This is a genomic window from Saccharopolyspora oryzae, assembly GCF_027853915.1.
Lineage (GTDB): Bacteria > Actinomycetota > Actinomycetes > Mycobacteriales > Pseudonocardiaceae > Saccharopolyspora > Saccharopolyspora oryzae.
The window spans coordinates 1-57,151 of record NZ_JAQGLA010000026.1; the positions used below are offsets into that span (position 1 = coordinate 1).

Genomic DNA, 57,151 nt, shown 5'->3' on the forward strand with positions numbered 1-57,151 from the left:
GTCCCGTCGTGCCCAGCAGCGCACCGATCGCGTAGGTCGCACCGAGAGCCAGCGCACCGCCGACCACTACCCGGATCGCGGCTCGAGTCCGGGATCCGCCACCGATCCAGGCAGCGATCGCACCGGTCAAGGCGAGCGCGGCGAGCGTGGCGGCGAAGGTCACCGGCACGCGCAGATCGGGGCCGGGCAGCAGGATCGCGAGCATCGGCAGGACGGCACCGATCGCGAACGAGGCGAACGAAGCGATCGCGGCGTGCCAGGGATTGGCGACGCCGTCCTGGTTGATGCCGTGCCGCTCGCGCACCTGCGTGCCGAGCGGATCGCGGGCGGTGAGCTCCTCGGCGACCCGGCGCGCGGTTTCCGCGGAAGCGCCGCGTTCCTCGTAGATGCCGGCCAGCTCCCGCTGCTCCCGCGCCGGATCTTCTGCCAGCGCGCGACGCTGCTGATCGACGAGCGCCCGCTCGCTGTCGCGCTGGCTGGAGACCGACACGTACTCGCCCAGCGCCATGGACACCGCGCCACCGATCGCGGCGGCGAGCCCGGCGGTGATGATCGGCCCGGTGGAGACCGTGGCTCCCGCCACGCCGACGAGGACTGCCGCGGTCGAGACGATCCCGTCGTTGGCCCCCAGCACTCCGGCCCGCAGCGCGTTGAGCCGTTGTTCGAGCGGGACACCCGACGACCGGCGCAGTTCGGGAGCACTCGGTTCAGGAGTGCGATCGACCATTTCCGAAGTAGTCACATTTCCAGACATTAACCGGAACGAATGGGGACGACAATCAAGGAAAGTCTTCCCTAATCTCCGCGAACCAGAACGCACACAGGGCAGGCTCCCCTAGAAAAGGAAAGGCTTCACTACCCTTCTCGAGCAACGCCTAACCTGGCGGAAACACAGCCTCCATTGCAGCCGTTTTAGCTGGCCATAAGCCATCTGGCCGAGAAAGTCCGACTACCCATCTGCAAAAAGTCGATGCCCGAACCGGACGAATTCGCCGCCCGCACGACCGAATGTTCCGGCGACGAATCACAACCCCCGAAACTTCGGTCGCTCAACCATGTGATGAAGCCGACTCGATCACGCACGACGCCGAACTCGGATGGCCACCGACGGGCACTCGCCCACGCCTACCGGGACGACCCGACCCGCCCCCGCTCCTCCGGCTCCAGGACGAAGTCGTACCCGCCGATCCGGCCGGGCCGCACGCTGACGCGGTCCACGGCAGGCCGGCGCCCCGGCGCGGAAGCAACAACGGTCACGTACTGCCCGGGCAGATCGTGCACCTCGTACTCCCCCGACCCGCCGGCCACCAGGTGCGCCAGCTGGACCCCGCTCGCATCCGTCACAGTGACGATCGCCCCGCTCACCGGCTCACCGCCGACATCCCGAACGGTCCCGGCGAGCGTGTGGTGGTACCGCGGCTTCGGGGCCTCGATGGCGGGGTCGACGACGACATCGCTGTCGTCCTCGTGCTCGTAGGTACCCGCGGTGGTGACCACTTCCGGGTCCGACACGCGCTTCCGCCTGGCCCGCACCTGGTTGACCACCACCAGCAGGATCCCCAGCGCCCACCACGCGCACAGCCCGAGGACCGCGGGCAGGGCCCCGGCACCGTTGAAGTACAAGATCCCGCGCATCGAGTCCACGGCCTGCCCCAGCGGCAAGAACCGGTGCAGGGACTGGAAGAACGTCGGCACCAGCTCCTTCGGGATGGCCCCGCTGCTGGAAGGCATGCTCAGCAGCACGAACGTCCCCATGGCCACTCCGGGGATGAACTGCTTGACGTAGGGCACCAACCCGAACGTCGGCCACGCGACCGCCTGCGTGAGCAGGAAGCCGATGAGGATCAGGACCGGCTCGGGGTGGATGACGTCCATCGACCACGCGGCGAGGTAGCAGACGATCGCCCCGAAGGCCCCGACCCCGACGAGCGCGAGCAGCTTCTGCCGAGTGCTCAACGCGGCCCGCAGCAACATCATCACGGTGATGTAGGGCGGGATGTTCAGCGCCAGCAGGCAGTAGAACAGCCCGGTGCCCATCACATCACCGGGCGCCGACGGGGCCAGGTCGGTCATCACCAGGTGCTGCCCGGTGGCCGAAGCGACCGGGGTGAACATCTGCTGCAGCACCATCAGCAGCGCCGAGCCGTTCGCCTTGGCGTAGAACAGCTCCCCGTGCGCCGGGTCGTAAGCGGCGACGGCATCGCGATGCGTGATCGCGTCCCGCGCCCCCTGCACGTCGGGCACCGCCGCGACGTCCACCCCACCAGGCATCTTCTGCTCGAAAGCGGCCCCGAGCTGGTGCGCGGCCTGCTCGCCGACGACCGCGACGGGCATGTTGTGCGGCGCCGGGGCGTGGAACGGCAGCAGGTAGCAGACCATGAACCCGACGATGAAGAACATCGGGAACCACAGCGCCGATGCCAGGGTGCGCACCAGCGATGTCGGCTGTGCCTCGGTCAAGGGAACTCCTCGCGAGCAGGGCGGGGGCGCAACGCTGCACTCGGTTCGGATCGCCCGGCGCGATCGGCGCCGCGGGCGAGAACTACCCCGGGATTGACTGTTAGCGACACTAACTTATTTCTGCAGTCCGTGCAAAAATGCAGGTGTGCAACATCGGCGACTCGAAAGGAACGGACGAACCGGATGACCGACACCACGGCCGACACGACCTGCGGGCTGCGCGAGCGGAAGAAGCGCGCCACCCGGCAGGCGCTGCAGCACGCAGCCATCCGGCTGTTCCTGGAGCGCGGGGTCGAAGCGGTCACCGTGGAGGACATCTGCACCCGCGCCGAGGTGTCCCCGCGCACCTTCTTCAACTACTTCACGGCCAAGGAAGAAGTCCTGGTGCCGTGGAACTCCGACATCGTGGCGCGCACCGCCCAGGCCGTGCTGGCCCAGCCCGCCGACCACTCGCCGATCCGGGTGGCGCACACCGTCCTCGGTTCCGCGATCGACAGCGCCATGGCGGCCCCGACCTGGCGCGACCAGGCCCAGGTGCTGCGCGCCCACCCCGAGCTGATGCCCCGGGTCGTGCTCGCCTCCCGAGCGCTCGAGGCAGCGCTGGCCGACGGGCTGGCGCAACGGCTCGGCCGCGACCGCGACGACCTCTACGTCCGGCTCCTGGCGAGCACCGCCATCACGGCGATGCGCACGTCCATCCAGTCCTGGCACCAGGCGGGTCCGGAGGTCGACCCGCACGAGTTCCTGGACCGGGCGTTCGACCTGCTAGGCAGTGGGATGCCACCCGACTGACCGGCACTTTGCGAGAGGACCACGATGCCCGACCCCGCGCTGCTCACCGACTCCGACGCCGCCCGCCGCCTCGTCGCAGAACGCCTCGACCAGTTCCCCACCACCGACATCCCGCTGCTGAACCGCCGGTCAGCAGCAGTGGCGGTCGCGCTGGCCAGCGAGGGCGGAGAACTCGGCGTCTGGGTGACCCGGCGCGCCTCGACGCTGCGCGCGCACGCGGGTCAGTTCGCGCTGCCCGGCGGCCGGGTGGACCCGGGCGAGAACGCGGTCCAGGCAGCTCTGCGGGAGATGCGGGAAGAGCTCGGCGTGTCCGCCGCCGAGCACGACGTCCTCGGCCGGTTGGACGACTACGCGACGCGCTCCGGCTACGTGATCACGCCGATCGTGGTGTGGATCGGCGAGGCCCCGCAGCTGGCGCCCAACCCCGACGAAGTGGCCTGCGTCGACCTGGTTCCGCTGGCGGACCTGGACGTCGCGCCCCGGTTCGTGCAGATCGCCGAATCGGATCGCCCGGTGATCCAGCTGCCGCTGCTGGACACGCTCATCCACGCGCCGACAGCCGCCGTGCTGCACCAGTTCCGCGAGGTTGTCCTGCACGACCGGCACACCAGGGTGGCCGATCTGGAGCAGCCGCTGTTCGCCTGGCGTTGACCGCACGGGCGTAGCCTGGACCTGGAGGGAGATCCGGGAGCTTCCATGCGGCGCGAGTTGCTGCGCGCGGTTTTCGCCGCAGCTCTGATCGTGCTCGCGGTGCTCGGCGGAGTTGCGTGCAGCCCGTCCCAGCCACCGCGTGCCGGAGCTCCTCCTGCGCCACCACCGGGCGGCGCCCCAGCAGCCCCTTCCGCACCGGTGCTCGCGGTGAAGATCGACAACGTGCCGGAGGCCCGGCCGCCGGTGGGCATCGGTGCCGCGAACCTGGTCTACGTCGAACCGGTCGAGGGCGGCTACAGCCGCCTGCTGGGGATCTTCGCCGGCCAGCTACCGCCCCTGATCGGCCCGGTCCGCAGCGCGCGGGAGACCGACGCCGAGCTGCTCCCCCAGTTCGGCCACCCGACCCTGGCCTTCTCCGGTGCAGCGCCTGAACTGATCCCCCTGATCGACTCCGCGCCGCTGACGGACGCCTCCGACTCCAACCAGCCCGCCGCCTACTCCCGGGACAACACGCGTCCGGTCCCGCACAACCTGTTCCTCGATCCGGCCAAGCTGCCGCCCGGCGCGGACTGGCCCGCCCAGAACCGCCCGACCGTCGGGCCCCCGCCCGCCGGCGGCACCCCGACCGACCACTACGAGGTCCACTTCCCCTCGGCCTCGGTGGAGTTCTACTGGGATCCGCCGACCCAGCGGTGGCTGGTGTCGATGGACGGCGCGCCCTACGCCGCGGTCGACACCGGCCGCCTCGGCGCGCCGACCGTGGTGATCCAGCGGGTGCACGAACGCGAATCCGCCATCCACGACGTGGCGGGCAACCCTTCCCCGATCGCCGAGACCGTCGGCAGCGGCGCGGTCGTGGTGCTGCGCGACGGGCGCGCTTTCGACGGCACCTGGTCCCGCACCGCGCCGGATGCCGGGACGACGTACACCGGCCCGTCGGGCGAGCCGCTGCCGGTCGGGACCGGCCAGGTGTGGATCGTGCTCAGCCCGTGAAGGAGGCGACGTGGCCCTGGTCAGGTTGTTCCTGTGCGGCGACGTGATGCCCGGTCGCGGGGTGGACCAGATCCTGCCGCACCCCGGTGATCCCGACCTGCACGAGCTCTACCTGCACGATGCGCGCAGCTACGTCGCGGCCGCCGAAGCGCTCAACGGCCCCATCCGCCGCCCGGTCGGATATGCCTGGCCGTGGGGCAGCGCGCTGCGGGCCATCGAGGAGGCCGCCCCGGACGTGCGGGTGATCAACCTCGAGTCCAGCATCACCCGCGACGACCACTTCGCCGCCCGCAAGGGCGTGCACTACCGGATGAACCCGGCCAACGTGGACTGCTTGCGCGCGGGCCACCCGGACGTGTGCAGCCTGGCCAACAACCACGTGCTGGACTTCGGCCGCCGCGGTCTGACCGACACGCTCGACGCGCTGTCCGCCGCCGGGTTGCGCTGGGTCGGTGCGGGCCGCGACGTCACCGAAGCGCACCGCCCGGCGCTGGTCGGCACGCCGCACGGCCGGGTCGCGGTGTTCGGTTGCGGCGCCGCTTCCAGCGGGATCCCCGGCGGCTGGGCGGCGACCGCGCAGCGCTCGGGCGTCAACTACCTGCCGGACCTCTCCGACCGGCGGGCCGCCGAGCTCACCGCGGAGATCCGCGAGCGAACCAGGCCCGGCGACATCGTGGTGGTCTCGCTGCACTGGGGCACCAACTGGCGGTACCACGTGGACGAGGACCAGATCCGCTTCGCGCACCGCCTGATCGACGGCGGGGTGCACGTGGTGCACGGCCACTCCTCCCACCACCCGCGCCCGATCGAGATCTACCGCGGTCGCCTGATCCTCTACGGCTGCGGCGACTTCATCGACGACTACGAGGGGATCCCCGGCTACGAGAGCTACCGGGACGACCTCCGCCTGCTGTTCTTCGCCTCCCTGACCCCCGCCGGTGACCTGGCCGAACTGCGCATGCTGCCGATGCAGTCCCGCCGCATGCGCCTGCACCCGGCCTCCGCTCCCGACACCGCGTGGCTCCGCGACACCCTGACCGACATCAGCGCCGACTTCGGCACCACCGTCTCCGTCTCCGGCGGAGCGCTCCTGGCCCACCACCGGTAAGTCCGAAGTGGACCGTCCGGTCAGCTCTCGTGGCCCGAGGTAGAACGGGACCATGCGCGCGATCATCCTCGGCTCGACCGGTGCGGGCCCCACCTGGCTGGAACGGCACGACGTCGAGCCCCCGCAACCGGAGGAGAACGAGGTCGTCGTCGAGGTCCGCGCTGCTGCGCTGAACCACGCCGACCTCGACGAACTGGCCGGCACCTACGCCTCGGACCAGCGTCGCCAGGACCGCCCGCACATCGTCGGCTCGGACGTCGCCGGAGTCGTCACCTCTGTCGGCGGTGCGGTGTCCGGAGTGCAAACCGGCGACCGCGTGATGGCGATGGTCGAGGGCGCCTTCGCCGACCAGGTCGCGTTCGACCACCGCCTCGCGCTCCCTGTCCCCGACGCGCTCGACTGGCCGGCAGCCGCTGCGCTGCCCTCTGCGCTGATGACGGAGTACGACGCCCTGCTCGGCCAGGGGCAGCTCGCAGCCGGCCAGGACGTGCTGATCACGGCCGCGACTTCCGGCGTCGGCCTGATCGCACTGGACATCGCGCGATGGGCGGGAGCGAACCAGGTCTTCGCGACGACCACGAGCTCGCAGAAGGAACTCCTGCTCACCGCGCGCGGCGCGCGAGCGGTCAACACCCGCGGCGAAGACCTCGCCGGAACCGTGCTCGCCGCCACCGGCGGCAGGGGCGTCGATCTCGTCATCGACCACGTCGGCGGCGCTTTCCTCGACGCGTGCATCGCGGCCACCCGCATCGGCGGCGCGGTCGTGCAGGTCGGCCGGGCGGCCGGCCCGGTGTCGACGATCGACGTGGACCGGCTCGCCCACCGCCGCGTCCACCTGATCGGCACCACCTTCCGAACCCGCGGCACCCACGACCGGGCCCGCATCGCCGAAGCGATCCGCACCCGCCTCCTCCCCGCAGTGGCCGACCGCCGGATCCGCCCGCACGTGCACGAAGTCCTCCCGGCGGCACAAGCGGAGAAGGCCCGCGAAGCACTGGCGAAACCGACCTCAGCAGGCAAGATCGTCCTCGACTTCCGCTGACCGGGGCGCGGCGATCGCGCGGCTCCGCGGAATTCTCGGTTAAGGTGATCTTTCTCAGCGCCGTGGGAGGGGATGCGCACCGATGCCCAAGTTCAGCTGGCACACCTGTCCCGTGCCCGAGGGCCTGCCGGTGCGGCAGGTGTACGGGTTCCTGTTCGTCCCCGACGGCCGGGTGCTGCTGCGGTTGGACGGCAGGAAGCACACCTTGCCCGGCGGGCGGCCCGAGCCCGGAGAGGTCGAGTACTCCGACATCCTGCGGCGGGAGACCATGGAAGAGGTCACCCTCGACATCGACGAGCCGCACTACCTGGGATACCAGTGCGTGGACGACGGGATCTCGCCGTACGCGCAGGTGCGGATGGCCGCCGTGATCAGCGGGGTGCACCCGCCCGCGCCCGATCCGGACAGCGGCCGGACCTACCGGCGGCTCCTGGTGCATCCCGGCAAGGCCGGCGACCTGCTGGCCTGGGGCGAAACCGGATACCTGCAGGCGACCGCCGCGGCGGAGGCCGCGATCGGGGTGTTCGGGCTCCCCGCCGACGGGCTGCCCGACACCGGCGAGCTCTGACGCCGCACACCTGAACAGCTCCGCGAAAGCACCCGCGACCGGACATCGGCGCGGGTGCTTTCTTCTGCCCGCGAAGTGCGGAAAACCTTGACCTGGCTCATCGCCGCGGCATATCGTTCGCATTAAGCACACGTGTTCACTATGCGCACAGACGAGGAGTGGTCGGGGTGGCACGCATCCTGCAGCTCGACGAGGCGATCGCGGAGCTCGTCCACGACGGCGACTCGATCGCCCTGGAGGGCTTCACGCACCTGATCCCGGTCGCCGCCGGGCACGAGATCATCCGGCAGGGACGCCGCGATCTCACCCTGATCCGGATGACCCCCGACATCGTGTACGACCAGCTCATCGGCGCCGGGTGCGCGCGCAAGCTGGTCTTCTCGTGGGGCGGCAACCCGGGCGTCGGCTCGCTGCACCGGTTCCGCGACGCCATCCAGAACTCCTGGCCGGTTCCGCTGGAGATCGAGGAGCACAGCCACGCCGGGATGGCCAACCGCTACGCGGCAGGCGCCTCCGGGCTGCCCTTCGCCGTGCTGCGCGGCTACCGCGGCACCGACCTGCCCGCGCAGACCGACACCATCAAGCCGATCGAGTGCCCGTTCACCGGGGAGCAGCTGACCGCCGTGCCCGCGCTCAACCCGGACGTCGGCATCATCCACGCGCAGCAGGCCGACCGGGCGGGCAACGTGCAGATGTGGGGCATCACCGGCGTGCAGAAGGAGACGGTGCTGGCCTCGAAGCGCTCGCTGGTCACCGTCGAGGAGATCGTCGACGAGCTGACCCCGCGCCCCGGCGCCGTCGTGCTGCCGCAGTGGGTGGTCACCGCCGTCGCCGAGGTCCCGGGTGGCGCGAGCCCGTCTTACGCGCAGGGTTATTACGAGCGCGACAACGCCTACTACCAGCAGTGGGATCCGATCGGCCGGGACCGGGAGAAGTTCGCGAACTGGCTGGAGACCGAGGTCCAGCGCGAGAGGAGCGGTCGATGACCACCGAGTACACCGCTGACGAGATGATGACCGTCGGGGCGGCCCGGTCGCTGCGCGACGGTGCGGCCTGCTTCGTCGGCATCGGCCTGCCCAGCACCGCCGCCAACCTCGCGCGGCGCACGCACGCACCGGACCTGGTGCTGATCTACGAGTCCGGCACGCTCGGCGCCAAGCCCGACCGGCTGCCGCTGTCCATCGGCGACGGCGTGCTGGCCGACACCGCGGACTCGGTGATCAGCGTGCCGGAGATCTTCAACTACTGGCTGCAGCCCGGCCGCATCGACGTCGGCTTCCTCGGTGGCGCGCAGGTGGACCGGTTCGGCAACATCAACACCACCGTGATCGGCGGCGACTACGCCGACCCGAAGGTGCGGCTGCCCGGTGCCGGCGGTGCGCCGGAGATCGCAGCGTCCTGCCAGGAGGTGCTCATCGTGATGCGGATGAGCCCGCGCAGCTTCGTCGACGAGCTCGACTTCGTCACCTCCGTCGGCTACGGCACCGGCAAGGGCGACCGGGAAGCGCTCGGGCTGCGCGGCCGGGGCCCGGTCAAGGTGATCACCGACCTGGGCGTGCTGGAACCCGACCCGGAGACCTGTGAACTCACCCTCACCCAGCTCAGCCCGGGTGCGACGGTCGAGCAGGCGCAGGCCGCCGTCGGATGGCCGCTGAAGGCCGTCGCGCAGCCCACCGAGCTGGCGCCGCCGAGCGAGACCGAGCTGGCGGTGCTGCGGGAGCTGAAGGCCACCATCGAAGGCGCGAAGTGAGCGGCGCCCGCCGCTCGGAGCACGAGGAGCAGCGATGACCACCTACGAAAGCCGGTCGCCAGCCGGGCTGGTGCTGCCCAGCTACGGGCACGACGAGCAATCCCACCCGGCGCTGGACACCCCCGAGTACCGCTCGTCGGCGCTGCGCCACCCCAAGCAGCCGCTGCAGTACCTGCCGCACTACCTGACCGAGATCACCGGTCCGCTGCTGGGGCAGGACCGCTGCGCGGAGCACGACCACGACCTGACGGTCCAGCACGGCGGGGAACCGCTGGGCGAGCGGATCATCGTCAGCGGCCGGGTGCTGGACTCCGACGGCAAGCCGGTGCCCAACACGCTGGTGGAGATCTGGCAGGCCAACTCGGCGGGCCGCTACCGGCACCAGGGCGACCGGCACCCGGCGCCGCTGGACCCGAACTTCTCCGGGACCGGCCGGTGCATGACCGACGCCGACGGCAACTACCGGTTCATCACCATCAAGCCCGGCGCCTACCCGTGGAAGAACCACGACAACGCCTGGCGCCCGGCGCACATCCACTTCTCGCTGTTCGGGCAGGCGTTCACCCAGCGGCTGATCACCCAGATGTACTTCCCGGGCGACCCGCTGTTCCACCAGGACCCGATCTTCAACTCGGTGCGCGACGAGCAGGCCCGCGAGCGGATGATCTCCCGCTTCGACCTGGACACGACGGTGCCGGAGTGGGCGCTGAGCTACAAGTGGGACATCGTGCTGCGCGGATCGCAGGCGACCGTGTTCGAGGACGAAGAGGACGAGGAGGACGACGATTGAGCCGCGCCCCGCGCAAACGGACCTCAGGGGAACGTGACGCAACCCGGCCACGAGAAACCGCAAGACGCGAGTTCGCCTCCGGACGCGACCACCACTGTGAATCGCGGAGAGGCGGAAAGGACGACTGATGGGTGCTTCGACTCCCCCGGCCACGACGCCGTCGCAGACCGTCGGCCCGTTCTACGCCCTGCCCGGCGGGATCCTGTGGGCCGACGGCCCGGAGGTCGTCGCCGACGGCACGCCCGGCTCGTTCCTGCTGCGCGGTCGGCTCCTCGACGGCAACGGCGACCCGATCCCCGACGGCGTGCTCGAGATCTGGCAGGCCGATGCGCAGGGCCGCTTCGACCACCCCGACGATCCGCGCCCGGAATCCTCGTCCTGGCAGGGTTTCGGCCGCTGCCCCACCGACACCGACGGCGGGTTCTGGTTCCGCACCGTCAAACCCGGCCCGCTGCCGACGCCGACCGGGGAGACCGAGGCTCCGCACATCAACGTGACGGTGCTGGCGCGCGGCATGCTCAACCGGGTGGTGACCCGCGTCTACTTCCCGGACGAGGAGCGGGCCAACGCCGCCGATCCGGTCCTGTCCGCAGTGGATCCGGCGCGCCGGGGCACGCTGCTGGCGACCCCGGACGACCAGGGCTACCGCTTCGACATCCGGATCCAGGGCGATGACGAAACCGTATTCTTCGCGATCTGACGGCCTGTTCGGGCCGATGTTCAGCACTCCTGCGGCCACCGAGCGGACCTCCGCCGCGGCCTGGCTGCAGGCGATGCTGGACTTCGAGTCGGCGCTGGCCGCGGCGCAGGCCGAAGCCGGGATCGTCCCGGTCACCGCCGCCGAGGAGATCGCCCGGCACTGCCGGGTGGAGCTGTTCGACGTCGACTCGATCGCCGAGCGCGCGGTGTCCTCGGCGACGCCGGTGATCGCGCTGGTGCGCGACCTCACCGCGTTGCTGGACGCCGACGCCAAACCGCACGTGCACCGGGGCGCGACCAGCCAGGACGTGATCGACACCGCCGCGATGCTGATCGCGCGCGATGTCCTGGGCCTGATCATCGACGATCTGCGTGCGGCGGCGGACGAGTGCGCACGCCTCGCCCGGCAGCACCGGGACACGGTGCTGATCGCCCGCTCGCTGTTGCAGCAAGCGCTGCCGACGACGTTCGGCAGCCGCTGCGCGAGTTGGCTGACCTCGCTCGACGAGGCGATCACCGCCCTGGAGCGGATCCGCCGGGAGCGGTTGGCCGTGCAATTCGGCGGAGCGGCGGGGACTTTGGCCGCGCTGGGCACCGGTGGTGTCCGGGTGGTCGGGCTGCTCGCTGCCGAGCTGGGGCTGGCCGAACCGGTGGTGCCGTGGCACACCGACCGCACTCGCATCGCCGAGCTGGCCGGGACGCTGGGCACGGCTGCCGGGGCGCTCGGCAAGATCGCTCTGGACGTCGAGCTGCACGCGCAGACCGAGATCGGTGAACTCGCCGAAGGCAAGGCAGGCGGTTCATCGGCCATGCCGCACAAGCAGAACCCGGTGTCCGCGGTGCTGATCACCGCCGCATCCCGCCGGGTGCCCGGCCTGGTCTCGACGCTGCTGTCGGCGATGCCGCAGGAGTACGAGCGCGCCGCCGGAGCTTGGCAGTCCGAGTGGGAACCGCTGGCCGAACTGCTGCGCCTGCTGGCCGCCGCTGCCGCGGGCACCAGGCAGCTGCTCGCCGGACTGCGGGTCCATCCCGAGAAGATGGCGGCCAACCTCGACCTGACCCGCGGCCTGGTGATGGCCGAAAGCGCGGCGGGCAGGCTGATGGATGCGCTCGGCCGCACCGAAGCGCAGGAACTGGTCGGACGGCTGTGCCGCCGCGCCGTGCAGGACGGCACGACGCTGCGCGCCGAGCTGCTGGCCGACCAGCAGGTTCGGAAGGTGCTGTCCGAGGACGAGGTCGTCGCGGCCACCGAACCGGCCGATTACCTCGGCTCCGCACCCGCATTCGTCGACCGCGCGCTGACCGCGCACGCGGAATTGGAGGACCGGTGAACGTCAACTACGAGCTGACCGGGCCCGACGGCGCCCCGGTCGTGGTGCTGTCCAACTCGCTGGGCACCGACCTGACGCTGTGGGACGACCAGGTTCCCGCGCTGGAGCGGGAGTTCCAGGTGCTGCGCTACGACCAGCGCGGCCACGGGGCCACCCCGGGCAGGCCCGGCCCGTACACGCTCAAGCAGCTCGGCGGGGACGTGCTCGCGCTGCTGGACACCTTGGGCGTCCGCAAGGCGCACTTCGCCGGGGTGTCGCTGGGCGGCATGACCGGCATGTGGCTGGCCGAGAACGCCCCGGAGCGCATCGACCGGCTCGCCCTGATCTGCACCTCCGCCGACCTCGGCCCGGCGTCGATGTGGCGGGACCGCGCCGCGACGGTGCGCGAGAAGGGCACTTCGGCGATGGTGGAGCCGTCGCTGCCGAAGTGGTTCACCCCGGCGCTGGCAGAACGGGACGACATCGTCGCCAAGTTCGGCGGTGTGCTCGCCGCCGCGGACGACGAGGGCTACGCGGGGTGCTGCGAAGCCATCGCGGACATGGACCTGCTGGACGGGCTCGGCGGGATCACCGCGCCCACGCTGGTCATCGCCGGTGCTGAAGACCCCGCCACTCCCCCGTCGCACGCCGAGCAGATCGCCGCCGGCATCCCGGGCGCCCGCGTGGAGGTGCTGTCCCCGGCCGCGCACCTGGCCAACGCCGAGCAGCCGGACGAGGTCAACCGGCTGCTGCTCGAGCACTTCACGAGGAGCCTGTGATGCCCGACCGCCTCGACGACGAAACCCGCCGCGCGCAGGGCATGGGCGTGCGCCGGGAGGTGCTCGGCGACGAGCACGTGGACCGCGCCAACTCCAAGATCACGCCGTTCACCGAGGGCTTCCAGGACTTCATCACCCGCTACGCCTGGGGTGAGCTGTGGAGCGGCGACGGGGTCGACCGGCAGACCCGGAGCATGCTGACCCTGGCGATCCTGGCCGCGGTGGGCTGCGAGGACGAGTTCGCCATGCACGTCAAGGCCGCGCGCCGCAACGGGGTACCGCCGGAGCACATCCGCGAGGTGCTGATGCACGTCGCGGTCTACGCCGGGGTGCCCCGCGCCAACAGCGCCTTCGCGATCGCCAATACGATCCTGGGTGACGAGAAGTCCGACTGAGCAGGGGGAAGCATGGAGTCCGCGTCCGAGACCAGCAGCGGTTACGTGCAGTCGCTGGCGCGTGGGCTCATGGTGATCCGCGCTTTCGACGAGTCCAAGCCCGAGATGACGCTGTCGGAGGTCGCCCGCGCGACGGACTTGTCGCGCGCGGCGGCCCGGCGGTTCCTGCACACCTTGGTGCACCTGGGCTACGTGTGGACCGACGGCCGGGTGTTCGCGCTGACCCCGCGGGTGCTGGAGCTCGGTTTCGCCTACCTGTCCAGCATTTCGCTGCCGGAGATCGCCCAGCCCTACCTCGAGCGCCTGGTCGCCGAGGTGCACGAGTCGGCGTCGGTGTCCGTGCTGGACGGTCCGGACATCGTCTACGTGGCGCGCGTGCCCACCTCGCGGATCATGACCGTGTCGATCAACATCGGCACCCGGTTCCCGGCCTACGCCACCTCGATGGGCCGGGTCCTGCTGGCCGACCTGCCACCGGCCGAACTGGACGTCTACCTGTCCGAAGTGGACCTGGCGCCGCTGGGACCGCACACCATCACCACTCCCGACGAGTTCCGGGAGGAGCTGGCGCGCATCCGCGAGCAGGGCTGGGCGCTGGTGGACCAGGAGTTGGAGGCCGGGCTGCGGTCGATCGCCGCGCCGATCCGGGACCGGTCGAACAAGGTGGTGGCGGCGGTGAACATCTCCTCGCACGCCACCCGCACCAGCCCGGAGGACGCCCGCACCCACCTCCTGCCGCCGCTGCTGAACACCGCATCGCGCATCGCCGCCGACCTCTCCGTGGCCCCGGCGTCCCGCGCGGTGTCGCGCTGATTCAGCCGAGTTCCTGACGCCAAGCGCTGCTGTAGAAGCTGCGGATGTGCCGCTCGACCTGCACTTCTGCTTCGGCGGAATCTCGGGCGACCAGAGCTTGGTAGATCTGGCGGTGGTCGTGGCGCAGGCCGTCGGCGACCGGGAACCACTCGTCGCCGAGGTCGTCGAAGGCTTCGCGCAGGGGTCCGCGCAGCGATTCCCGGATCGCGATCGTCATGTCCGCGACCAGCCGGTTCCCGCCGGCTTCGGCGATGGCGACGTGGAACCGGGTGTCCAGGTCGCTGAACCGGTCCCGGTCGCAGTCCGGTGAGTCCATCTCGTCCAGCATCGCGCCCAGCTCGTCCAGTTCGGCCTCGGTGGCGCGCTGGGCGGCGTTGCGAGCGCTCTCGCGCTCCAGCATGATCCGCGCCCGCACGACGTCGGCCATCGGGAAGTTCGCCAGCGCCACGTGCAGCCGGAGCAGCCTGGTCAGGGCCTGGCTGGGCAGTGCCGCGACCGTCGTGCCGGAATCCGGGCCGGTGCCCACCGCCATCCGCAGCACGCCCTGCGCTTCCAGCGCGCGGAACGCCTCGCGCACCGCCGCGCGGCTCACACCGAGCATCTGCGCCAGGTCCCGCTCCGGCGGCAGGCGGTCTCCGACGCCGAGCTGGCCGCTGATGATCTGCTCCTCGACTCGGTCGATGACCAGCTCGTAGGTACGCGCCCTGGCGACCGGCCGCCAACCTGCGCGTTCGTCGTCATCCGAGCCGACCACGGACCCCCCTTTACAAACTCGACGAGCGATCTTTATGGTACCGCCAGCTCTTGGTCTGACCATAGAAAGGTCAACGACACAGAGAGGTGTCGCCTCGTGTACCAACCGCTCACCGCTCCGATCGCGGGCAGTCTCGGACTGTCCGCGCTGATCGCTGCGATCCCGCTGCTCGTCGTGTTCCTGCTGCTCGGCGTGCTGCGCGTCAAGGCGCACTGGGCCGCGCTGTCCGGGCTCGCCGCGGCACTGGTGATCGCCGTGCTCGCCTACGGGATGCCGGCCGATCTCGCGCTGCTGTCCGCAGGTCAAGGCGCCGCGTTCGGCGTGCTGCCGATCCTGTGGATCGTCATCACCGCCATCTGGCTCTACCAGCTCACCGTCCGCAGCGGTCGTTTCGAGGACCTCCGGGCGCTCTTCTCGCTGCTCTCCCCCGACCCGCGGATCCAGGCCGTGGTGATCGCCTTCTGCTTCGGCGGGCTGCTCGAAGCCCTCGCCGGGTTCGGTGCCCCCGTCGCGATCACCGGCATGATGCTGGTGTCGATCGGCTTCCCGCCCGTGCGCGCGGCGGTGACGGTGCTGCTGGCCAACACCGCGCCCGTCGCCTTCGGTGCGCTGAGCACGCCGATCATCACCGCCGGTCAGCTCACCGGGATCCCGTACGAGCACATCGGTGCCGTCGTCGGACGGCAGACCCCGCTGCTGGCCGTGCTCGTCCCCATCCTGCTGGTCCTCGTGGTGGACGGTCGGCGCGGTGTGCGGCAGGTCTGGCCCGCCGCCCTGGTCACCGGTGCGGCGTTCGCGATCGCGCAGTTCGTGTGCGCCAGCTACATCTCGGTGCCGCTGACCGACATCGTCTCCTCGCTGGTCGGGGCGGTGGCGCTGGTCGTGCTGCTGCGCTTCTGGCAGCCCGCGGGCGGCGACGAAGCACGCGCCAGGATCACCGGTGGCGCAGCGACCGGTGCGACCCCCGACCAGCAGTTGGGCGCCGGGCGGGTCTTCCTCGCCCTGTTCCCGTACCTGCTGGTGGTCGCCGTGTTCTCGGTGGTCAAGCTGTGGGAGCCCGCGGAGGAGGCGCTGGCCGCGACCGACGTCAAGATCCCCTGGCCGCGCCTGCACGACTCGCTGCTGACCGCGTCCGGAGAACCGGCCAGCAGCACGGTGTTCACGCTGAGCTGGTTGTCCACCCCCGGCACCTTGCTGCTCCTGTGCGGTTTCGGGGTGGCCCTGGTCTACCGGATGAAGCCGCTGGAAGCGGTGGCCGAGCTCGGCCGCACCGTGGTGTCGATGCGCTGGTCGGGCCTGACCATCATCAGCGTCCTGGCGCTGGCCTACGTGATGAACCAGTCCGGGCAGACCACCACGATCGGCACCGCCATCGCCGGGGTCGGATCCGCGTTCGCCTTCTTCTCCCCCGTGCTGGGCTGGCTCGGCGTCGCGGTCACCGGCTCGGACACCAGCGCCAACGCGCTGTTCGCGAGCCTGCAGCAGGTCGCCGCGGAGCGGGTCGGGGTCGACCCGGCGCTGCTGGTCGCGGCCAACACCTCCGGCGGCGTGATGGGCAAGATGGTCAGCCCGCAGAACCTGGCGATCGTGGCCACCGCGGTCGGCATGGCCGGCGCGGAGGCCAAGATCCTGCGCGAAGTCGTCAAGTGGAGCATCGGGCTGCTGCTGGTCCTGTGCGCACTGGTCTTCCTGCAGTCCAACGTCTTGTCGTGGATGCTTCCACGGTGAACGAATCCGAACGAGGTGATGTGGCATGAGGGTGGCGCTGTTCGCGACCTGCCTCGGGGACACGATGTTCCCGGCAGCGCCGAAGGCGACCGTGCAGGTGTTGGAGCGGCTCGGCTGCGAGGTGGAGTTCCCCGCCGCGCAGACCTGCTGCGGGCAGATGCACACCAACACCGGGTACCGCAAGCAGGCGAAGTCCTCGGTGCGGACCTTCGTGGACGCCTTCGCCGACTACGACGCCGTCGTCGCCCCGTCCGGATCGTGCGTCGCCTCGGTGCGCCACCAGCACGCCATGGTCGCTGAAGGCGACAAGAAGCTCAGCCGCGCGGTCGCGCAGGTGGCCCCGCAGGTGCACGAGCTGTCGGAGTTCCTGGTGGACGTGCTCGGCGTGACCGATGTCGGCGCGTACTTCCCGCACCGGGTCACCTACCACCCGACCTGCCACTCCGCCCGGCTGCTGCGGGTCGGCGACCGCCCGCTGCAGCTGCTGCGCGCGGTGCGCTCGCTGGAGCTGGTCGAGCTGCCCGCGGCCGAACAGTGCTGCGGGTTCGGCGGCACGTTCGCGCTGAAGAACCCGGACGTGTCGGTGGCGATGGGCGCCGACAAGGCGCGGCACGTCCGGGAAACCGACGCCGAGGTGCTCTGCGCCGGGGACAACTCGTGCCTGATGCACATCGGCGGGCTGCTGTCCCGGCAGCGCTCCGGAATCCGGGTGATGCACCTCGCCGAGATCCTGGCCAGCGCGGAAGGAGCCGACCGGTGACCGACACCTACCTGGGCATGCCCGCGTTCCCGCAGGCGGCCAAGCGGGAGCTGGCCAACTCGCAGCTGCGGCACAACCTCGCCAACGCCACCTCCACGATCCGGCACAAGCGAGCCGACGTGGTCGGCGAACTCGACGACTGGGCGCAGCTGCGCGAGGCGGGCGCGGCGATCAAGACCCACACGCTGTCCAACCTGGACACCTACCTGGAGCGGTTCGAGGAGGCGGTCACCGCCGCCGGTGGCACCGTGCACTGGGCGCGCGACGCCGAGGAGGCCAACCGCATCGTGGTGGACCTGGTGAGTGCCACCGGGGAACGCGAAGTCGTCAAGGTCAAGTCGATGGCCACCCAGGAGATCGAGCTCAACGAGGCGTTGCAGGACGCCGGGATCGACGCCTGGGAGACCGACCTGGCGGAGCTGATCGTCCAGCTCGGCCACGACACGCCGAGCCACATCCTGGTGCCCGCGATCCACCGCAACCGCGCGGAGATCCGGGAGATCTTCCAGCAGGAGATGGGCAAGGTCGGCACTCCCGCCCCGGCGGACCTCACCGACGAGCCCGCCCGGCTGGCCGAAGCCGCGCGCCGCCACCTGCGGGAGAAGTTCCTGCGGGCCAAGGTCGCCGTCTCCGGCGCGAACTTCGCGGTCGCCGACACCGGCACCCTGGTCGTGGTGGAGTCCGAGGGCAACGGCCGGATGTGCCTGACGCTGCCGGAAACGCTGATCAGCGTCGTGGGCATCGAGAAACTGGTGCCGAGCTGGCAGGACCTGGAGGTCTTCCTGCAGCTGCTGCCGCGGTCGAGCACCGGCGAGCGGATGAACCCCTACACCTCGACCTGGACCGGCGTCACGCCCGGCGACGGACCGCAGCAGTTCCACGTGGTGCTGCTGGACAACGGCCGCACCAACGCCCTCGCCGACGAGATCGGCCGCCAGGCGCTGCGCTGCATCCGCTGCTCGGCCTGCCTGAACGTGTGCCCGGTCTACGAGCGCACCGGCGGCCACGCCTACGGTTCGGTCTACCCCGGTCCGATCGGCGCGGTGCTGACGCCGCAGCTGCGCGGCACGACGTCCGAAGTGGACAAAGCGCTGCCCTACGCGTCCTCGCTGTGCGGGGCCTGCTACGACGTGTGCCCGGTCGCGATCAACATCCCGGATCTGCTGGTGCACCTGCGGACCCGCGTGGTCGAGGAGCACCACGGCTGGCGGTCCAAGCCGATGGACGCGCTGATGGCCCTGGCGTCCTGGGTGCTCGGCGATGCCAAGCGGTTGGGCGCCGCGCAGAAGGTGGCGTCGTTGAGCCGCAAGGTGATCGGCCGCAAGGGCACCATCGGCCGGCTGCCTCCGCCGCTGTCGCGGTGGACCGATGCGCGCGACGCACCGGCACCGGCCGCGGAGTCCTTCCGGACCTGGTGGGAACGCAATCGAGGAGGCGATGCGCGATGAGCGCGGGCAGTTCGGCACGTGCGGAGATCCTGGGCCGCGTGCGCTCGGCCCTCGCAGGCACCGAGCGGACGCCGCTGGCGGACGTCCCGCGGCGCTACCGGGAGCACCGCCCGGCGGACGCTCTGGTGGGCCTGGTCTGCGACCGGGTCGCCGACTACCGGGCCACTGTGGCCCGGGTCGCGCCGGGCGGGCTGACCGCCGCGATCGTGGCCGCCGCGCGCGGCGTCGGAGCTCGCCGGGTGCTTGCCCCAACTGGGGCACCACAGGCGTGGTGCGACGCGCTGAACAGCGAGTTCGAGCACGTGGAGGACGGCGAAAGCATCGACACGGCCGGGTTGGAGCGGGTCGACGCGGTCATCACCACGGCCGTGGTGGGCATCGCCTCGACCGGCACCATCGTGCTCGACCACGGCCCGGGGCAAGGACATCGCGCGCTGACCCTGGTGCCGGACGTGCACATCTGCGTGGTCGCCGAGTCGCAGGTCGCCGACGACGTCCCGGAGGGGCTGCGGCGGCTGGACCCGGCGCGGCCGATGACCTTCATCAGCGGCCCGTCGGCCACCAGCGACATCGAGCTCAACCGCGTCGAAGGCGTGCACGGACCTCGAACGCTCCACGTCCTGGTCACCCCGGACTCGCCGTAGGAAATACCCGGCAGCTGCGAACCACGTGACGCTCCCCGCCGTCGAACAGGCACACTGATCACCTGGACGTGTGACCGAAGGAGTCGACCGTGGAGGCCCACGCGCCGTTGGAGCCGCAGCCGGACGTCGTCGCGCGAGCGGCGGCATTGCACGACCAGCTGGCGTCGCACCGCGAAGAAGGCGAGCAGCGGCGCCGGCTGGCCGGCGAGACGATCGCGGCGCTGGACGGGGCGGGGTTGTTCCGCGCCTGGGTTCCGCGCCGCTTCGGCGGTTCCGAGCTCGACATGCGCACGCTCGTCGACGCCATCGCGGAGATCACCAAGGGCGATGCGTCGGCGGGCTGGCTGGTCATGATCCTCGGCTGCGGCGACTGGCTGACCGGGCTGTTCCCGGACAAGGCCCAGCAGGAGGTCTTCGGCCCCGACCCGGACACCAAGATCTGCCAGGTCCTCACGCCGAAGACCCGGGCCCGCCGGACCGACGGCGGCTGGCTGGTCAGCGGCCGGTGGGCACCGGCCTCCGGCTGCCTGCACTCGGAGTGGGCGATGCTGGGCATGGCGCTGCCGGAGCACGGCGCCTCGTTCGGCTTGGTGCCGATGCGCGAGCTGAGCATCGAGGACACCTGGTTCACCCTCGGCATGCGCGGAACCGGCAGCAACATGCTCGTCGGCGAGGACGTGTTCATCCCCGATCACCGGGTGATGCACCGCGGTCCTGCGACGCGCGGCGAGTTCCCCAGCACCGAGAACGACTCCCCGCGCTACCGGACCGCGCTGGTGCCCACGCTGGCCACCGTCCTGATCGCGCCGATCCTCGGGATGGCCGAACAGGCCTTGGCGCACGTGGTTTCGCAGGCCGGCCGGCGGGGCATCGCGTTCACCAGCTACGAGCGCCAGCTCGACTCGACCGGTTTCCAGCTGGCGGTGGCCGAAGCAGCGACCAAGATCGACGTTGCGCGGATGATCGCGCACCGGTCGGCGGCCACCGTCGACGGGCACGCGCACGCCGGAACGCACCCGGACCTGCTGGAGCGCACCCGGATCCGGCAGCACTCCAGCTACGCGCTCCAGCAGTGCCGGGACGCCGTCCAGGTGCTGGTGAACGCCTACGGAGCAGGAGCGATGTCGGAGCGGGATCCGCTGCACGCCATCGTCCGCGACATCGAGACCGCCTCCCGGCACGCGCTCGCCCACCCGGCGTCCAACGCAGAGGTCTTCGGCCGCGCGCTGCTCGGCGTGGAACCGGGGATCACCGAGATGATCTGAGCCCCCTCCGCTCGCCACACGATCAAGTGACGCCGGGAACCGTTGTCCCGGGCGCACCGGTCGTAGTGGTGTCGATCACTTCTGGAGGGAGTTCCGTTGCCAGACATCAGGGTTCGGCTGCGGGGCGGCCCGCACGACGGGCACGAGGTCAACGCACCCGCGGACGATTCGGGAAAACCGATCCCGCGGATCACGCTGCCGGCCCGCGCCCGCAACGCCCAAGCCGTACCACCGCTGCTCGCCTACGAACGGGGCCGCCGGGGCCCCGACGGGACCTGGGAGTTCAACTACGTCGGCGCCGAGACTTGAGGCGTCCCGGCGAGGAGCACGCCGTCCCGGGGTAGCCAGTAGCGGGTCAGCACGCGGAGCATGACCGCGACCTCCACCGCTTTGATGCCGTCGATCGCGGCCAGGTCTCCGGTCAGCAGGTCGGAGAGGTCGTCCTCGTCGCGGAACGCGCCGTTGTAGATCATCGATGCGGTACCGGCCACTGTGGACACGAACCGAGCGGACGGGTGGCGGCCGAGCGCCTCGGCGATGCCGGTGATCGAGCGCAGCTCGGTGGTCAGCGAGATCACCGCTTCCAGCGGGAATCCCAGCACCGCCGGTTCGATCTCCACCCTGGGCACGACGGCGCCGCGCTCCAGCAGCGCCTGGATCATCCGGTACGCGGTGGACTGGCTCAGCTCCAGGCGGCGCGCGATGTCCGCCGCGCTGGCCCGCCCGTCCTGCTGCAAAGCGCGCGCCACGCGCCGCTCCTCCGCGCTGAGACCGGTCGCGCCACCGGTGCCGCGGTGCTCCGGGTTCTCCGCGCGCAGGCGAGCTTCTTGCTCCGGCGCGAGCCGGTCGAGCAGCCAGGTCGCCGCGGAGGCGTACGAGCGCAGGGCGATCTCGGTGTGGGTGGACGCGACACCGGGGATGCCGCCGACGCGTTCGGTGATCAGGTCGGCGCCGTCGGCTCGCGCGCTCGGCTGCAGGATGCCGTAGACGTCGGAGCGGCCGGAGGTGACCGCGGCGAACTGGGTTTCCGGGAGCGCCGCCAGGTCGCGGGCAACCTGGCCTGCGGTGCCGGGCTGCGCGGAGATCCACAGGTGCTGCGGGTGCGCGTCGGACACCACCGACCAGTTCACCTGGCCGATCACCTTCATCAACCGCTCGTCGACCAGCCGGGTCAACCGCCGGCTCACGGTGCTGGTGGACATGTCCAGCACGTCGGCCAGCAGCCGCACCCCCGCGCGCGGGGCGCGTTGCAGCGCGGCGACCAGATCGAGGTCGGCGGCGTCCAGCGACTCGGGCATGACCGAGATCGTACGGCGCTCCCCCGCGCCGCCGGACGGCCCCGACCACGAGGCGTCCGGCTCCCACACACCCGCCGAGGCGACCAAAGTTTCCTCATCAATCCGCATTTTTGAATGAACAGCCCGCTTGAAACTGTTCATTGACTGAATGTACTACATCCTCGTAGTGTTCCGCGCATCCTGCTGCTGTCCCTGGAGGTCGCATCTTGCGTGGCGCTGCGCAGACATCACCGCGGTCCACCCGCGCGCTGATCCGGGTCCTGGCCGGGATCGAACGAGCGGGCAACCTGCTGCCGCACCCGTTCTGGCTGTTCGCGATCCTCAGCGCCGTGCTCGCGGCGCTCAGCTGGGTTCTGCATGCGCTCGGCGTCACCGCGATCAACCCGGCGGACGGCGCGACCGTCGCGGTCCGCAACCTGCTCTCCGCCGACGGGATCCGCACCGCCGTCTCCGGCGTGGTCGAGAACTTCGTGACCTTCCCGCCGTTGGGCACCGCGCTGGTGACCATGATCGGGGTCGCGGTGGCCGACAAGGCAGGGCTGCTGACCACGATGCTGCGCGCCGCGGTGATCCGGGTGCCCCGGCGCTGGGTGACGTTCGCGCTGGCGTTCACCGGGATGATCGCCCACGTCGCGTCCGACGCCGCCTACATCGTGCTCATCCCGCTCGGCGCGATCGTGTTCCGGGCGGTGGGCCGCAGCCCGGTGCTGGGCATCGTGGTGGCGCTGGTGGCGATCTCGGCCGGGACCGACGCCAGCCCGCTGCTCACACCGACCGACGTGATCCTGTCCGGGTTGAGCACCGCCGCGGCCGGCACGCTGGACCCGGCTTACGTGGTCAGCCCGGTGGCCAACTACTTCTTCTCCGCTGTCTCGTCGGTGGTGCTGTCCGCGGTGATCACGCTGGTGGTCGAAGGATTCCTCGCCAAGCGGGTCGAGGCCGTCGCGGACGACACCGAGGTCGAGCTGGACGACTCCGCCCTGGCGCTCGCCCCGGAGCAGCGGCGCGGCCTGCGCAACGCCGGCATCGCCGCGCTCGGCTACATCGCGGTCCTCGTGCTGGCAGCGATTCCGGGCGGGTCACCGCTGCGCGGCGAGGACGGGTCGCTGCTGGACTCCCCGCTGCTGTCCGGAATCGCGATCGTGCTGTCGCTGCTGTTCATGATCACCGGCGCCGCCTACGGCATCGCGGTCGGCGCGATCCGCCGCAGCCGCGACCTGCCGGACCTGATGGCGCAGGGGCTGCGCGACATCGCCCCGATCCTGGTGCTGTTCTTCGCCGTCTCGCAGTTCCTCGCCTTCTTCAAGTGGACCAAGATCGGCGAGGTCACCGCGATCCACGGCGCGGCGCTGCTGAAGTCCCTCGGCGCGCACAGCCTGCTGATCTTCCTCGGCATCCTGGTGCTGGTCAGTCTGATCAACCTGGTGGTCACCAGCGGTTCGGCGCAGTGGGCGCTGGTGGCGCCGGTGTTCGTGCCGATGCTGATGCTGCTCGACATCCCGCCGGAGACCACCCAGGCGCTGTACCGGATCGCCGACTCCTGCACGAACGTGATCACGCCGATGAGCCCGTACTTCGTGATGGCACTCGGCTTCGTCCAGCGGTACCGGCGCGAGGCGGGCATCGGCACGCTCGCCGCGATGACGATCCCGCTCGCGCTGTCGATGCTGCTGGTCTGGACGTTGCTGTTCTTCGCCTGGTGGGCCTTGGGAATTCCGCTCGGTCCGGGCGCTCCGGTCCGCTGACCACTACTCGAAAGGACACCTGTGAACTCCTTGGTGCTGCGCAACGCCCAGCTGCTCGACGTCGAATCCGGCACCTACCGGGAAGGTGACCTGGTGTGCGCGGACGGGCGGATCGCCGAGTCCGACGGCCGGGCCACCGCTCCCACCGGTGCGACCGAAGTGGACCTGCGCGGCGGGTACGTCCTGCCGGGGCTGATCGACGGGCACGTGCACGTCGCTGGCATCACCGCCGACACCTCCGCGCTGCGCGGTTGGTCGCCGAGCTACATCGCTGCCGGCGCGGTGCGCAACATGGGCGCGATGCTCGACCGCGGGTTCACCACGGTCCGGGACGTGGGTGGTGCGGACTACGGGTTCGCCGCCGCGCAGGAGGACGGTCTCATCCGCGGGCCCCGGCTGATCTTCGGCGGCAAGGCGCTGAGCCAGACCGGTGGGCACGGCGACAAGCGGACCGCCGGGGTGCGCGTCTACGACGACCACCCTTTCTGCGGCGGCTCGAGCAGGGTCGCCGACGGCGTGGACGGGGTGCGGCTGGCGGCGCGCGACGAGCTGCGGCGCGGGGCGCACCACATCAAGGTGATGGCCTCCGGCGGTGTCGCCTCCCCCGCCGACCACATCGACTCCACCCAGTACTCGATGGACGAACTGCGCGCCATCGTCGACGAGGTGCGAGCTGCGGGCCGGTACGTGACCGTGCACGCCTACCCGCCGGCGGCGATCAACCGCGCGCTGGAGGCCGGGGTGCGCTGCGTCGAGCACGGGAACCTGCTGGACGACCGCGGCGTGCAGCTGCTCGTCGAGCGGGAGGCGTTCCTGGTGCCGACGTTGGTGACCTACTGGGCGTTGCAGCGCGAAGGCATGGAGCACGGCCTGCCGCGCGGCAGCTGGGAGAAGGTCGCGCAGGTCCTGGAAGGCGGTCTCGGCGCCCTGGAGCGGGCGGTGCGCGGCGGGGTCGACGTCGTCTTCGGCACCGATCTGCTCGGGGGCATGCAGCGGTACCAGAGCGAGGAGTTCCGCATCCGCGCCGAAGTGCAGTCCCCGCTGGAGATCATCCGGTCCGCGACGTCGGTGGCCGCCGAGCTGGTGCGGATGCCGGGCGAGATCGGCACGCTCGCACCGGGCGCGCACGCCGACCTGGTCGTCCTGGACACCGATCCGCTGGCCGACATCACCGCGCTCGCCGGGCCGCTGCGCATGGTCGTGCAATCGGGCCGGATCGCGGTGGGCTGAGGATCAGGCCGGGTCGCGCCACATCGGGTACATGGTGGGGCCGTCGTGCGGGAGGACCATCGGGGTGCCGATGTCCCGGAAGCCCAGGCGCAGGTAGAGGTTCCGGCTGCGGGTGCTGCTGGCCTCCAGGTAGGACGGTCGGCCTTCGGCGTCCCACCTGCGCAGGGCTTCCCGCAGCTCCCGGCCGCCGATCCCGGTGGACTGCACCGACGGGTCGACCGCGATCATCGCCAGGTACTGGTGCGGTTCCGCCGGGTGGTGGGCGGCGGCGAGCTCGCCGAACTCGTGGAAGCGCGCCGTGCGCGGACCGGCGAGTTCGGCGAGGCGGCGTTCGCCCTCCTCGTCGAGGAGGCTCGGCGGTCCGCTACTGCCGTCGAGCCAGATCTGCACCGCCAGCCCGTCGGCGCGGACGATCACCTCGCCGTGCTGCTCCGCGTGCTGCAGGACCATGCCGAACCAGTTGCGGTACACGTGGTGGCGGTGCTGCTGGTCCGGGAGGAGCCAGCAGGCGAACTCGTCGTCTCCGAAGGCGCGCAGCAACGTCCGGACTCGCACGTCCTCATCGGACACCCGCGGACTCCTTCCCCGGCTGCACGGCCGCGGCGCGCGCACCCAGGCCGATGCGCGCGTACGCCCACGGGCGGGTGCGCTTGAGCACCGCGCCCCAGGTCGCGCCGAGCGCGAACACCACCAGGAAGCCCAGCGGGATCGCCCACGCGGCCGGGTCGCCGTCCTCGACGCCGAGCACCGTGCCGAAGGACAACACGGTCAGCAGCAGGACCACGGCCAGCACCAGCGCCGCGATCGCGGGCGCGACCAGGGTCCGCCAGCGGCTGTGCTCGTGCTCCCGGTTGCCCAGGAAGTAGCCGAGGACCGCCACCGAGGTCAGCATCACCAGCGACAGCACGCCGAGCGCGCCGGCGGACGCGCCCCAGAAGAACAGGTAGGTGATCGGGTCGATGCCGGTCACCGCCACCAGCACCACCACGACGATCGAGATCGCGGTGGTGGTCAGCGAGCCCGCCGCCGGGGCCGCGGTGCGCGAGCTGGTGGTGCCCCACCAGCGCAGGCCGACGCCTTCGCGGCCCAGCGCGAAGAGGTAGCGGGAGCAGACGTGGTGGAACGACAGCATCGCGGCGAACAGGCTCGTGACGTACAGCGCCGAACCGATGGTCACCAGGGTGCCCGGCAGGCGCTGGGCGGCGAGCACGAAGAGCAGTTCGGTGGAATGGGTTTCGGCCTGCGAGACGATGTTGCCCGGTCCGGTGGCCACCGTCATCGCCCACGTCGACAGCGAGTACAGCCCGCCGATGACCACCAGCGAGATGTAGGTCGCGTAGATCACCGTGCGCGGGTTCTTCGCCTCTTCGGCCAGCACGGTGGAGTTCTCGAACCCGATGAAGCCGGTGAAGGCGATGACCAGGATGACCCCGGCCGCACCGGTCATCAGCTGGCCCGGGTTGAGGGTGTCCAGGACGACACCGGCCGGCGACGGCGCGGAGACGAACGCGGTGTCGTAGATCAGGATGACCGCCACCTCGGCCAGCAGCAGCACGCCCAGCACCCGGCCGTTGACGTCGATGCGCAGCACGCCGAGGACGGCGACCGCGGCCAGGCCGCATCCGGCGAACACCCACCACGGCACGGAAGCTCCGCTGACCTGGTGCAGGAAGTCCGACGCCCCGACGCCGAGCCCGCCCGCGAGGCTGACCAGGATCATCAGGTACGACACGAGCGCCACCGCGCCCGCCCCGGTTCCGGCCACCCGGCCGAGCCCCTTGGCGATGTAGGCGTAGAAGGCGCCCGCGTTCTCCACGTGCCGCGACATCGTGACGTAGCCGACCGCGAACAGGCCGAGGATCAGGGCGATCGCGAGGTAGCCCAGCGGGATGCCGCTCACCCCGGAGACCGCGAAGCCGCTGACCGCTCCCCCGCCGACGACGGTTTCCGGTGCGGCCGCGGCGACCGTGAAGAACACGATCGACGTGACACCCAGTCGAGCGCGGGCCAGTGCGGCGGACACTTTGGACGGTGGCAACAGCTCGCTCCTTCGCGGGGTTCTGCGGGAACTAATGTCTGGGCGTGATCGCCGACTGGCCGCGCGCGGCGGCGACTTCGGCTATCAGGTTGCGCAGCGGCCCGGGCACGCGCTTCTGCCAGGACTTCATCCGGAAGTCGCCCTGCCGCGCGACGTTCTTGGGCAGCCGCACGTTGCGGATCACCCCGGTCTCGCGCGCCAGCAGCGCGAAGGTGATCTCGGCGAGGCGCTCCGGCACGGTGATCATGCCGTTGCCGGTGGCCGTCTCGGCGCTGGTGAACAGCAGCTCCAGCACTGCTTCCGGGCTGGTCACGCCGGTGTCGGCCAACCGCCACGCCGAGGCCGTGCCGCCGCGCCAGCCCGCGGAGACCGGCACTTCGCGCAGCACGTCGATGATCACCAGCCGGGCGCGGACCTTCTCCGCGGCGGCCTGGCCGAGGTAGTCCAGCCAGGTGCGCAGGTCGTGGCCGGGTTCCTCGCGGATCTCGCGCAGGATCGCCCAGGACAGGAAGTCCGGGCAGCGCCCCCGGCCGCTGGGCCGGACGTGGGGCGTGACCGCGATCTCCTCCTCGAGGATCAGCTCGGCGAGCAGCCCGGCGGCGCACCCCAGCGACACCAGCGCGGCGTCCACCCTCGGTGAGATCCGCTGCCCTCCGGCGTGCGCGGCCAGGAAGAACCGATCCGCCACCCGCAGCGGGATGCGGGTGGCATCCAGCTCGGAAACCGTCACCGGCCACCCCCGGCCGAAGTGCCGATCAACACCCACTCGCTCCCATCCGAGCCGTCACTGCCCCCAGACCTGTCCCCCGCGCCGAGTTCGGAAAGTGCCCGAGCCAGCGCACAGAGTAACGTACGCGAAGGTTTGTTCAAGTTTTCCGCCCGCGCGAGCCGCTGCGACACCTGGGTGATCTTCCCCGCGGGAATCGGACGTCCACCGACGGTGTTGACTTCGACCTAACGCGAAGTCTGAGGATGTCATCAACGCTCAGCGCGCATTTTGGAGGGGTTGTGGACACAACGGTGAGCTGGCAGACGATGCGCTCGTACGCCAGCGACGGATCGGTGACCAGGCAACGGCTGTCACCCGGGCTGGCTCGGCGCATCCTGCGCTACGCCCGGCCGTACCTGCGCGACATCGTGCCGTTCCTGGTGCTGGTCGTGCTCGCCGCGGTGCTCGGCGTCATCAACCCGCTGCTGTTCAAGGCCATCATCGACGACGGCATCGTGCCGCGGAACATGTCGCTGGTGGTGTGGCTGTCGGTCGCGGTCGCCGGGGTCGCGCTGCTGGACGCCGTGTTCTCGCTGCTGCAGCGCTGGTACTCGGCGCGGCTCGGCGAGGGGCTGATCTACGACCTGCGCTCGGAGGTCTTCGACCACGTCCAGCGGATGCCGGTGGCGTTCTTCGTGCGCGCCCAGACCGGGGCGCTGGTCAGCCGGCTCAACAACGACGTCATCGGCGCGCAGCGGGCGCTGACCAGCACGTTGTCCTCGGTGGTGTCCAACGTGCTGAGCCTGGTCCTGGTGCTGGCCACCATGTTCACGCTGTCCTGGCAGATCACCCTGATCGCGTTGGCGCTGCTGCCGCTGTTCCTGCTGCCGGTGCGCTGGATCGGGCGGCGGTTGCAGCGCATCACGCGCGAGCAGATGAAGGTCGACGCCGAGATGAGCTCGCTGATGACCGAGCGCTTCGGGGTGGCCGGGGCGATGCTGGCCAAGCTCTACGGCCGCGCCGACGAGGAAGCCGCGCACTTCTCGGCTCGGGCCGCGCGGGTGCGCGACATGGGCGTGATCTCGGCGATGTACAGCCGGGTGTTCTTCGTGGCGCTGACGCTGCTGGCCGCGCTTGCCACCGCGGTGGTGTACGGGCTGGGCGGCGGTCTGGTGCTGACCGGGGCGCTGCAGCTCGGCACCCTGGTCGCGCTGGCCACCCTGCTGACCCGGCTCTACGGTCCGCTGACCGCGCTGTCGAACGTGCACGTGGACGTGATGACCGCGCTGGTCAGCTTCGACCGGGTCTTCGAGGTGCTGGACCTGCGGCCGATGATCCAGGAGAAGCCGGACGCCGCCGAGCTGCCCGCAGGCGCCTCCGACGTGGAGTTCGACCACGTCTCCTTCCGCTACCCGGCCGCCAGCGAGGTCTCGCTGGCCTCGCTGGAGTCGGTGGCCCGGCAGGACAACTCGCCCGCGCACGACGTGCTGCACGACATCTCCTTCCACGCCGAACCGGGCCAGACGATTGCGCTGGTCGGGCACTCCGGCGCGGGCAAGACGACGATCACCAACCTGGCCGGGCGGCTCTACGACGTCGACTCCGGTGCGGTGCGCATCGGCGGCACCGACGTCCGCGACGTCTCGCTGACCTCGCTGTACCGCACCGTCGGCGTGGTCACCCAGGACCCGCACATGTTCCACGACAGCATCCGCGCCAACCTGGCCTTCGCCCGCCCCGACGCCACCGACGAGGAGCTGCTCGAAGCGCTGCGCACCGCGCAGCTGGGCCACCTCGTCGCGACGCTGCCCGAGGGCCTGGACACCGTGGTCGGCGACCGCGGCTACCGGCTCTCCGGTGGCGAGAAGCAGCGGCTGGCGATCGCCCGCCTGCTGCTGAAGGCGCCGCCGGTCGTGGTGCTCGACGAGGCGACCGCGCACCTGGACTCGGAATCGGAGGCAGCGGTCCAGGAGGCGTTGCGGACCGCGCTGTCCGGGCGGACCGCGCTGGTCATCGCGCACCGGCTGTCCACGATCCGCGAGGCGGACCGGATCCTGGTCATCTCCGGCGGCCGCATCGCCGAGGACGGCACGCACGCCGATCTGCTGGCCCGCGACGGTCTCTACGCCGAGCTCTACCGCACCCAGTTCTCGCAGCAGGCCGACACCGAGGAAGCCGCTTGATCACTCCGGCTGCGGCGGGGCCGTGATGAGCTCGCCTTCCGGGTCCAGGTGCGCCAGCATCGCCGTGCACAGCGCGTTGAGCTGGCGCACCTGGGCTTCGGTGAGCCCGTCGAAGATCAGGTCGCGGACCTTCGCCACGTGTCCCGGGGCGGATGCCGCGATCTTGGCGCAACCGGCGTCGGTGAGCTCTGCGACGTTGCCCCGGCCGTCGGAGGTGGCGCGGTGCCGGCGCACCCAGCCGTCCTTCTCCAGCTTCGCGACCACGTGCGAGACCCGCGACGGCGAGGCGTTGGAGCGCGCCGCCAGCTCGCTCATCCGCAGCGCGCGGTCGGGGTGCTCGGAGAGCATCGCCAGCACCCAGTAGCCGAAGTGGGTCAGCCCGGAATCCCGTTGCAGCTGCCCGTCGAGCTGGGCCGGGATGACCGTCATCAGCGTGGCCAGCTTCCGCCACGCGCACTGCTCCTCGCCGCTGAGCCATCTGGGTTCGGTCACCCCGCCAGCATACGCCCGGAATGTTTGAATGTTCAGGTATCTTCCCTGTTCAACCGCTTGAAAGTGATCAGCTCAACTCGTCGGCGGTGCGCGTGTTGAGCACCCGGTCCGGGGTGATGCCGCACTCCTCCGCGCGGGCGCAGCCGTAGGACAGCCAGTCCAGCTGGCCGGGAGCGTGCGCGTCGGAGTCGATGCTGAACAGGCAGCCGGTGTCGACGGCGAGGCGGAGCAGGTCGCGGGGCGGGTCCAGCCGGTCCGGGCGGGAGTTGATCTCGACGGCGACGCCGTTGTCCCGGCACGCCTGGAACACCGCGGCCGCGTCGAAGGTCGACTGCGGGCGCTTCTTCGCCCCGATCAGGCGCCCGGTGCAGTGCCCGAGCACGTCCACGTGCGGATGGGACACCGCCGCGCACAGCCGTCGGGTCATCTCGGCGGAGGCCATCCGCAGTTCGGAGTGCGCGCTGGCCACCACCACGTCGAGCCGGGCCAGCAGTTCCTCCTCCTGGTCCAGCGAACCGTCGGAGAGGATGTCGACCTCGATGCCGGTCAGGATGCGGAACGGGGCGAGGCGCTCGTTGAGCTGGGCGACGACGTCCAGCTGCTCGCGGAGCCGGTCCGCCGACAGGCCGCGGGCCACCTTCAGGCGCGGCGAGTGGTCGGTCAGCGCGATCCACTCGTGGCCGAGATCGCGGGCCGTGGTGGCCATCTCGGCGATCGGGCTCCCGCCGTCCGACCAGTCCGAATGCGAGTGGCAATCGCCGCGCAGCGCCGCCCGCAGCTCCGCGCCCCGCTCCGGGACGTCCACTTCGGACCGCAGCCGGGCCAGGTACTCGGGGACCTCACCGCGTTGGGCCTCCTCGATGACGGACGCGGTCGTCCTGCCGATGCCCTCCAACGCGGTCAGGCGCTTCGAAGCCACCCGTTCGTCCAGGTCCGGCAGCCCGTCGACGACCGAGGCCGCGCGCCGGAACGCCCGGACCCGGAAGGTCGGCGCATCGGCCCGTTCCAGCCAGAAGGCGATCTCGCGCAGTGCCCGTGCCGCATCCACGGCCTCATTCGTAGTCCCTGTGCGACCGTGACGCCACCGACGATTCGCGCTCAGCTCTTGGCCCGCCGCGTGCGCGGGCGTTAGATGACCACCGGGAACGCGATCTTCGAGGGACGAGGTGGAGAGTGCAGCAGTACGAACTCGCGGTGCTGCCCGGTGACGGGATCGGCAACGAGGTCATGCCCGAGGCGTTGCGCGTGCTCGACGTGGTCGGCGCGAAGTACGGCGTGCGGTTCGCCTACCAGCACTTCGACTGGAGCTGTGAGACCTACAAGAGCACCGGCGCGATGATGCCCGCCGACGGGCTGGACCGGTTGCGCGACCACGACTCGATCCTGCTCGGCGCGGTCGGCTGGCCCGGCGTGCCCGACCACATCTCGCTGTGGGGACTGCTGCTGCCCATCCGCCGCGAGTTCGACCAGTACGTCAACCTCCGGCCGGTGCGGTTGCTGCCGGGCGTGACGCCGCCGGTGCGCGACAAGCAGCCCGGCGACATCGACTTCTGGGTGGTGCGGGAGAACACCGAGGGCGAGTACTCGCAGCTGGGCGGCAGGCAGGGCGAGGGCACCCCGACCGAGATGGTGCTGCAGACCGCGGCCTTCACCCGGCACGGCACCGACCGGATCATGCGCTACGCGTTCGAGCTCGCGCGCCGGCTCGGCAAGCCGCACGTCACCTCGGCGACCAAGTCCAACGGCATCTACCACTCGATGCCCTACTGGGACGAGCGGTTCGCCGCGATCGCCTCGGAGTACCCGGACGTCACCGTCGACCAGGACCACATCGACATCCTGTGCGCCCGGTTCGTGATGTCCCCGGAGCGCTTCGACGTGGTGGTCGCCAGCAACCTCTTCGGCGACATCCTGTCCGACCTCGGACCGGGCGTGACCGGCACGATCGGGGTGGCGCCGTCGGGCAACATCAACCCCGAGCGCACCTACCCGTCGACGTTCGAGCCGGTGCACGGTTCCGCCCCGGACATCGCCGGGCGGGGCATCGCCAACCCGATCGGCCAGATCTGGTCGGCGGCGATGATGCTGGACCACCTCGGCCTGCCCGAGGCCGGTGCCGACGTGGTCAGCGCGATCGAGCGCGTCCTGGTCGACGAGACGGCCCCGCGCACCCCGGACCTCGGCGGCGGGGCGACCACCCAAGACCTGGGCAAGGCGATCGCCGAGGCCGTCGAGGGCTGAAGCCCGTCTCCGGTGGTCCTGCCACCGGAGACGAGTCCTCAACCGGAGATCCGGGTGGCGGCGGCCAGCAGGACGTCCTCCGCCCCGGGGCGGCCGATGAGCTGGAGACCGACCGGGAGCCCGCCGATGGCGCCCGCGAGGATCGACACCGCGGGCGATCCGGCGAGGTTCCACGGTTTGGTCAGCCCGATCAGCGCGCCGCGCACGTTCACGTCCGCGCCGTCGACGGTGATCTCCCGGCGGTCGATCTCGGTGGCGACGACGCAGGTCGTCGGCATGGCGAGCAGGTCGACTCCGGACAGCAGCTCGTCGACGTCGCTGCGCCACCGGTCGCGCGCGGCCAGCGCGCGCACGTGCTGCCAGCCCGCGGTCCGCGCCGATTCCCGCAACCGCCCCAGGACGTCGTCGGTGAACAGCTCCGGGTTGTCGGCCACGCGCTCGGCGTGGTTGGCGTAGGCCTCGCTGTACTGGATGCCCAGGAATCCGCGGTGCACGACCTCCGGATCGCGGATGCCGAGGTCCTGCACCGGGATTCCGCTGGTCTCCAGCGCGGCGCGGGCGATCCGGGTGACCTCCGGGTCCGTCGGGTGCAGCGAGTTCGGGTCGATCCACCCGATGTTCGCGATGTCGCCGCGTTCCCGGCTGGGTGCGTCCCGGAGTCCGGCGAGGACCCGGTAGCCGGTGCGGCAGTCCTGCGGGGTGCGGGCGAGGACTCCGACGTGGTCCAGCGACTGCGACAGCGGGAACACCCCGCCGGTCGGGATCGCGCCGTACGCCGGTTTGAACCCCACCACCCCGCACAGCGCGGCCGGGATGCGCACGGATCCGCCGGTGTCGGTGCCCAGCGCCAGCGGCACCATCCCGGCCGCGACCGCGGCACCGCTTCCGCCGCTGGAACCGCCGGTGATGCGGGTGGGGTCGTGCGGGTTGCGGGACGGGCCGTTGTGCGCGCTGTCGCCGGTGGGGCCGAACGCGAACTCGTGGGTGGTGGTCTTGCCGACCAGCACCGCGCCGCCCGCGCGCAGCCGGTGCACGCATTCGGCGTCCGATGTGGACACGTGGTCGGCGAAGTGCGCCGAGCCCATCGTGGTGGGCAGTCCGGCGACCTCGATGATGTCCTTGACCGCCACCGGGATGCCGTGCAGCGGTCCGCGGTCCTGGCCTTCGGCCAGTTCGGCGTCGGCCTTCTCCGCCGCCTGCACCGCTCCTTCGCGGTCGACGGTGACGAACGCGTTGAGCTCGGAGTCGAACTGCTCGATGGCGTGCAGCGCGGCTCGGGTGAGTTCGACGGCGCTGGTCTCACCGGCGCGCAGCTGGTCGGCAAGTTCGGTGATCGTGCGGTTGCTGAAGAATCCCGCTGGGCTGTGCCGGCTCAACGTTCGCGCACCCCTCTCCCGGTGATCGCCGCGGCGCGGCGTCCGGATCATCCTGCGCTCGGATCGCGAAGTCCGTCAACGCTTCGGCGTCCCGCAGATCCCGGAACGGTCCCGGAACCGCCGCCAGGTCCCGGTGGGGCCCGCGCTGCACGATCCGCCCGGCGTCGAGCACCACGATCTCGTCGAACTGGTCGAGGCAGGCCAGGCGGTGCGTCACGACGATCGTGGTGCGCCCGGTCCGGGTGCGCAGGACGCGGGTCAGGACTTCGTCGGCGAGCTCCGGTTCCAGCGCCTCGGTCGGTTCGTCGAGCAGCAGCACGTCCGGCTCGGCGAGCAGCGCTCGGGCCAGCAGGAGGCGTTGGCGTTGGCCGCCGGAGAGCGGTTGTCCGGCTTCGCCGACGAGAGTGTCGAAACCCGCTGGTCGGCAGCGGATCCAGTCGAGGAGCCCGGCCTGCGCAGCCGCCCGTTCGCACCGGGTCTGGTCGGCGTCCGGCGCGGCGAGCAGCAGGTTCTCCCGGATGGTGGCGCTGAAGACGTGCGCGTCCTGCGTCGCCGCGCGGGTTTCCGGTCGTTCGACCCGGCCGGCCGACGGCGCTACGAGTCCGGCCAGGACGCCGAGCAGCGTGCTCTTGCCCGCTCCGCTGGCGCCGACGACGGCGACCGTCCGACCGGGCTCGACGGTCAGATCCACGTTGTTCAGCGCTGGTCGGTCGTAGTGCACCGACACGGCGTGGAGCGCGAGGTCCTGCGAGTTCGGCTTCGGCAGCGCGATCGGGGGTGCGGCCAGGAGTTCTGCGATGCGACGCAGCGCCGGGAAGTGTTCGGTCCACCGGCGGGCGGCGTCGGTCAGCGGAAGAGCGGTTTCGAATGCCGCCAGCGCGAGGAATCCCACCACGGCCACGCTCGTCTGCGGTACACCGGCGAGCAGCGCCATCCACGTCACGCCCACTGCCGTCACGCCCTGCACCAGGATCCCGGCCGCGAACAGCGCACTCGAGCTGCGGGCCGCTGCTCCGTCGCGGCGCCGCAGCCGTGCGGCGTGCTGTTCGGCGCGCGCCGCGGCGGCGGGAAGTGCGCCGAAGGCAGCCAATTCGCGTGCGCCGTCCACGAGATCGACCAGCAGTCCCGCAGCCAGCACGACACCGCTGGTCGTGGCCACGACGGTGCAGGTGATGACCGAGCCGGTGGCGACGACCAGCGCGATCGCCGCCGGCGACAGGCAGCGCAGCAGCAGTTCCTGCACGCTGTCGACGTCGGAGACCAAGCGGGACAAGGCATCTCCGTCGCGCAGTGCGGGCCGCCCCGCCCTCGCGCGGAACACCTGCGGGCGCAGCCGCGCGACCACCCGCAGCGCGGCGTCGTGCCCGGCCAAGCGCTCCAGGTAGCGGAACGCGCCGCGAGCCAGCGCGCAGGCGCGGACCCCGACGATGGCCAGGCTCAACGCGGACAGCGCCGGTTGTTCGGACGCGCGGGTGATGAGCCAGGCCGCCAGCGCCATCAGGCCCACCGCGCACAGCTCGGCGATCACTCCGGCAGCCACTGCGGCCACAACCCGAGGCCAGCGGAACAGCGCCACTGGGCCGCCTCTCCGCGATTCACAGTGGTGGTTGCGCACGGAATCAAACTCGCGCTTTGCGTCACGGTCCCCTGAGGTGCGGTCGAGCAACACTCGGGTTGGCACACGACCCCTCATCTCGCCACCTCCAGTGGCTCCACCACAGATCCGTTGCACAGGCGGATCACACGGTCCACCACCGAAAGCAGTGCTGGGCGGTGCGCGACCACGATCGCCGTTTTGTCGTGTAGCACTTCTGTGGCCGAGGCCGTCAGCGCTGCTTCGGAGTGCAGGTCCAGGCGTGCCGTCGGCTCGTCCAGCAGGACGATCGGTGCGTTCTTGAGGTAGGCGCGGGCTATCGCGACGCGCTGTCGCTGGCCGGCTGAGAGTTCAGCAGCCCGGTCGCCGAGCTGCGCCTGGTAGCCCGCTGGATGCTGCTCGATGAACTCCGCAGCGTGCGCCGCCTGCGCGGCCGCCTGGACTTCCGCCATCGAAGCACCGGCTGCGCCGAGGCGAATGTTGTCCGCGATCGTCCCGGCGAACAGGTGCGGGTGCTGCGGCACCCACGCGAGCTGGCGACGCCAGTCGTCCAGATCGAGTTCTCGCAGGTCGACACCGTCCACCAGGACACGTCCGGAGGTCGGCTGGACGAATCCGAGCAGCAGGTGCAGGACCGTCGACTTGCCCGCGCCGCTGGGCCCGACCAGCGCGACCCGCTCCCCCGGCCGCACCACGAACGACACGCGGTCCAGCACCGGATCCTCGTGTCCTGGGAAGTGCACGCTCACGTCCTCGAAGCGGATCTCCCCCGCAACGACCCGCTGCGTCCCGCTCGGTTCGGCGAGCGGCTGATCCAGGACTTCGAAGACCTGCTCGGCGGCTGCCATTCCCTCGGCAGCGGCGTGGAACCTGGTGCCGAGCGCCCGCAGCGGCAGCAACGCCTCCGGCGTCAGCAGCAGGACCACCAGAGCCGTGGTCAGGCCCACGCCGCCGGACAGCAGCCGAAGCCCCACGGGCACCGCGACCAGCGCAACCGCCAGCGAGCACACCAGTTCCAGCACGAAACCGGACAGGAACGCCACCCGCAGCGCCCGCATCGTCGCCGAGCGGTGCTCGTCGGCCATCCGCGCGATGACCGCTTCCTGGTGCTCAGCCCGCCCGAACGCGCGCAGCGTGCTCAAGCCGGCCAGCACGTCCCGGAAGTGCCCGCCGAGCCGCTGCAGGTGCGCCCACTGGTGCGTGGTCACGTCCTTGGTCCGCAGTCCGATCAGCACTCCGAACAGCGGGATCAGCGGAATCGTCAAGGCCGTGATCAGCGCCGACGGCCAGTCGACCAGCCCCAACCGCACCAGCACGATCGGCGGCACGACCGCCGCCAGCGCCAGCTGCGGGACCACCCCGGTGATCGCCGGCTCCAACGCGTCGATCCCCTTGGTGACCAGCGTGCTGAACGCCCCGCTCGACCGCTGCGCCGCAGCGCGCTCGAACAGCGAGCTGCGCAGATCGGCCTTGAGATCAGCTGCGGCGTGCTGAACGACGGCACTGCTGCACCAGGCGCTGCCCGCACGCAGTGCCACGGCACCGGCGAGCCACGGCAGGTAGCCGGCATCGAGCTCGGCGATGGCGCGCGCGAGCAGGTCGGCCTGCGCGATGATGAGCCCGGCCTGCACCAGTGCGAGCAGTGCCACCGCGATCCGGGTTCGCCGCGCGACGAGGCGCAGGAGTCGTTTGCTCACAGGTACGACGGCCTTTCCACTCGTGCCCGGAACATCCACCACACGCCCGCCTGCGCGGCGATCAGGAACGGCGTGAGCACCAGCGTCGCGGGCAGCAGCAGTGCGAGCGTGCCGAGATCGGCCGCGTTCTCCGCCAGCGGGAGCCGGAACCCGACCGCCGAGCACAGCAGCGCCATCGCCCCAGCGGTGAGTGCGAATCCCTGCCACTGCCCACAACGCCCGAACAGCACACCTGCGCGCTGGTGCGGCGGTCCGGACAGCCGGAGCCGGGCGAAAGCCAAGCCGTGCAGGGCGAACAACGTCGCGATCGCGGCTGCGGCCAGCGCCGCACCGGGCCCGGTGGCGACCTCGTGGATCTGGCCCGCGAGCAGTCCGGCGAACATCCAGCCCCAGCTCAAGGCCACGCCCCAGCTGCCGCCGGTGATCGCTGCATCGCACACCGCCCGCCACGCGCGAGCGCCTGCCCGCCCCCGCAGCCACAGCCCCATGTCCCGCACGATCCAGCTGGTCAGCAGCAGGACCACGGCCGGGAACAGACCGGTGAGCAGTTCGCCTTCCAGCGCGGGAAAAGCGCCGACCAGGATTCCCGCGGTCGCCACCAGCCACACCTCGTTGCCGAGGAAGAACGGGGCGATGGCGGTGATCACCATCCGCCGTTGCCGCGCGTCCCGCCCCAGCACGGGAAGCAGCATCCCGACGCCGATGTCGGCGCCGCCGAGCAGGAAGTAGCCGAGGGCGAACACGCCCAGCACAGCGATTGCCAGCAGTTCCACGTCTCGCTCCTCACAGCGCCGCGGTCATCGGACGGGGTTCTTCGGGCGCCCGGCCCAGAGCGACCGCATCGGGTCCGCGGACGGCCTGGCGCAGCAGCAGCCACCAGTTGACCACCAGCAGCAGTCCGAAGAGGACGGTGAACACCAGCAGGGACGTCCGCATCGCCGCCGGGGACACGTCGGAGACCGCGTCCTCGACGCGCAGAACACCGTTGATCACCCACGGTTGGCGGCCCGTTTCGCGGAACACCCAGCCCGAGATCATCGCGATGAAGGGCAGCGGGATCGCGGCCACCAGCGCCAAGTGCCACAACCGGAACCGCCGCACCACCGGTTTGAAGAACGCGATCAACGCGCTGGGCACGACCAGGTACAGCAGCAGTGCGAAGGCCAGCAACATCAGGACACCGCCCGTCCTGACCCAGGCCTCCGGAGGTACGTAGTCGCCGGCGCCGAAACGGGCGGCCTGCTCGGCTTGCAGCGCAGCGATCTGCGCGCCGTCCCGCTCGAAGACCGCGGACTTCATCGGCTGGACCGCAGCGATCTGCTGGAACTGCACCCCGCCGAACGTCGCCGCCACGAACAGCGCGGGCAGCGCGGTGAACAGACCGATCCGCAGCGACTTGGTGAACAGCTCCACCTCGGCGGTCCGGCGGAACAGGTGCAGCGCGCTGATGCCCGCCAGGAAAACCCCTGCGGTCAAGAGGGATCCGCTCAGGATGTGCCAGAACGCCGTCGTCGCGGACGGGTTGGTCAGCACCGCCCAGGCATCGGTGAGCCGCAGTTGGTCACCCGCGCGCTCGTAGCCGACGGGGTTCTGCAGGAAGCCGTTGGTCACCAGGATCCAGTACGCCGAGGCGTAGGCGGTGAGCGCGACGACCCAGATCAGCCCGAGGTGCACCCACCGGTTCAACCTGCCCCAGCCGAAGATCCACAGCCCGAGGAACGTCGACTCGAGGAAGAACGCGACCAGCGCCTCCATCGCCAGCGAGGACCCGATGACGTTGCCAGCCGCGTGCATCAGCCCGCTCCAGGCGAGCCCGAACTGGAACTCCATCACCAGCCCGGTGACGATGCCCACCGCGTAGTTGATCACGTAGAGCTGGCCCCAGAACCGGGTCATCCGCTCGTGCACCGGATTCCCGGACAGCGTCGCCGCGGTCTGCACACACGCGACCAGCGTCGCCAGCCCGATGGTCAGGGCGACGAACAGGAAGTGGCTACCGGCGGTCAGGGCGAACTGCAGGCGCGCCAGATCGAGGGTTTCGGGATCCATGCCACCAGGCTGGCCGCGCAGGCCCCGATCGGACGTCCGGCTGCGGAGGGCACTTCGGATACCGCGCCGGTCGTCCCCTAGGGGCGCTCCCCTACACCCGGAGTTGCGCCGCTCAGGTCAGCCAACCAGGGGCGATCAGGGCCGACTCGTAGGCCAGCACCACCAGTTGCGCCCGGTCGCGCGCGCCGAGCTTGCTCATGATCCGGCTGACGTGGGTCTTCGCCGTCGCCGGGCTGAGCACCAGGCGCTCGGCGATCTCGTCGTTGGACAACCCGCGCGCCACCTGCACCAGCACCTGCCGTTCGCGGTCGGTCAGCGCCTCCAGCCCGGGGCTGGGCGCGGGCCGTTCGCTGCGCGCGGCGAACTCGGCGATCAGCCGCCGGGTGATCGCCGGCGCCAGCAGCGCATCGCCGCGCGCCACCACCCGCACCGCGTGGATCAGCTCGGTCGGTTCGGTGTCCTTGACCAGGAATCCGCTCGCCCCGGCGCGCAACGCCGCGTAGACGTGGTCGTCCACGTCGAAGGTGGTCAGGATGATCACCTTCACCGCGGGCAGCCGCGGGTCGGTGCAGATCCGCCGCGTCGCCTCCAACCCGTCCAGGCCGGGCATCCGGATGTCCATCAGCACGACGTCGGGGCGCAGCTCGCCGGCGCGGAACACCGCCTCGGCACCATCAGCGGCCTCGCCGACGACCTCAATGTCGTCCTCACCGTCCAGAATGGACCGGAACCCGGCGCGCACCAGCGTCTGGTCGTCGGCCAGCACCGCGCGGATCACCGGGCAACCCGCCACGGCAATCGAGCCCGCACCTGGAAACCTCCGGCCGGAAGGGCATCAGCGGCGAACTCCCCGCCCAGCGCCCGCGCGCGCTCGTCCATCCCGCGAATCCCGTTGCCCCGCTCGTAGTCCTGCTCCGGCACTGCCGTCCCGTCGTCGTCGATCCGCACCCGGACATCCCGGTCGGAGTAGCTTATGCGCACGCAGGCCGTGCGCGCGTCCGCGTGCCGGGTCACGTTGGTCAGCGCCTCCTGCACGATCCGGTACCCGGCGAGGCCGACTTCCGGCGGGAGCGGCCGGACCTCGCCGTCGACCTCGACGTGCACCGCCAGCCCGGCGGTGCGGGCCTGCGCGACCAGGTCGTCCAGCCGGTCCAGCTCCGGTGCGGGCGCGGTCGGTGCGGCCTCGTCGACCTGCCGCAGCACGCCGAGCGTGGCGCGCAGGTCGCGCAGCGCGTCCTTGCTGGCCTGCTTGATCGAGGTCAGCGCCGGTCCGGCCTGCTCAGGATCGGCGTCCAACCGGTGCAGCGCGGCGCCGGCCTGCACGTTGATCAGCGAGATGTGGTGGCCGAGCACGTCGTGCAGCTCCCGCGCGATGCGCAGCCGCTCCTCGCTGGCCCGCGAGCGCGCTTCCTCTTCTTTCTCCCGCTCCACAGCCCGCATCCGCTCGTCCGCTTCGCGCAGGTAGGCCCGCCGGTTGTGGACCAGACCGCCGATCGCGACCGCCGCGACCAGCCAGCCCGCGAACAGGTACAGCGAGGTGTCGTCCAGGTGCCGGACTCCGCTGGCCACCTCGCCGTAGCCGACGAGCAGCATCGCCACCACCGCGAGCAGAACCGCGACCGCCGTGCGCCCCTCAGCGGCTACCGTGCACAAGGCGACCGCGAACGCCAGCATCAGCGGACCGTCCAGCGAGCTGAGCGGGTAGTAGACCGCGCATCCCACCAGCGTCACCAGCGCGACCGGAACGGGGAACCGCCGGCGGAACGCCAACGCCGCGCAGGTGCCGAGTACCAGCACCACATCGAGCAGCCGGACAACACCCTGCTCGAACGGGAACCTCAGCAGTCCGGCCAGCAGCACCGCCACGGCGATCAGCGCCGCCACCGCCACGTCGACCACGACGATGGGCACCCGCCGGGAAACCGTCATGCCCGGAAGAATAGGGGTTTTCCGGACCTCGTCAGCAGACCGCGCGCGACGATCTCCAGCGCGACCAGGATCGCCACCGACTCCACCGCCAGCAGTGCCACCAGCACGTACAGCTGCACCACCCCGGCCTGCACCGGCGTCGCACCGCCGAGCAGCATCCCGACGAACGCACCGGGCAACGTCACCGTGCCCACGGTTCGGGTCTGGTCGAGCGCCGGGACCAGGGCACCACCCGCCGACGGCCGGGCGATCTCCAGCCGGGCGAGCCGGTCGGTCATGCCCAGCGACAGCGCGGCCTCCACCTCGCCCCGCCGCTGGTGCAGCTCGTCCAACAACCGCTTCCCGGCCAGCGCGGTGGCGACCATCGCGCCACCGATCAGCTGCCCCACCAGCGGGATCAGCACCAAACCGGTCAGCGGCACCGCGCCGGTGACGACCAGCAGACCCACCGCGGGCGCGACACCGGCTGCGATCGGCAGCCCGGCCCACAGCCAGCTCCGGTCATCGGTGATCCGCCGACCCGCGGTGTGCGCGGCCACCACGAACATCAGCACGATGAACAACGCCGCCAGCGCGGTCGACTCGACCAGGTAGGCGATCAGCAACGACACCACGGCCAGCTGCACCGCACCGCGCACCCCGGCGAACAGGACGTGGCGGAAGCGGGCCAGCCGACCGAGCCCGGAAACCGCTGCGGCGGCGATCAGCAGCAGAGCGATGGCCACACCGAGTGCCGGTGTGACCGGGATGGATCCTGATGACACCGCCTGACTCTAGGCCGCTCCGCGCCCACCACGCCCGGCGGTCAGCGCGGGCTGTCGAGCAGCTCCACCGGCTCGGTGATCACGTCGACGAGCGCTCCGTTGCGGGTCACGGTGATCTGCAGCGGGCGGCCGATGGCCTCGGCGAACATCAGCCGCTGCAGCCCCTGGGCGTCGCGGACCGGGTTGCCGCCCGCTGTGAGCACGAGGTCGCCGCGGTGGAGTCCGGCTCGCTCGGCCGGGCTGCGCCGGACCACGTCCACCACGCGCAAGCCGGTCTGCTGGCCGGTGCGTTCGACCAGCTCGTCGGGCAGCGGCGCGGGTGTGGTCACCAGCCCCAGGTAGGCGCGCCGGACCCGACCGTGGCGGACCAGCGAATCGATGATGCGCCGGGTGGTGGCGTTGATCGGGATCGCCAGGCCGAGCCCCACCCCGGCGACCGCAGTGTTGATCCCCACCACGACTCCCCGCGAATCGGCCAGCGCCCCGCCGGAGTTGCCGGGGTTGAGCGCCGCGTCGGTCTGGATGACGTCCTCGATGATGCGGGCCGCCTGTCCGCTGCGTGCGGGCAGCGACCGCCCGAGCCCGCTGATCACGCCCGCGGTGACCGAACCGGCCAGCCCGAGCGGGTTGCCGACCGCGACCACGAGCTGCCCGACCACCAAGCGGTCGCTGTCGCCCAGCTGCACCGGCGGCGGCGTCTCCCCCACCGCCCGCACCACCGCCAGGTCCGACAGCGGATCGGCGCCGACCACGGAGAACGGCGCATCGGATCCGTCGGCGAAGCGCGCGGTCCCGCCATCGGCCGCCCCGACGACGTGCGCGTTGGTGAGCAGGAAGCCGTCCTCGGTGAACACCACGGCCGACCCGGTCCCCTCCCCGCGTTCCCCGGCCAGGTGCAGGCTCGCCACGCTCGGCATGATCGTGCGGGCCACCTCGGCCACGGTGCGCGAGTAGCCGTCCAGGGCGTCGAACGGATCTTGCGGATTCCCGGCCATCACGACCTCCAACCGGAGTTGTGTGCCAGCGCAACGCCGCGGGACACCCCCGGATTCCCGCCGTTCGCCGTCGGCTTACCCGGCGCGCATCCGCGCCGCGGATTATTGAGTGGACCGCCCAGAACGCGCGCGGAGATGATCAGGGCATGACGAGCACCCCGACCGCGGAACACGTGGCGGCGCTGGTGTCGGACGCGCTGGCGCTGTCCGGCCCGCTCAGCCCGGTCGACGAAGGCGGCGAGCACCTCTCGTGGCTCTTCGGCGAGCACCACGTGGTGCGCATGGCCCCGGATCCCGAAGCCGGCGAACGGCAGCGGCGCGAACTGGCGCTGCGCGACCTGCTCCGCGGCCGGCTCGGCATCCCCCTGCCCCGCTCGGCAGCCAGCGGGGAGTGGGCACCGGGGCTGGCCTTCACCGTCGACGAGCGCTTGCCCGGTGCGTCCGCCGAGGTCCGGCCGGTGGGCGCCTCCGGTGAGCGGGAGCTCGCCGCGATGTTGGCCGCGCTGCGCTCGACCGAGGTACCGGCCGAGCTCGGCCTGCCGACCTCACCTAGGCGCGATGTCCCAGAACTGGTGCGCACCGCGCAGGCCGCCGCCGATCGCCTCGCCGCGAACGGGCAGGTCCAGGGCAGGTTCACGCCGGATGCAGCGGCGGTCGGCCCTGCCCCCGAGGTGGCCCTGCTGCACGCCGACCTGAAGGGCGAGCACCTGCTGGTCGACGAGCACGGCTCGGTCTCCGGGGTGCTTGACTGGACCGATGCCGAGTTCGGCGATCCGGCGACCGACATCGCTGGCCTGGCGATCTCCGTCGGGTCCGCCGCGGCCGTGCGCATCGCCGAGCGCGCAGGCTATTCCGCCGACACGAACGCCCGCGGGCTCGTCTTCGCCCGCTGCGACACCCTGATCCGGCTGGACGACCGGCTCCACGGCGCCGACGACAGCCCGGAACGGCTGCTGCGCGCCCAACTCCGCCGCGCCTGGGAACCGGTTCCGGGCGACCGCGCGTGAAAGGCCACCGGGGAAGACCGTTCCAGCGGATAAGGTCGGATCGTGTTCACGGTTGCTGCCCCAATCGCCACCGATCGCCTGCTGCTGCGGCCTTTCATCCTCGACGACACCGACGACGTCTGGGCCTACCAGCGCAAGCCGGACGTCGCCCAGCACCTGCTGTGGGAGGCCCGCGACCGCGAGCAGACCGGAGCCGCGGTCGAGCGGATGACCCGCGAGAACACGCTGAGCGAGGACGGCGACTGCCTGAGCCTGGCGGCGGTCCTGCCGGAGACCGGGCAGGTCATCGGCCAGGTCGAGCTCGTCCTGCTCAGCCGGGCGAACCGGCAGGGCGAAGTGGGCTACATCTTCAACCCCGACTTCCAGGGCAAGGGCCTGGCCACCGAGGCCGCGCGGGCCGTGCTGTGCCTCGGGTTCGACGAGCTCGACCTGCACCGCATCATCGGGCGCTGCTCGGCGCACAACCTCGCCTCGGCCAAGCTGATGGAGCGCCTGGGGATGCGCCGCGAAGCGCACTTCGTCGACAGCATGATCATCAGGGGCACCTGGCGCGAGGAACTCGTCTACGCGATGCTCCAGCGCGAGTGGCGCGCGAACAGCTGACCAGGCACACGGCTCGCCCGCACCGGTGGATTCCCGTCACTCCGGGGATTGGCACGCGTCAACCCGAGCAGTGAACCTGCCGAAGCTCCCGGCGACGGACACGCCTACCCGGGGATTCAACTATGCGCGGCAGGAGTGCGGACCACCGGCGGCACGGGAGAACCCCGACGCCCACCAGATTGCTCAGCTTGACCGGCGCGCTCGCGATCGCTGCCGGATTGCTGGCACCGACCGGGCACGCCGAGGAATCACTCGAGTGCGGCCCTTCCCCGGTGCCCGCGTTCTTCACCGACGAGGCACGCCAGCTTCCGGTCGCCGAGCCCGACGCCCCGGGCCACTACACCCTCACCGCACGCCTGGGACGCCACTCGTTCCACAGCGAATGGCCCGCAGTGCCGACGCTGGGCTACCACGCTCCCGGTGCGCCGGTGCAGTACCTCGGGCCGACCATCGCCACCGAGCGGGGCAAGCCGATCGACGTGACGGTGGTCAATGGACTCCCGCCGGCCGGTACCCCGATCTTCCCGTTCGACCAGCCGGACAACGACAACAACATCACCGCGCACCGGCACGGCGGACTGCAACTGCCCGCCAGCGACGGCGTGCCCGACCCGATCCAACCGGTGATCCCGCCGGGCGGTTCGAAGACCAACCACTACCCGAACGCCCAGGCCGCGGCGCCCCTCTGGTACCACGACCACGACCACCACAACACCTCGTACCACGTCTACGAAGGCCTGGCGGGCTTCATCCCCAACACCGACGAGACCGAAGCCGCGCTCCCGCTGCCCAAGGGCGACTTCGCCAAGCAGTACGCCATCCAGGACAAGAAGTTCAACGCCGACGGCTCGCTGTGCTACAGCCACGCCGACCCGGAGTTCCTCGGCGACCTCCCCGTCGTCAACGGCACCGTGGCGCCGAAGCAGACCGTCGAACCCCGGCGCTACGCCTTCACCCTGCTCAACGCATCCGACACGCGTTCCTACCGGCTCAGCCTCCGGCAGACCGACGGCCGCTCGGCGGACCGGCCCGCGATGACGGTGGTGGGCAACGACTCCGGCTACCTCTGGCGCTCGGCGCCGGTCGACGAGCTGCTCATCGCGCCGGCCGAGCGGTACGTCGTGGTCGTCGACTTCACCGGGCACGAAGGGCAGAACTGGGTGCTGGCGAACAACGCGACCGCGGTGCTCGGCGCGATGAACGACGTTGACCCCAGCGGAGGTGGGATCTCGCAGCTGATGCGGTTCGACGTCGGGGCCGGGGTGAGTTCGCCGGATCGGTCGTCTGTTCCAGCTGTGCTCGTCGAGGATGCTGCTCCAGTGTCGGCGCTGGTGGACGGGGCTCGGCTTCGGACCGTGCAGGCGGCGGAGGTCGTGGACGGTCATCCTCAACTCGGGGATCGGGATCGGTTGTACAAGTACCTTGATCCGGTTACCGAGACTCCTCAGCTCGGGTCGGCGGAGGTTTGGGCTATGCGGAACCGGTCGCCTGATGCGCATCCGATCCATGTGCACGAGGCCGCGTTCCGGTTGATCGGGCGGTGGCGGGTTGGGCAGTGGGACTCGGATGGTCTGCCTGTGCCGGGGACGATCGGGGCGTTTGAGCCGGCTCGGGCTTACGAATCCGGGCCTAAGGAGACCTTCGTTTCTCCGCCCGGGTACATCACCGCTTGGGTTGGGCGGTTCACCATTCCCGGGACCTCGGTGTGGCACTGCCACATTCTTTCGCACGAGGACGGGGAGATGATGCGGCCTTTGGCCGTTGGGGATGCACCTCAGACCCAGCTTCCGGTGGTTCGGGACCTGTCGGGGGTGGACCGGTTGGTTCGGGAGCCTTGAGTGGCTGGTCTGGTGGTCTGCTTGCGTTGAGGGGGTGGCTGGGACCTTTAGCCGTTCCGTTGTTGGTGGGGTCATCCCCGTGTTTTGTGGATTTTGGGGGCTGTGACCCGGATGTCAAGCCCGGCCTTCGGCCGCCCCTTCGGGGTTTCAGGCTTGACATCCGGGTCACAGCCCCGTTTTGGCTTTATGTCACGGGGATGACCTGGTGTGGGATGGACCTCCGGGGCGGCTGAACGTTCTGTGGGGAGGTGGCGTCGGGGGTTGGGTGTTGGTGGGCGTCGCCTGGCGGCGTGTTGTGGGTGGGGTTTTGGCTGGAGGATGTGAAAGTGGTTGTGGTGTCGGGATTTTGTGAACTCGTTTCGCTGATGATCACTGGATTGGGTGACCGTTATTTGCTCGAAAACTTGTTTGATTGTTGGGATACTTGAGGCATGAGACCGATGGTTGCATCCACTGTGGACGTGGCTCCCTCCGTTGCAAGTGGGGTTGCGTCCTCGGCTTCGCCTGCGCGGGTTGGTTCCGCTTCTGGTGGTGCTCGGGCGTGGGTGCGTCCAGCTGCGTCCTATTCCGATGCTGAGCTGGCCTCACGGATCAGTGAGGTGGAGCAGGAGATTCGGCGGGGGTGGATGGAGCAGTTGCGGTTGATCGCTGAAGCCGACCGTCGTCGTTTGCACGTCGCTCATGGGGCGCGCTCTGCGCAGGCGTGGTTGAAGGATTTGCTCAACATCGATGGCCATGACGCCACAGCACGAGTTCGTCTTGCCGCCGCTACCACGGCTCGCTCCGACTCCTCCACCGCCGACAGCGTCGACGCTGCGGTGGAACTGCCGGTCACCGCTGGGGCGTTGGCCGATGGAGCCATCGGGGTGGAGCATGCCAAGGTCGTCTCGCGGTGCCTGAACAAGCTCCCCGACCACGCGCGTCACCGTGCTGGTGACGTCGAAGAGCTGCTGGTCGAGCACGCATTCCGTGAATGCCCGCGTGAATTGGCCAAACTCGCCGACCGCATCCGCTACTCCCTCGACCGCGACGGGGCCGGGCGCGACGAAGAAGAGCAGCGCGCGGCTCGGGAGTTGCACTACACGACCACGCGGGATGGGATGCTGGCGATCAAGGCCCTCCTGGACCGGGAGACCGGCGCGAAGTTCGTCGCCGCCATCCAGCCCCTCTCCGGGCCTCGTCCCGAGACCGTGGACGGGGTGAAGGATCCGCGCACCGTCGGGCAGCGCAACGCCGATGGTCTGGCCGCCCTGCTCGATCTCGTCCTGGAGTGCGACGGCATGCCTCGCGCCGGTGGGCAGCGCCCGCACCTGACGGTCACCATCGACTACCAGGCCCTCAAGCAGGACCTCCAGGCCAGCACGAACAACGGTTCCGCACCCGCTGGTGCAGCGGGGATGCTGGACGGCACCGGTCAGTACCTGAGTCCGCAGAGCATTCGCCGCATCGCCTGCGACAGCGAAGTCCTCCCGCTCGTCCTAGGCGGCGACAGCCTCCCGCTGGACGTCGGTGCCTCCCAGCGCACCGCTCCTGCTCACATTCGTGCCGCGTTGCTCGCGCGCGACGGCGCGTGCGCGTTCCCCGGCTGCGACCACCCGCCAGGGACACCGCAAGCGCACCACATCACCCACTGGATCGACGGCGGGCCCACCCGCGTCGACAACATGGTGATGCTCTGCGCGCATCACCACCGGACCGTCCACCGCCAGGACTGGCACATCGCAATCCGCCACGGACGACCGGTGTTCGCGCCACCTCGAAACATCGACCCCGCGCGAACACACCGGTCCGGCGGGAAAGCACAACCCGCCGCACACCAACACGCCCTCCAACGCCTCATCCCCGAGCCACGGAGACCGATGGAGGACACCCATTGACACCCATCCGCAACGGTGGGGCGCTCCGCCGTACCCGCACCCAGCCGTGAGCCAAGAACCTCGAGCACCTTGAAAACTCAACAGTGGAAGCAGAAGCTCCCAGCGCTCAAGTGGCGACGGGGCAACTCCCCACCTGGCGTCGGGTCTGCGACCGGTGGAAGGAATCCGGCCCGAGCTCGGAGATCTGGTAGCCGTTCGGATACGTCAGCGGATCAGGCTTGACCGGCCTGGAATCCGGCCGCGCGGGACCCACCCTGATCAGTTGAGCGCGCAGCTTGAGGCCGAGTTCTGCGGCCCTGCGGCCCGCGTGGGAGACCTGCGGGTATCCGAAAGCCGTCAGCAGGTGCGGATCCATCAGGAACCGGGCCGCGCGGGCCACCGCCGGGGACAGCATCGACGGGTACCAGCTGCCGAACAGGTTCAGCGTGGCATCCGCCACCCGGCGGCCGCCCTCGTCGAAACCGAAGTTGTCGCGCTCGTAGTCGTCGAAGAGGCGCTCGAACTCCTCGTAGGTCTCCGGGATTTCGGCGATCTCCATCCCCTCGCCCATGCGGCGCATGGTGTTGGTCAGGGCCTTCACCTCGTGCGGGTGGAGGCGTCGCCAGCCGAAGCGCTCGATCCAGCGGACCGGGGTCACCACGAACGTCGACAACGTGTAGAGGTAGTCCTCGTTGCTGATCCGGTACCGGCCGTGGATGGCGTTGAGCTGGGTCAGCGACTCCCGGCCCCGCTCACTCCCGGTGCCCCAGTGGAAGATCTCGTAGAGGACCATCAAGGTGTCGTCGTAGCGCTTCTGCGGGCACCTGGTGAACTCGCCGGTCCTGTCCAGCAGCCGGCCGATGCTCGGGACCGCATAAGTTCGGAACAGCGCGAACTCCAGGGCCTTGGTGATGTCCCAGGGGAACTCGTACTCCGCCAGCAGCCGGTAGATCTCCTCGCAATCGCGGTCCGCGTCGAGCGCGAGGATCCGCTCCAGGCGGTCGAAACGCCTCATCACCGGCACACCTCGGTCTCGGATGGACATTTCCGACTCGTCGAACGTATCGACCGGTGGGACACGTGGTCAACACATGTCCCACCGATCGACCAGGCCATCACCTGGCAGGGGCGTCCAGCTGTTCGATAGTGGCGATCGACGGGGTTTCGGTGCGCTGCAAGTTCGCCGCCACCGACTCCGCGTCCCGCAGCACCCGGACCGCGTTGCGCCAGGTCAGCTTCGCCAAGTCCGCCTCCGACCAGCCTCGGTCGAGGAGCTCGGCGATCAAGTTCGGGTAGCTCGCGACGTCCTCCAGACCATCCGGGGTGAAGGCCACGCCGTCGAAGTCACCGCCGATGCCGATGTGGTCCACGCCCGCGACCTCGCGCATGTGGTCCAAGTGGTTCGCCACCGTCGCCACCGTGGCGGTCGGCCTCGGGTTGGCCTCCTCGTAGGCCTCCAGAACCGCCTTCGCCTCCGGCGACGTGGCCAGGGCGTCGAAGCCCCGCTCGCGGAGCGCCGCCTCGGCCGCCTTCGACCACTCGACCGCCTCCGGCAGGACGAACTTCGGCACGAAGGTCGCCATCGCCACCCCACCGTTGGACGGCAGCGCGGCCAGCACGTCATCCGGGATGTTGCGGGGGTGGTCGCACACGGCGCGCGACGAGGAGTGCGAGAAGATCACCGGGGCTCGGGTGGCGCGCAGTGCATCGCGCATCGTGCTCGGGGCGACGTGCGAGAGGTCCACCAGCATGCCCATCCGGTTCATCTCACGCACCACCTCGACGCCGAAGGCCGTCAGGCCGTTCGCCGCGGGCTCGTCGGTCGCCGAGTCGGCCCACGGGATGTTGTCGTTGTGGGTCAGCGTCATGTACCGGACGCCCAGCTCGTACAGGGCGCGCAGGGTCGCCAGCGAGCAGTTGATCGAATGGCCGCCCTCGGCACCCAGCAGCGAGGCGATCTTGCCTGCCGCCCTGGCCGCCTCCGCCTCGTCGGCGGTGCGGGCCAGCTGCAGCTCGTCCGGGTAGCGGGCGATCAGGCTGTGCACGCAGTCGATCTGCTCGAGGGTGGCGCTAACAGCCATGTCCCCCTGGAACTGCGACTTGACGTAGACCGACCAGAACTGGCCCCCGACCCCACCGGCGCGCAGCCTGGCCAGATCGGTGTGCAGCTGCCCCGACTGGTCGCAGGCGATGTCACAGCGCTCCAGGTCGTAGCCGACCTTCTCGCGCAGCGCCCAAGGCAGGTCGTTGTGCCCGTCGAGCACCGGGTTCTCAGCCAGCAGCGCCCTGGCCCGCTCCACAGCTGCCACGTCAGTCATCAGAACACCCCAATCCGCGAGATCCGCACCCATCGACCCTATCCGCCCCACCGGGTCACTGATCGAATCGACTAATCCGCTCGCTGCCCGCACCATCGGAGAATGGAAGAAATCCCCAGGCAGCAGGTCGGCGACGACCTGCCCAGCGTGCTCGCCGAGTACGGCCACCTGGCAGCGCAGCTGCCGGGCGCGTCCCGCCAGGGCGCCGAGGCGCTGCGCGCGCGCCTGGCCGAACTCGACGAGCTGATCGACGCGCACATCGCCCGGCTCTACGGCACGCAGGAAGCGCCCAGCACCCCGGAAGCGGACATCCGCGGGACCGACACCATCAGCTGGTCGTAGCCCCACCGATCGGCCCGTCCAGGGCCTTCTTCGTCGCCGAGATGACCTGGCCCAGCGCGGTGTTCAGCCGCTCCAGATCGGCCAGGTCCATGCCCAGCAGCTCGACCACCCGGTAGGGGATCTTCTCCGCCTCCGAGCGCAGCTCCCGCCCCTTCCCGGTCAAACCCACCGCGAGTTGGCGCTCGTCGCTGCGACTGCGCTGGCGCACCACGTAGCCAATCGCCTCCAGCCGCTTGAGCAGCGGGGACAGCGTCGCCGCCTCGGCGTGCAGCGCCTCGCACAGATCCCTCACCGACCGCGGCGAGCGCTCCCACAACGCGAGCATCACCAAGTACTGCGGGTGCGTCAGACCCATCGGAGCCAGCAGCTGCCGGTAGAGCGCGATGACGTTGCGCGAGGCCACCGACAACGCGAAGCACACCTGCCGGTCCAGGGCCAGCGGGTCCTCCCCCAAGTCGATCTGCTTCATCCGCACCCACCTTCCGCCACGATCCGTCATGCGCTAATAATTAGTGTACTAAGCAATGTGCTCGGCGTTCCACGCACCGGAGAGAAAGGTGAGGATGCTGTGACCGGCACCAAACCACCGCGCCCCAACCCGCTGCAGTGGATCTGGTACGCCTACGGCGGTCGTCTCCCCGAGCGGTACCGCGAATGGGTGCTGCACGACATCACCTGCCGCACCTGGGTCCTGCGGCACGTCAGCCGCACCCTCGTGCAGATCTCCCCCGGCCTGCTGTTCCTGCTGCTGCCGGGACCCCTGTGGATCCGCGCGATGTCGGTGCTCGGCGGTGTCATCCTCGCCGTCTGGTACTCGATGTCCTACATGGAGCACACCACCGAGTACCGGCTCTACAAGCACGGATATCCGCTCGGCGCGGGCAAGGCCACGCGGGACGAAGCCAAAGCGGAGCAGCGCGCCGCCAAGGCTTCCCGCTACGACGAGATCTACCGCAGCGCACCCGAGAACTGAGCTCAGGCAACCGCTGCCGCGTGCACGGCGCGGATCAGGCGCGCGTTCTCCGGAGCAGCACCACCCGGGAACGCGAAGCGGCGGCGGTTGTAGCCGTAGGCGAGACCGCTGCGCGGGTCGGCGAAGGCCTGCGAGCCGGCGGCGCCGCTGTGCCCGAACGCGCCCTGCCCCAGCACCGGGTAGGTGTCGCCGAGCGCGACGAAACCGAGCCCGAACGCCTTGTGCGCACGGGCAACGACGTCATAGCCGATCGAGTGCACCTGGGCGAACTCCGCCGCCGTATCGGGCTTGAGCAGCGGGGCGCGGCCGTCGACCTCGCTGATGGCTGCCGCGTACATCCCCGCCAGGCCGCGGGCCGAAGCGACACCACCGACCGAAGCCGGGCCCTTGGCGCGCACGACGCGGTTGTTGGGCAGTTCCCAGAGCTCGACCGCCTCCGGGTGGTTCTGGTTGTAAGCGACGCCGGTCAGGCTGTCCGGACCGCTCGCGCCGGCCTCCAGCTGCGCCTGCTGCTCCGGAGTCGGCAGCATCGGCAGCGTGGTGCGGAACCGGTCCTCCTGCTCCTCGGGCAGACCGAGGTAGAAGTCCAGGTCGTAGGGCGCTCGGACGCGGGCTTCGAAGATCTCTTGCAAGGTTCGGCCGGTGGCGCGGCGGACGACCTCGCCGGTCAGCGCCCCGATGACGAGCGCCTGGTAGCCGAACGCGGTGCCGGGCCGCCAGTACGGGCGCTGGGCGGCGAGCCGCGCGGCGATGACGCGGTCGTCGGCCAGCTCCTCCAGCGAGAACCCGGTGTCCGCGCCGATCACACCGGAACGGTGCGCGAGCAGTTCGCGCAGCGTGATGTCCTGCTTGCCCGCGACGCCGAACTCCGGCCAGTAGTGGCTGACCTTCTGGTCCAGCTCGAGCACGCCGTCCTGCACCAGCAGCGCCACCACCAGGTGCGCGGCGCCCTTGGTCGAGGAGAACACCCCGGTCAGCGAGGAGCTGGTGAAGTCCGGACCGACCCAGAGGTCCACCACGCGCTGACCGCCGACGTGGGCGACCAGCTGTGCGGCGTAGTCCGCGCCCTCGGCCGCTGCGACAGCGGCGAACTCCTCCCGCACGGACTCGAAGCCCTCCGCAACGGTGCCCTGCGGGGTGGTCTCGGTCGACATCAGCGCTCCTCAGTGTTCACTCGGCCGTATTACGCGAGATCAAGTGGCGATCCCGCCCGAGTATTCCTGCTGCGGGTTCACAACCCGAAGCGCTGGGCCCACGCGGTCACGTCCGCTGGAGTGGCGTTGCCGCCGCAGACCATCAGACCGAGTTCGCCGTTCCCACCGACCCGTTCCAGCACGTGGCGGGCGGCGGGGAGCAGGCATCCCTCGGCGGGCTCGGCCCAGACCTTCGCGTGCTCGGCCAGGTCCAGCACGCCCTGGACCGCCTCGGCGTCTGAGACCACGATCACGTCGTCGACCAGCGCCGACACGTGCTCGTAGGTGATCGGGGACACCGTCGGGGCGCTGAGCGTGGACACGATGGACGACAGCTCGACCTCGGTCGGCCCGCCGGCCGCCAGCGCCGCCGACATGGCGTGCGCCCCAGCGGTTTCCACGCCCCAGATCCGCACGTCGGGGCGGCGGGCCCGCAGCGCGGCGGCGATCCCGGAGATCAGACCACCACCGCCGATGCTGACCAGCACGTCGGTGACGTGCCCGGCGTCCTCGGCGAACTCCAGGCCGACAGTGCCCTGCCCGGCGATGACGGTCGGATCCGCGAACGGGTGGACCAGCGTGAGCCCGCTGGCCTGCAGCTCCGTCATCAGCTCGAACGCCGAGGCCATGTCGTCGGTGAGCCGGACCTCGGCGCCGGCCGACTTGGCGACCGAGACCGCGCGAGCAGGTGCCGAACGCGGCATGACCACGGTCGCTTCGACCCCTAGCGCCCCGGCCATGACTGCCAGCGCGATGCCGTGGTTGCCGCCGCTGACCGCGACCACCCCTGCCGCGCGTTCGGCCTCGCCGAGCGACAGCAGCTTCGCGGCGGCCCCGCGCACCTTGAACGAACCGGTGCGCTGGAGCAGCTCCAGCTTCGCCGTGACCGGGACGCCCAGGAGGTCGCCCAGCCCGGGGCTGGGCACCGTCGGTGTGCGCAGGACGTGCCCGGAAATGCGCTCCGCCGCCGCCTCGATGTCGGTGATCCCGATCAACCCGCTCGCCTCCGCTTGTGGTCTGTCCGATGGGTCCTGCCGGCCGTCGCAGGCTTGCTCCGCCGTCCGGCCCCTGCTCGACCTCCGCGGCCTGCGGATGCATTGTGTCTGGTCGAATGATGCGCACTCTCGGGGCGTGAGCCGCCCCCGGGCACGGGCTACGTCTGACGCGGTAGGCGTTTCCCGTGGCGGTAGCGGCCTGGTGCGATGGTGAACTCGCGGCGGAACGCGTTGGCGAACGCGTACTCCGAGCCGTATCCGACCTGTGCGGCGACGACGCTCAGCGGCGCGTCGGAGTCGCGCAGCAGTCGCGCCGCGGTCGTCAGCCGCCACCAGGTCAGATAGGTCAACGGCGGGCGGCCGACGAGCGCGGTGAAACGTCGGGCGAACGCGGCGCGCGAGGCCCCTCCGCAGGTCGCCAGCTCCCGGACGGTCCACGGCCGCGCCGGATCGTGGTGGATCGCGTCCAGCGCTGCGCGGATCACCGGATCGGCCAGCGCCGCCGCCCAGCCGGTGGGCCCCGCGCACACCGGCTGGTCCTCCAGCCAGGCCCGCAGGACGTAGAGCAGCAGCGTCTCCAGCAGCGCGGACACGACGGCGTTGCTGCCGGGCCCGGGACTCTCCAGTTCCGCGCCGAGCAGGTCCACCACGGCCCGCAGTCGTGGGTGGCGCCCGAGCCGGGCGGGCAGATGCACCACGTCGGGCAACTCGTCCAGCAGCGGATGGCCGCGGTCCGCGTCGAGTCGGTAGGCCCCGCACAGCACCACAGTGGTCGGTGAACCGGTCCCGTCGGCGCCCTCCCGCACGGAATCAGCCAGCTCGTAATGGCCCCCGTGCGGAAGGAACAGCACGTCCCCCGCACCGAGCGCCACCGGGTCGCCCGCCGCCGGGATCATCCGGTACGAGCCCGCCAGAACGACCTCGAACGCCGCCGTTCCCGGCGCCGGCGACAGGCGCTGCCGCCACGGGGAGACCCGCTCCACGCGCGCTGAACTCGGATCGCCGGTGCGCATCACGGTGATGACATCACTCAGCACATCCATGTCGCCAACCCCATCGTCGAGTCCGCTGACCGTCTCCGGGCTGAGACGTCCGCTTATCCGGTCAAGACCATGACGCATTGGCCGTCCCGGTGTTCGTTCCTACCGTGGTGAACACCTCCCGACAACCGGCAAGGAGAAGGTAAGGACCCGTGATCATCCTCATGCTGCGCTTCGCCCTCAGGCCCGGAACGACCCAGGCCGAAACGGCCGCCGTCCTGGCGGCGATGCGCCGAACCGCGACCCTCGATTCGGTGTCGTTCTCGGCGGTCGGCCAGGACCTCGGCGATCCCGCCGACGGTTACACCCACGCCTACTGCGCCGGCGTGCGGGATCTGGCGGCGCTGCGGCGCTACCTGTACGACCCGGTGCACCTCGACGGCGACCTCGAGATCCTGCCGCACCTGGCCCGGCTGTCCGCGCTCCAGCTGTCGGACGACATGGACCCCGGGCTGAAGGAGAAGATCGTGGCGATGCACCGGGAGAAGGTCGCGGCCTACCCCGAGTGGGGCCGCCTCCTCGACACGATCCCTCGATGACCTCCCCTGGCCATGCGGCTGCTGGACCGGCTAGAGGAGCACGACCTGGCGGACGGCACTCCCCCCGTGCAGGCGGTCGAAGCCCTCGTTGATCTCGTCCAGCTCGATGCGGTGCGACAGCAGCCGGTCCACCGGAAGTGCACCGGACCGGTACATCTCGATGAAGCGGGGCACGTCGCGGCGGGGAACGCACGAACCCAGGTAGCTGCCGCGCAGCGTGCGCTCCTCGGCGACCAGGCTCAGCGCGGGCAGCGCGAGCGGGGCCTGGCCGTCGGGCAGGCCGACGGTGACGGTCGTGCCGCCGCTGCGGGTCGCGTCGTAGGCCTGCCGCAGCACCGGCGCCACACCGGTGGTGTCGATGACCTTCTCCGCTCCTCCGCCGGTGAGCTCGCGGATCTGCTCGACCGCGCCTTCCCCACCTGCCACGGCGTGCGTGGCGCCCAGCTGGGTGGCCAGTTCCAGCTTGTGCGAGACGACGTCGACTGCGACCACAGTGGACGCTCCGGCCGCTCGGGCCATCAGCAGCGCGGCCAGGCCGACGCCGCCGAGCCCGAACACCGCGACGCTCTCACCCGGCTGGACCTGGGCGGAGTACCGGGCCGCGCCCGCACCCGTCAGCACCGCGCAGCCGAACAGCGCGGCGATCTCGAACGGGATGTCGGGGTCGATCTTCACCGCCGACCGCGCCGACACCACGATGTGCTCGGCGAACGCGGACACCCCGAGGTGGTGGTAGGGCCGCGTCCCGTCGTCGGCGCGGAACCGCATGCCACCGCCGAGCAGGGTGCCGCTGCCATTGGCCGCCGCCCCCGGCCCGCACAGGGCTGGGCGTCCGGCCACGCACCGCTCGCAGTCACCGCAGGACGGCACGAAGGCGAGGACCACGTGGTCGCCGGGAGCGAACCCGGTCCCCTGCCCTGCTTCGACCACCTCGCCGGCGGCCTCGTGCCCGAGGGCCATCGGCAGCGGGCGCGGGCGCGATCCGTTGATCACGGACAGGTCCGAGTGGCACAGCCCGGCGGCGCGGACCCGCACCAGCAGTTCGCCGGGGCCGGGCGGATCGAGGTGCAAGGTGATGACCTCGATGGGGCGCGACTCCGCGTACGGTTCAGGCCCGCCGGACTCCCGCAGGACGGCCGCGCGAACCCGCATCACGCCTCCACCGGCCGGCACCGGGTGACCTGCCGGTCGGCCAGCAGCGGCACCACCTGGCCGAGCACGATCCGCTGGAAGTGCTCGGATTCGCAGTGCCGGGCGAAGTCGTCCTCGCCGTCGTACTCCTCGACGAGCACCACCACGTCGTCCTCGACGCCGGTGTGCACGTCGTAGCGCCGACAACCCGGTTCGGCCCGCGACGC

The 57,151-nt window shown here is 70.8% G+C and carries 57 protein-coding genes (1 of these 57 cut by a window edge); 31 read left to right on the forward strand and 26 right to left on the reverse strand.

Annotated features, from left to right (window positions below; genetic code table 11):
- Both OU415_RS17505 and OU415_RS17510 read right to left on the reverse strand, forming a co-directional pair.
- Positions 1–742 (reverse strand): VIT1/CCC1 transporter family protein (locus OU415_RS17505; protein WP_270949913.1); only part of this gene is annotated, 742 nt, incomplete at its 3' end.
- A gap of 383 nt (positions 743–1,125) precedes the next feature.
- Complete coding sequence (locus tag OU415_RS17510; RefSeq protein WP_270949915.1) at positions 1,126–2,460, reverse strand: carboxypeptidase regulatory-like domain-containing protein; 1,335 nt, start codon at positions 2,458–2,460, stop codon at positions 1,126–1,128.
- A 183-nt stretch (positions 2,461–2,643) separates the two neighbouring features.
- Here OU415_RS17510 and OU415_RS17515 point away from each other — a divergent pair, with 183 nt between their 5' ends.
- From OU415_RS17515 to OU415_RS17580, 14 genes are all read left to right on the forward strand, one after another.
- On the forward strand, positions 2,644–3,252 hold the full coding sequence (locus tag OU415_RS17515) for a TetR/AcrR family transcriptional regulator (RefSeq protein ID WP_270949917.1): 609 nt from the start codon (positions 2,644–2,646) through the stop codon (positions 3,250–3,252).
- 24 nt (positions 3,253–3,276) lie between these two features.
- Positions 3,277–3,903 (forward strand): NUDIX hydrolase, encoded by a 627-nt coding sequence (locus OU415_RS17520; RefSeq protein WP_270949918.1) that lies wholly within the window; start codon positions 3,277–3,279, stop codon positions 3,901–3,903.
- A gap of 45 nt (positions 3,904–3,948) precedes the next feature.
- Positions 3,949–4,896 (forward strand): DUF3048 domain-containing protein, encoded by a 948-nt coding sequence (locus OU415_RS17525; RefSeq protein ID WP_270949919.1) that lies wholly within the window; start codon positions 3,949–3,951, stop codon positions 4,894–4,896.
- 10 nt (positions 4,897–4,906) lie between these two features.
- Positions 4,907–6,004 (forward strand): CapA family protein, encoded by a 1,098-nt coding sequence (locus tag OU415_RS17530; RefSeq protein ID WP_270949920.1) that lies wholly within the window; start codon positions 4,907–4,909, stop codon positions 6,002–6,004.
- A gap of 52 nt (positions 6,005–6,056) precedes the next feature.
- The gene (locus tag OU415_RS17535) at positions 6,057–7,046 is read left to right on the forward strand and encodes a zinc-binding dehydrogenase (protein WP_270949921.1); all 990 of its coding nucleotides are present in this window, start codon (positions 6,057–6,059) and stop codon (positions 7,044–7,046) included.
- An 82-nt stretch (positions 7,047–7,128) separates the two neighbouring features.
- The gene (locus tag OU415_RS17540; RefSeq protein WP_270949922.1) at positions 7,129–7,614 is read left to right on the forward strand and encodes an NUDIX domain-containing protein; all 486 of its coding nucleotides are present in this window, start codon (positions 7,129–7,131) and stop codon (positions 7,612–7,614) included.
- Positions 7,615–7,781: 167 nt separating this feature from the next.
- Positions 7,782–8,600, forward strand: a complete 819-nt coding sequence (locus OU415_RS17545; protein WP_270949923.1) for a CoA transferase subunit A — start codon at positions 7,782–7,784, stop codon at positions 8,598–8,600.
- The gene (locus tag OU415_RS17550; protein WP_270949924.1) at positions 8,597–9,364 is read left to right on the forward strand and encodes a CoA-transferase subunit beta; all 768 of its coding nucleotides are present in this window, start codon (positions 8,597–8,599) and stop codon (positions 9,362–9,364) included. The genes OU415_RS17545 and OU415_RS17550 overlap by 4 nt, the downstream gene beginning before the upstream one ends.
- Positions 9,365–9,398: 34 nt before the next feature.
- Entirely contained in the window at positions 9,399–10,154 is a 756-nt protein-coding gene (gene pcaH / locus OU415_RS17555) for a protocatechuate 3,4-dioxygenase subunit beta (RefSeq protein WP_270949925.1), read from the forward strand.
- A 127-nt stretch (positions 10,155–10,281) separates the two neighbouring features.
- Positions 10,282–10,854: a protocatechuate 3,4-dioxygenase subunit alpha gene (gene pcaG, locus OU415_RS17560; protein ID WP_270949926.1), complete on the forward strand. Its 573-nt coding sequence runs from the start codon at positions 10,282–10,284 to the stop codon at positions 10,852–10,854.
- Positions 10,855–10,870: 16 nt separating this feature from the next.
- Positions 10,871–12,184, forward strand: coding sequence for a 3-carboxy-cis,cis-muconate cycloisomerase (pcaB, locus tag OU415_RS17565; protein WP_270949927.1), 1,314 nt, complete (start codon positions 10,871–10,873; stop codon positions 12,182–12,184).
- On the forward strand, positions 12,181–12,942 hold the full coding sequence (gene pcaD / locus OU415_RS17570) for a 3-oxoadipate enol-lactonase (protein ID WP_270949928.1): 762 nt from the start codon (positions 12,181–12,183) through the stop codon (positions 12,940–12,942). The genes pcaB and pcaD overlap by 4 nt, the downstream gene beginning before the upstream one ends.
- Positions 12,942–13,337 carry a 4-carboxymuconolactone decarboxylase gene (pcaC, locus tag OU415_RS17575; protein ID WP_270949929.1) on the forward strand — a complete coding sequence of 132 codons (396 nt, stop codon included), beginning with the start codon at positions 12,942–12,944 and terminating at the stop codon, positions 13,335–13,337. Before pcaD ends, pcaC begins: the two co-directional genes overlap by 1 nt.
- Before the next feature lie 12 nt (positions 13,338–13,349).
- Positions 13,350–14,150 (forward strand): IclR family transcriptional regulator, encoded by an 801-nt coding sequence (locus tag OU415_RS17580; RefSeq protein ID WP_270949930.1) that lies wholly within the window; start codon positions 13,350–13,352, stop codon positions 14,148–14,150.
- A 1-nt stretch (position 14,151) separates the two neighbouring features.
- On the opposite strand, the gene OU415_RS17585 is transcribed toward OU415_RS17580, so the two are convergent.
- Positions 14,152–14,904 carry a FadR/GntR family transcriptional regulator gene (locus tag OU415_RS17585; protein WP_270949931.1) on the reverse strand — a complete coding sequence of 251 codons (753 nt, stop codon included), beginning with the start codon at positions 14,902–14,904 and terminating at the stop codon, positions 14,152–14,154.
- 96 nt (positions 14,905–15,000) lie between these two features.
- On the opposite strand from OU415_RS17585, the gene OU415_RS17590 reads away from it, so the two are divergent.
- From OU415_RS17590 to OU415_RS17615, 6 genes are all read left to right on the forward strand, one after another.
- Entirely contained in the window at positions 15,001–16,632 is a 1,632-nt protein-coding gene (locus tag OU415_RS17590; protein ID WP_270949932.1) for an L-lactate permease, read from the forward strand.
- A 25-nt stretch (positions 16,633–16,657) separates the two neighbouring features.
- On the forward strand, positions 16,658–17,392 hold the full coding sequence (locus OU415_RS17595) for a (Fe-S)-binding protein (RefSeq protein ID WP_270949933.1): 735 nt from the start codon (positions 16,658–16,660) through the stop codon (positions 17,390–17,392).
- A gap of 17 nt (positions 17,393–17,409) precedes the next feature.
- A complete protein-coding gene (locus OU415_RS17600) occupies positions 17,410–18,840 on the forward strand; it encodes a LutB/LldF family L-lactate oxidation iron-sulfur protein (protein ID WP_270949993.1) in 1,431 nt (476 codons plus the stop codon).
- On the forward strand, positions 18,837–19,484 hold the full coding sequence (locus OU415_RS17605; RefSeq protein WP_270949934.1) for a LutC/YkgG family protein: 648 nt from the start codon (positions 18,837–18,839) through the stop codon (positions 19,482–19,484). The genes OU415_RS17600 and OU415_RS17605 overlap by 4 nt, the downstream gene beginning before the upstream one ends.
- Positions 19,485–19,573: 89 nt before the next feature.
- A complete protein-coding gene (locus OU415_RS17610) occupies positions 19,574–20,749 on the forward strand; it encodes an acyl-CoA dehydrogenase family protein (RefSeq protein WP_270949935.1) in 1,176 nt (391 codons plus the stop codon).
- Between the two features lie 96 nt (positions 20,750–20,845).
- The gene (locus OU415_RS17615) at positions 20,846–21,058 is read left to right on the forward strand and encodes a hypothetical protein (RefSeq protein WP_270949936.1); all 213 of its coding nucleotides are present in this window, start codon (positions 20,846–20,848) and stop codon (positions 21,056–21,058) included.
- Here OU415_RS17615 and OU415_RS17620 read toward each other — a convergent pair.
- Entirely contained in the window at positions 21,037–22,047 is a 1,011-nt protein-coding gene (locus OU415_RS17620) for an Lrp/AsnC family transcriptional regulator (protein ID WP_270949937.1), read from the reverse strand. The genes OU415_RS17615 and OU415_RS17620 overlap by 22 nt on opposite strands.
- A gap of 206 nt (positions 22,048–22,253) precedes the next feature.
- Here OU415_RS17620 and OU415_RS17625 point away from each other — a divergent pair, with 206 nt between their 5' ends.
- Both OU415_RS17625 and OU415_RS17630 read left to right on the forward strand, forming a co-directional pair.
- A complete protein-coding gene (locus tag OU415_RS17625; protein ID WP_270949938.1) occupies positions 22,254–23,792 on the forward strand; it encodes an AbgT family transporter in 1,539 nt (512 codons plus the stop codon).
- A gap of 21 nt (positions 23,793–23,813) precedes the next feature.
- Positions 23,814–25,022, forward strand: coding sequence for a metal-dependent hydrolase family protein (locus tag OU415_RS17630; RefSeq protein ID WP_270949939.1), 1,209 nt, complete (start codon positions 23,814–23,816; stop codon positions 25,020–25,022).
- Between the two features lie 3 nt (positions 25,023–25,025).
- Here OU415_RS17630 and OU415_RS17635 read toward each other — a convergent pair whose 3' ends face one another.
- The 3 genes from OU415_RS17635 to OU415_RS17645 are packed head-to-tail and all read right to left on the reverse strand — an operon-like array spanning position 25,026 to position 27,790.
- Positions 25,026–25,592: a GNAT family N-acetyltransferase gene (locus OU415_RS17635; RefSeq protein WP_270949940.1), complete on the reverse strand. Its 567-nt coding sequence runs from the start codon at positions 25,590–25,592 to the stop codon at positions 25,026–25,028.
- Positions 25,582–27,060, reverse strand: coding sequence for an APC family permease (locus tag OU415_RS17640; RefSeq protein ID WP_270949941.1), 1,479 nt, complete (start codon positions 27,058–27,060; stop codon positions 25,582–25,584). The genes OU415_RS17635 and OU415_RS17640 overlap by 11 nt, the downstream gene beginning before the upstream one ends.
- A gap of 31 nt (positions 27,061–27,091) precedes the next feature.
- Positions 27,092–27,790 carry a GPP34 family phosphoprotein gene (locus OU415_RS17645; protein ID WP_270949942.1) on the reverse strand — a complete coding sequence of 233 codons (699 nt, stop codon included), beginning with the start codon at positions 27,788–27,790 and terminating at the stop codon, positions 27,092–27,094.
- A 242-nt stretch (positions 27,791–28,032) separates the two neighbouring features.
- On the opposite strand from OU415_RS17645, the gene OU415_RS17650 reads away from it, so the two are divergent.
- Complete coding sequence (locus tag OU415_RS17650) at positions 28,033–29,952, forward strand: ABC transporter ATP-binding protein (RefSeq protein ID WP_408641862.1); 1,920 nt, start codon at positions 28,033–28,035, stop codon at positions 29,950–29,952.
- Here the strand turns inward: OU415_RS17650 and OU415_RS17655 are convergent, their stop codons facing one another.
- Both OU415_RS17655 and OU415_RS17660 read right to left on the reverse strand, forming a co-directional pair.
- Positions 29,953–30,444 (reverse strand): MarR family winged helix-turn-helix transcriptional regulator, encoded by a 492-nt coding sequence (locus OU415_RS17655; protein ID WP_270949943.1) that lies wholly within the window; start codon positions 30,442–30,444, stop codon positions 29,953–29,955.
- A gap of 67 nt (positions 30,445–30,511) precedes the next feature.
- Complete coding sequence (locus OU415_RS17660) at positions 30,512–31,492, reverse strand: PHP domain-containing protein (RefSeq protein ID WP_270949945.1); 981 nt, start codon at positions 31,490–31,492, stop codon at positions 30,512–30,514.
- Positions 31,493–31,617: 125 nt separating this feature from the next.
- On the opposite strand from OU415_RS17660, the gene OU415_RS17665 reads away from it, so the two are divergent.
- A complete protein-coding gene (locus OU415_RS17665; RefSeq protein WP_270949946.1) occupies positions 31,618–32,685 on the forward strand; it encodes a tartrate dehydrogenase in 1,068 nt (355 codons plus the stop codon).
- Positions 32,686–32,723: 38 nt separating this feature from the next.
- Here OU415_RS17665 and OU415_RS17670 read toward each other — a convergent pair whose 3' ends face one another.
- The 9 genes from OU415_RS17670 to OU415_RS17710 form a co-directional block, all read right to left on the reverse strand.
- Positions 32,724–34,061 (reverse strand): amidase, encoded by a 1,338-nt coding sequence (locus OU415_RS17670; RefSeq protein ID WP_270949947.1) that lies wholly within the window; start codon positions 34,059–34,061, stop codon positions 32,724–32,726.
- On the reverse strand, positions 33,985–35,610 hold the full coding sequence (locus tag OU415_RS17675; protein WP_270949948.1) for an amino acid ABC transporter ATP-binding/permease protein: 1,626 nt from the start codon (positions 35,608–35,610) through the stop codon (positions 33,985–33,987). Before OU415_RS17675 ends, OU415_RS17670 begins: the two co-directional genes overlap by 77 nt.
- A gap of 140 nt (positions 35,611–35,750) precedes the next feature.
- Positions 35,751–37,352: a thiol reductant ABC exporter subunit CydD gene (gene cydD, locus OU415_RS17680; RefSeq protein ID WP_270949949.1), complete on the reverse strand. Its 1,602-nt coding sequence runs from the start codon at positions 37,350–37,352 to the stop codon at positions 35,751–35,753.
- A complete protein-coding gene (locus OU415_RS17685; protein ID WP_270949950.1) occupies positions 37,349–38,125 on the reverse strand; it encodes a cytochrome d ubiquinol oxidase subunit II in 777 nt (258 codons plus the stop codon). The genes cydD and OU415_RS17685 overlap by 4 nt, the downstream gene beginning before the upstream one ends.
- Positions 38,126–38,135: 10 nt before the next feature.
- Positions 38,136–39,401 carry a cytochrome ubiquinol oxidase subunit I gene (locus OU415_RS17690; protein WP_270949951.1) on the reverse strand — a complete coding sequence of 422 codons (1,266 nt, stop codon included), beginning with the start codon at positions 39,399–39,401 and terminating at the stop codon, positions 38,136–38,138.
- Between the two features lie 112 nt (positions 39,402–39,513).
- On the reverse strand, positions 39,514–40,179 hold the full coding sequence (locus tag OU415_RS17695; RefSeq protein WP_270949953.1) for a response regulator: 666 nt from the start codon (positions 40,177–40,179) through the stop codon (positions 39,514–39,516).
- Entirely contained in the window at positions 40,176–41,330 is a 1,155-nt protein-coding gene (locus tag OU415_RS17700; RefSeq protein WP_270949954.1) for a sensor histidine kinase, read from the reverse strand. Before OU415_RS17700 ends, OU415_RS17695 begins: the two co-directional genes overlap by 4 nt.
- Entirely contained in the window at positions 41,327–42,094 is a 768-nt protein-coding gene (locus tag OU415_RS17705; RefSeq protein ID WP_270949956.1) for an ABC transporter permease, read from the reverse strand. Before OU415_RS17705 ends, OU415_RS17700 begins: the two co-directional genes overlap by 4 nt.
- Positions 42,095–42,135: 41 nt before the next feature.
- A complete protein-coding gene (locus tag OU415_RS17710; protein WP_270949958.1) occupies positions 42,136–43,089 on the reverse strand; it encodes a S1C family serine protease in 954 nt (317 codons plus the stop codon).
- A 146-nt stretch (positions 43,090–43,235) separates the two neighbouring features.
- Here OU415_RS17710 and OU415_RS17715 point away from each other — a divergent pair, with 146 nt between their 5' ends.
- The 4 genes from OU415_RS17715 to OU415_RS17730 all read left to right on the forward strand — a co-directional run bounded on the left by OU415_RS17715 (position 43,236) and on the right by OU415_RS17730 (position 48,414).
- The gene (locus OU415_RS17715; RefSeq protein ID WP_270949959.1) at positions 43,236–44,096 is read left to right on the forward strand and encodes an aminoglycoside phosphotransferase family protein; all 861 of its coding nucleotides are present in this window, start codon (positions 43,236–43,238) and stop codon (positions 44,094–44,096) included.
- A 42-nt stretch (positions 44,097–44,138) separates the two neighbouring features.
- Positions 44,139–44,699 (forward strand): GNAT family N-acetyltransferase, encoded by a 561-nt coding sequence (locus OU415_RS17720; protein ID WP_270949960.1) that lies wholly within the window; start codon positions 44,139–44,141, stop codon positions 44,697–44,699.
- Between the two features lie 188 nt (positions 44,700–44,887).
- Positions 44,888–46,537 (forward strand): multicopper oxidase family protein, encoded by a 1,650-nt coding sequence (locus OU415_RS17725; RefSeq protein WP_270949961.1) that lies wholly within the window; start codon positions 44,888–44,890, stop codon positions 46,535–46,537.
- A 599-nt stretch (positions 46,538–47,136) separates the two neighbouring features.
- Positions 47,137–48,414: an HNH endonuclease signature motif containing protein gene (locus OU415_RS17730; protein WP_408641863.1), complete on the forward strand. Its 1,278-nt coding sequence runs from the start codon at positions 47,137–47,139 to the stop codon at positions 48,412–48,414.
- Between the two features lie 106 nt (positions 48,415–48,520).
- On the opposite strand, the gene OU415_RS17735 is transcribed toward OU415_RS17730, so the two are convergent.
- Both OU415_RS17735 and OU415_RS17740 read right to left on the reverse strand, forming a co-directional pair.
- Entirely contained in the window at positions 48,521–49,408 is an 888-nt protein-coding gene (locus OU415_RS17735; protein ID WP_270949964.1) for an oxygenase MpaB family protein, read from the reverse strand.
- A 100-nt stretch (positions 49,409–49,508) separates the two neighbouring features.
- The gene (locus tag OU415_RS17740; RefSeq protein WP_270949965.1) at positions 49,509–50,711 is read right to left on the reverse strand and encodes a dipeptidase; all 1,203 of its coding nucleotides are present in this window, start codon (positions 50,709–50,711) and stop codon (positions 49,509–49,511) included.
- Between the two features lie 102 nt (positions 50,712–50,813).
- On the opposite strand from OU415_RS17740, the gene OU415_RS17745 reads away from it, so the two are divergent.
- Positions 50,814–51,053, forward strand: a complete 240-nt coding sequence (locus tag OU415_RS17745; RefSeq protein ID WP_270949966.1) for a hypothetical protein — start codon at positions 50,814–50,816, stop codon at positions 51,051–51,053.
- On the opposite strand, the gene OU415_RS17750 is transcribed toward OU415_RS17745, so the two are convergent.
- On the reverse strand, positions 51,040–51,522 hold the full coding sequence (locus OU415_RS17750; protein WP_270949967.1) for a MarR family winged helix-turn-helix transcriptional regulator: 483 nt from the start codon (positions 51,520–51,522) through the stop codon (positions 51,040–51,042). The genes OU415_RS17745 and OU415_RS17750 overlap by 14 nt on opposite strands.
- Before the next feature lie 99 nt (positions 51,523–51,621).
- Between OU415_RS17750 and OU415_RS17755 the strand changes: the two genes are divergently transcribed.
- Positions 51,622–52,026, forward strand: a complete 405-nt coding sequence (locus OU415_RS17755) for a DUF5313 family protein (protein ID WP_270949969.1) — start codon at positions 51,622–51,624, stop codon at positions 52,024–52,026.
- Between the two features lie 2 nt (positions 52,027–52,028).
- On the opposite strand, the gene OU415_RS17760 is transcribed toward OU415_RS17755, so the two are convergent.
- The 3 genes from OU415_RS17760 to OU415_RS17770 form a co-directional block, all read right to left on the reverse strand.
- Positions 52,029–53,180 (reverse strand): serine hydrolase domain-containing protein, encoded by a 1,152-nt coding sequence (locus tag OU415_RS17760; RefSeq protein ID WP_270949970.1) that lies wholly within the window; start codon positions 53,178–53,180, stop codon positions 52,029–52,031.
- A gap of 77 nt (positions 53,181–53,257) precedes the next feature.
- Positions 53,258–54,214: a pyridoxal-phosphate dependent enzyme gene (locus tag OU415_RS17765; RefSeq protein ID WP_270949971.1), complete on the reverse strand. Its 957-nt coding sequence runs from the start codon at positions 54,212–54,214 to the stop codon at positions 53,258–53,260.
- 158 nt (positions 54,215–54,372) lie between these two features.
- Entirely contained in the window at positions 54,373–55,257 is an 885-nt protein-coding gene (locus OU415_RS17770) for an AraC family transcriptional regulator (protein WP_270949972.1), read from the reverse strand.
- A 149-nt stretch (positions 55,258–55,406) separates the two neighbouring features.
- Here OU415_RS17770 and OU415_RS17775 point away from each other — a divergent pair, with 149 nt between their 5' ends.
- Entirely contained in the window at positions 55,407–55,793 is a 387-nt protein-coding gene (locus OU415_RS17775; protein ID WP_270949973.1) for a Dabb family protein, read from the forward strand.
- 30 nt (positions 55,794–55,823) lie between these two features.
- Here OU415_RS17775 and OU415_RS17780 read toward each other — a convergent pair whose 3' ends face one another.
- On the reverse strand, positions 55,824–56,945 hold the full coding sequence (locus tag OU415_RS17780; protein WP_270949974.1) for a zinc-dependent alcohol dehydrogenase family protein: 1,122 nt from the start codon (positions 56,943–56,945) through the stop codon (positions 55,824–55,826).
- Positions 56,945–57,151, reverse strand: the 3' portion of a protein-coding gene (locus tag OU415_RS17785; RefSeq protein WP_270949975.1) for a putative quinol monooxygenase. It continues 84 nt past the right edge of the window; the window shows 207 of its 291 coding nt (coding positions 85–291); the start codon falls outside the window, past its right edge; the stop codon is at positions 56,945–56,947. The genes OU415_RS17780 and OU415_RS17785 overlap by 1 nt, the downstream gene beginning before the upstream one ends.

Excerpts from the sequence above, each read along its gene's own strand:
- OU415_RS17515 (WP_270949917.1), top strand. The coding sequence starts at position 2,644 with ATGACCGACACCACGGCCGACACGACCTGCGGGCTGCGCGAGCGGAAG.
- OU415_RS17520 (WP_270949918.1), top strand. The coding sequence starts at position 3,277 with ATGCCCGACCCCGCGCTGCTCACCGACTCCGACGCCGCCCGCCGCCTC.
- OU415_RS17525 (WP_270949919.1), top strand. The coding sequence starts at position 3,949 with ATGCGGCGCGAGTTGCTGCGCGCGGTTTTCGCCGCAGCTCTGATCGTG.
- OU415_RS17535 (WP_270949921.1), top strand. The coding sequence starts at position 6,057 with ATGCGCGCGATCATCCTCGGCTCGACCGGTGCGGGCCCCACCTGGCTG.
- OU415_RS17540 (WP_270949922.1), top strand. The coding sequence starts at position 7,129 with ATGCCCAAGTTCAGCTGGCACACCTGTCCCGTGCCCGAGGGCCTGCCG.
- OU415_RS17550 (WP_270949924.1), top strand. The coding sequence starts at position 8,597 with ATGACCACCGAGTACACCGCTGACGAGATGATGACCGTCGGGGCGGCC.
- pcaH (WP_270949925.1), top strand. The coding sequence starts at position 9,399 with ATGACCACCTACGAAAGCCGGTCGCCAGCCGGGCTGGTGCTGCCCAGC.
- pcaG (WP_270949926.1), top strand. The coding sequence starts at position 10,282 with ATGGGTGCTTCGACTCCCCCGGCCACGACGCCGTCGCAGACCGTCGGC.
- pcaB (WP_270949927.1), top strand. The coding sequence starts at position 10,871 with ATGTTCAGCACTCCTGCGGCCACCGAGCGGACCTCCGCCGCGGCCTGG.
- pcaC (WP_270949929.1), top strand. The coding sequence starts at position 12,942 with ATGCCCGACCGCCTCGACGACGAAACCCGCCGCGCGCAGGGCATGGGC.
- OU415_RS17580 (WP_270949930.1), top strand. The coding sequence starts at position 13,350 with ATGGAGTCCGCGTCCGAGACCAGCAGCGGTTACGTGCAGTCGCTGGCG.
- OU415_RS17595 (WP_270949933.1), top strand. The coding sequence starts at position 16,658 with ATGAGGGTGGCGCTGTTCGCGACCTGCCTCGGGGACACGATGTTCCCG.
- OU415_RS17600 (WP_270949993.1), top strand. The coding sequence starts at position 17,410 with ATGCCCGCGTTCCCGCAGGCGGCCAAGCGGGAGCTGGCCAACTCGCAG.
- OU415_RS17605 (WP_270949934.1), top strand. The coding sequence starts at position 18,837 with ATGAGCGCGGGCAGTTCGGCACGTGCGGAGATCCTGGGCCGCGTGCGC.
- OU415_RS17620 (WP_270949937.1), bottom strand. The coding sequence starts at position 22,047 with ATGCCCGAGTCGCTGGACGCCGCCGACCTCGATCTGGTCGCCGCGCTG.
- OU415_RS17650 (WP_408641862.1), top strand. The coding sequence starts at position 28,033 with ATGTCATCAACGCTCAGCGCGCATTTTGGAGGGGTTGTGGACACAACG.
- OU415_RS17690 (WP_270949951.1), bottom strand. The coding sequence starts at position 39,401 with ATGGATCCCGAAACCCTCGATCTGGCGCGCCTGCAGTTCGCCCTGACC.
- OU415_RS17700 (WP_270949954.1), bottom strand. The coding sequence starts at position 41,330 with ATGACGGTTTCCCGGCGGGTGCCCATCGTCGTGGTCGACGTGGCGGTG.
- OU415_RS17710 (WP_270949958.1), bottom strand. The coding sequence starts at position 43,089 with ATGGCCGGGAATCCGCAAGATCCGTTCGACGCCCTGGACGGCTACTCG.
- OU415_RS17715 (WP_270949959.1), top strand. The coding sequence starts at position 43,236 with ATGACGAGCACCCCGACCGCGGAACACGTGGCGGCGCTGGTGTCGGAC.
- OU415_RS17735 (WP_270949964.1), bottom strand. The coding sequence starts at position 49,408 with ATGAGGCGTTTCGACCGCCTGGAGCGGATCCTCGCGCTCGACGCGGAC.
- OU415_RS17740 (WP_270949965.1), bottom strand. The coding sequence starts at position 50,711 with ATGACTGACGTGGCAGCTGTGGAGCGGGCCAGGGCGCTGCTGGCTGAG.
- OU415_RS17745 (WP_270949966.1), top strand. The coding sequence starts at position 50,814 with ATGGAAGAAATCCCCAGGCAGCAGGTCGGCGACGACCTGCCCAGCGTG.
- OU415_RS17750 (WP_270949967.1), bottom strand. The coding sequence starts at position 51,522 with ATGAAGCAGATCGACTTGGGGGAGGACCCGCTGGCCCTGGACCGGCAG.
- OU415_RS17760 (WP_270949970.1), bottom strand. The coding sequence starts at position 53,180 with ATGTCGACCGAGACCACCCCGCAGGGCACCGTTGCGGAGGGCTTCGAG.
- OU415_RS17770 (WP_270949972.1), bottom strand. The coding sequence starts at position 55,257 with ATGGATGTGCTGAGTGATGTCATCACCGTGATGCGCACCGGCGATCCG.
- OU415_RS17780 (WP_270949974.1), bottom strand. The coding sequence starts at position 56,945 with ATGCGGGTTCGCGCGGCCGTCCTGCGGGAGTCCGGCGGGCCTGAACCG.